At 72.4% G+C, this 49,726-nt stretch carries 42 protein-coding genes and 1 rRNA gene; 5 read left to right on the top strand and 38 right to left on the bottom strand.

Features of this window, described 5'->3' with window-relative positions:
• The 4 genes from P1V51_21490 to P1V51_21505 form a co-directional block, all read right to left on the bottom strand.
• Nucleotides 1-765 (bottom strand): 16S ribosomal RNA (locus P1V51_21490); the annotation flags it as partial.
• Nucleotides 766-1,213: 448 nt separating this feature from the next.
• Complete coding sequence (gene gmk, locus P1V51_21495; protein MDF1565626.1) at nucleotides 1,214-1,813, bottom strand: guanylate kinase; 600 nt, start codon at nucleotides 1,811-1,813, stop codon at nucleotides 1,214-1,216.
• A complete protein-coding gene (locus tag P1V51_21500) occupies nucleotides 1,803-2,681 on the bottom strand; it encodes a YicC family protein (protein ID MDF1565627.1) in 879 nt (292 codons plus the stop codon). The genes gmk and P1V51_21500 overlap by 11 nt, the downstream gene beginning before the upstream one ends.
• A gap of 60 nt (nucleotides 2,682-2,741) precedes the next feature.
• The gene (locus P1V51_21505; protein ID MDF1565628.1) at nucleotides 2,742-3,851 is read right to left on the bottom strand and encodes a glycosyltransferase family 9 protein; all 1,110 of its coding nucleotides are present in this window, start codon (nucleotides 3,849-3,851) and stop codon (nucleotides 2,742-2,744) included.
• Between the two features lie 210 nt (nucleotides 3,852-4,061).
• On the opposite strand from P1V51_21505, the gene P1V51_21510 reads away from it, so the two are divergent.
• Nucleotides 4,062-5,222 carry a glycosyltransferase gene (locus P1V51_21510; GenBank protein MDF1565629.1) on the top strand — a complete coding sequence of 387 codons (1,161 nt, stop codon included), beginning with the start codon at nucleotides 4,062-4,064 and terminating at the stop codon, nucleotides 5,220-5,222.
• Here P1V51_21510 and P1V51_21515 read toward each other — a convergent pair.
• The 15 genes from P1V51_21515 to lpxB all read right to left on the bottom strand — a co-directional run bounded on the left by P1V51_21515 (nucleotide 5,162) and on the right by lpxB (nucleotide 20,574).
• Nucleotides 5,162-5,668, bottom strand: a complete 507-nt coding sequence (locus tag P1V51_21515; protein ID MDF1565630.1) for an adenylyltransferase/cytidyltransferase family protein — start codon at nucleotides 5,666-5,668, stop codon at nucleotides 5,162-5,164. The two genes, P1V51_21510 and P1V51_21515, sit on opposite strands and share 61 nt — an antisense overlap.
• Nucleotides 5,665-6,672, bottom strand: a complete 1,008-nt coding sequence (locus P1V51_21520; GenBank protein ID MDF1565631.1) for a PfkB family carbohydrate kinase — start codon at nucleotides 6,670-6,672, stop codon at nucleotides 5,665-5,667. Before P1V51_21520 ends, P1V51_21515 begins: the two co-directional genes overlap by 4 nt.
• 97 nt (nucleotides 6,673-6,769) lie before the next feature.
• Complete coding sequence (locus tag P1V51_21525; protein MDF1565632.1) at nucleotides 6,770-7,795, bottom strand: polymer-forming cytoskeletal protein; 1,026 nt, start codon at nucleotides 7,793-7,795, stop codon at nucleotides 6,770-6,772.
• Complete coding sequence (locus P1V51_21530) at nucleotides 7,792-8,325, bottom strand: hypothetical protein (protein ID MDF1565633.1); 534 nt, start codon at nucleotides 8,323-8,325, stop codon at nucleotides 7,792-7,794. The genes P1V51_21525 and P1V51_21530 overlap by 4 nt, the downstream gene beginning before the upstream one ends.
• Nucleotides 8,322-8,981: an RNA polymerase sigma factor gene (locus tag P1V51_21535; protein ID MDF1565634.1), complete on the bottom strand. Its 660-nt coding sequence runs from the start codon at nucleotides 8,979-8,981 to the stop codon at nucleotides 8,322-8,324. The genes P1V51_21530 and P1V51_21535 overlap by 4 nt, the downstream gene beginning before the upstream one ends.
• A gap of 42 nt (nucleotides 8,982-9,023) precedes the next feature.
• On the bottom strand, nucleotides 9,024-9,881 hold the full coding sequence (locus P1V51_21540; GenBank protein ID MDF1565635.1) for a lysophospholipid acyltransferase family protein: 858 nt from the start codon (nucleotides 9,879-9,881) through the stop codon (nucleotides 9,024-9,026).
• Nucleotides 9,882-9,909: 28 nt separating this feature from the next.
• Entirely contained in the window at nucleotides 9,910-11,037 is a 1,128-nt protein-coding gene (lpxK, locus tag P1V51_21545; protein ID MDF1565636.1) for a tetraacyldisaccharide 4'-kinase, read from the bottom strand.
• Nucleotides 11,034-12,104: a glycosyltransferase family 9 protein gene (locus P1V51_21550; protein ID MDF1565637.1), complete on the bottom strand. Its 1,071-nt coding sequence runs from the start codon at nucleotides 12,102-12,104 to the stop codon at nucleotides 11,034-11,036. The genes lpxK and P1V51_21550 overlap by 4 nt, the downstream gene beginning before the upstream one ends.
• On the bottom strand, nucleotides 12,101-13,378 hold the full coding sequence (locus tag P1V51_21555) for a glycosyltransferase N-terminal domain-containing protein (protein ID MDF1565638.1): 1,278 nt from the start codon (nucleotides 13,376-13,378) through the stop codon (nucleotides 12,101-12,103). The genes P1V51_21550 and P1V51_21555 overlap by 4 nt, the downstream gene beginning before the upstream one ends.
• Before the next feature lie 143 nt (nucleotides 13,379-13,521).
• Nucleotides 13,522-14,208, bottom strand: coding sequence for a lysophospholipid acyltransferase family protein (locus P1V51_21560; GenBank protein MDF1565639.1), 687 nt, complete (start codon nucleotides 14,206-14,208; stop codon nucleotides 13,522-13,524).
• 32 nt (nucleotides 14,209-14,240) lie between these two features.
• On the bottom strand, nucleotides 14,241-15,416 hold the full coding sequence (locus P1V51_21565; protein MDF1565640.1) for a CehA/McbA family metallohydrolase: 1,176 nt from the start codon (nucleotides 15,414-15,416) through the stop codon (nucleotides 14,241-14,243).
• Complete coding sequence (locus tag P1V51_21570) at nucleotides 15,413-17,248, bottom strand: ABC transporter transmembrane domain-containing protein (GenBank protein MDF1565641.1); 1,836 nt, start codon at nucleotides 17,246-17,248, stop codon at nucleotides 15,413-15,415. The genes P1V51_21565 and P1V51_21570 overlap by 4 nt, the downstream gene beginning before the upstream one ends.
• 10 nt (nucleotides 17,249-17,258) lie before the next feature.
• Nucleotides 17,259-18,665, bottom strand: coding sequence for a glycosyltransferase family 39 protein (locus tag P1V51_21575; protein MDF1565642.1), 1,407 nt, complete (start codon nucleotides 18,663-18,665; stop codon nucleotides 17,259-17,261).
• An 8-nt stretch (nucleotides 18,666-18,673) separates the two neighbouring features.
• Nucleotides 18,674-19,405, bottom strand: coding sequence for a polyprenol monophosphomannose synthase (locus tag P1V51_21580; GenBank protein ID MDF1565643.1), 732 nt, complete (start codon nucleotides 19,403-19,405; stop codon nucleotides 18,674-18,676).
• The gene (gene lpxB, locus P1V51_21585) at nucleotides 19,402-20,574 is read right to left on the bottom strand and encodes a lipid-A-disaccharide synthase (GenBank protein MDF1565644.1); all 1,173 of its coding nucleotides are present in this window, start codon (nucleotides 20,572-20,574) and stop codon (nucleotides 19,402-19,404) included. Before lpxB ends, P1V51_21580 begins: the two co-directional genes overlap by 4 nt.
• 130 nt (nucleotides 20,575-20,704) lie before the next feature.
• On the opposite strand from lpxB, the gene P1V51_21590 reads away from it, so the two are divergent.
• Nucleotides 20,705-22,624: a response regulator gene (locus P1V51_21590; protein MDF1565645.1), complete on the top strand. Its 1,920-nt coding sequence runs from the start codon at nucleotides 20,705-20,707 to the stop codon at nucleotides 22,622-22,624.
• Here the strand turns inward: P1V51_21590 and lpxI are convergent.
• The 9 genes from lpxI to lysS form a co-directional block, all read right to left on the bottom strand.
• On the bottom strand, nucleotides 22,621-23,466 hold the full coding sequence (lpxI, locus tag P1V51_21595) for a UDP-2,3-diacylglucosamine diphosphatase LpxI (protein MDF1565646.1): 846 nt from the start codon (nucleotides 23,464-23,466) through the stop codon (nucleotides 22,621-22,623). The genes P1V51_21590 and lpxI overlap by 4 nt on opposite strands.
• Nucleotides 23,463-24,242 carry an acyl-ACP--UDP-N-acetylglucosamine O-acyltransferase gene (gene lpxA, locus P1V51_21600; protein ID MDF1565647.1) on the bottom strand — a complete coding sequence of 260 codons (780 nt, stop codon included), beginning with the start codon at nucleotides 24,240-24,242 and terminating at the stop codon, nucleotides 23,463-23,465. The genes lpxI and lpxA overlap by 4 nt, the downstream gene beginning before the upstream one ends.
• Nucleotides 24,239-24,685, bottom strand: coding sequence for a 3-hydroxyacyl-ACP dehydratase FabZ (gene fabZ / locus P1V51_21605; protein ID MDF1565648.1), 447 nt, complete (start codon nucleotides 24,683-24,685; stop codon nucleotides 24,239-24,241). The genes lpxA and fabZ overlap by 4 nt, the downstream gene beginning before the upstream one ends.
• A gap of 30 nt (nucleotides 24,686-24,715) precedes the next feature.
• Nucleotides 24,716-25,777 (bottom strand): UDP-3-O-(3-hydroxymyristoyl)glucosamine N-acyltransferase, encoded by a 1,062-nt coding sequence (lpxD, locus tag P1V51_21610; protein MDF1565649.1) that lies wholly within the window; start codon nucleotides 25,775-25,777, stop codon nucleotides 24,716-24,718.
• A gap of 10 nt (nucleotides 25,778-25,787) precedes the next feature.
• Complete coding sequence (locus P1V51_21615; protein ID MDF1565650.1) at nucleotides 25,788-26,348, bottom strand: OmpH family outer membrane protein; 561 nt, start codon at nucleotides 26,346-26,348, stop codon at nucleotides 25,788-25,790.
• 81 nt (nucleotides 26,349-26,429) lie between these two features.
• A complete protein-coding gene (bamA, locus tag P1V51_21620) occupies nucleotides 26,430-28,769 on the bottom strand; it encodes an outer membrane protein assembly factor BamA (GenBank protein ID MDF1565651.1) in 2,340 nt (779 codons plus the stop codon).
• Nucleotides 28,766-29,449, bottom strand: coding sequence for an ABC transporter ATP-binding protein (locus tag P1V51_21625; protein MDF1565652.1), 684 nt, complete (start codon nucleotides 29,447-29,449; stop codon nucleotides 28,766-28,768). The genes bamA and P1V51_21625 overlap by 4 nt, the downstream gene beginning before the upstream one ends.
• Nucleotides 29,442-31,352 (bottom strand): ABC transporter permease, encoded by a 1,911-nt coding sequence (locus P1V51_21630; GenBank protein ID MDF1565653.1) that lies wholly within the window; start codon nucleotides 31,350-31,352, stop codon nucleotides 29,442-29,444. The genes P1V51_21625 and P1V51_21630 overlap by 8 nt, the downstream gene beginning before the upstream one ends.
• Nucleotides 31,349-32,914 (bottom strand): lysine--tRNA ligase, encoded by a 1,566-nt coding sequence (gene lysS, locus P1V51_21635; protein MDF1565654.1) that lies wholly within the window; start codon nucleotides 32,912-32,914, stop codon nucleotides 31,349-31,351. Before lysS ends, P1V51_21630 begins: the two co-directional genes overlap by 4 nt.
• 120 nt (nucleotides 32,915-33,034) lie before the next feature.
• On the opposite strand from lysS, the gene rnz reads away from it, so the two are divergent.
• Complete coding sequence (rnz, locus tag P1V51_21640; GenBank protein MDF1565655.1) at nucleotides 33,035-33,961, top strand: ribonuclease Z; 927 nt, start codon at nucleotides 33,035-33,037, stop codon at nucleotides 33,959-33,961.
• A 132-nt stretch (nucleotides 33,962-34,093) separates the two neighbouring features.
• On the opposite strand, the gene prfB is transcribed toward rnz, so the two are convergent.
• From prfB to P1V51_21680, 8 genes are all read right to left on the bottom strand, one after another.
• Nucleotides 34,094-35,207, bottom strand: a protein-coding gene (gene prfB, locus P1V51_21645; GenBank protein MDF1565656.1) for a peptide chain release factor 2 whose coding sequence is annotated in 2 segments (ribosomal slippage) — nucleotides 34,094-35,143 and nucleotides 35,145-35,207 — 1,113 coding nt in all. Because the reading frame shifts where the segments join, the coding sequence is not laid out codon by codon here.
• Between the two features lie 8 nt (nucleotides 35,208-35,215).
• Complete coding sequence (gene lnt, locus P1V51_21650; GenBank protein ID MDF1565657.1) at nucleotides 35,216-36,883, bottom strand: apolipoprotein N-acyltransferase; 1,668 nt, start codon at nucleotides 36,881-36,883, stop codon at nucleotides 35,216-35,218.
• A gap of 4 nt (nucleotides 36,884-36,887) precedes the next feature.
• On the bottom strand, nucleotides 36,888-37,385 hold the full coding sequence (locus tag P1V51_21655; protein MDF1565658.1) for a ribbon-helix-helix protein, CopG family: 498 nt from the start codon (nucleotides 37,383-37,385) through the stop codon (nucleotides 36,888-36,890).
• Nucleotides 37,386-37,416: 31 nt separating this feature from the next.
• Nucleotides 37,417-37,878 carry an rRNA maturation RNase YbeY gene (ybeY, locus tag P1V51_21660; protein ID MDF1565659.1) on the bottom strand — a complete coding sequence of 154 codons (462 nt, stop codon included), beginning with the start codon at nucleotides 37,876-37,878 and terminating at the stop codon, nucleotides 37,417-37,419.
• A 22-nt stretch (nucleotides 37,879-37,900) separates the two neighbouring features.
• Nucleotides 37,901-40,711, bottom strand: coding sequence for an HDIG domain-containing protein (locus P1V51_21665; protein MDF1565660.1), 2,811 nt, complete (start codon nucleotides 40,709-40,711; stop codon nucleotides 37,901-37,903).
• 103 nt (nucleotides 40,712-40,814) lie between these two features.
• Nucleotides 40,815-41,837 carry a PhoH family protein gene (locus P1V51_21670; GenBank protein MDF1565661.1) on the bottom strand — a complete coding sequence of 341 codons (1,023 nt, stop codon included), beginning with the start codon at nucleotides 41,835-41,837 and terminating at the stop codon, nucleotides 40,815-40,817.
• Nucleotides 41,834-43,042, bottom strand: a complete 1,209-nt coding sequence (locus P1V51_21675) for a DUF4388 domain-containing protein (GenBank protein MDF1565662.1) — start codon at nucleotides 43,040-43,042, stop codon at nucleotides 41,834-41,836. The genes P1V51_21670 and P1V51_21675 overlap by 4 nt, the downstream gene beginning before the upstream one ends.
• A gap of 22 nt (nucleotides 43,043-43,064) precedes the next feature.
• Nucleotides 43,065-45,365: a tetratricopeptide repeat protein gene (locus P1V51_21680; protein MDF1565663.1), complete on the bottom strand. Its 2,301-nt coding sequence runs from the start codon at nucleotides 45,363-45,365 to the stop codon at nucleotides 43,065-43,067.
• Between the two features lie 42 nt (nucleotides 45,366-45,407).
• Here P1V51_21680 and mazG point away from each other — a divergent pair, with 42 nt between their 5' ends.
• Entirely contained in the window at nucleotides 45,408-46,292 is an 885-nt protein-coding gene (gene mazG / locus P1V51_21685; protein MDF1565664.1) for a nucleoside triphosphate pyrophosphohydrolase, read from the top strand.
• 147 nt (nucleotides 46,293-46,439) lie between these two features.
• On the opposite strand, the gene P1V51_21690 is transcribed toward mazG, so the two are convergent.
• Nucleotides 46,440-47,435, bottom strand: a complete 996-nt coding sequence (locus P1V51_21690) for a P1 family peptidase (protein ID MDF1565665.1) — start codon at nucleotides 47,433-47,435, stop codon at nucleotides 46,440-46,442.
• A gap of 41 nt (nucleotides 47,436-47,476) precedes the next feature.
• Nucleotides 47,477-49,099: a murein biosynthesis integral membrane protein MurJ gene (murJ, locus tag P1V51_21695; GenBank protein MDF1565666.1), complete on the bottom strand. Its 1,623-nt coding sequence runs from the start codon at nucleotides 49,097-49,099 to the stop codon at nucleotides 47,477-47,479.
• Nucleotides 49,100-49,294: 195 nt separating this feature from the next.
• Between murJ and rpsT the strand changes: the two genes are divergently transcribed.
• Nucleotides 49,295-49,561 carry a 30S ribosomal protein S20 gene (gene rpsT / locus P1V51_21700; protein ID MDF1565667.1) on the top strand — a complete coding sequence of 89 codons (267 nt, stop codon included), beginning with the start codon at nucleotides 49,295-49,297 and terminating at the stop codon, nucleotides 49,559-49,561.
• Nucleotides 49,562-49,726: the final 165 nt, after the last annotated feature.

Below are 49,726 nucleotides of genomic sequence, written 5' to 3' on the forward strand. Positions count from 1 at the left end.
TCAGTGTTGGTCCAGGAAGTCGCCTTCGCCACTGGTGTTCCTCCGGATATCTACGAATTTCACCTCTACACCCGGAATTCCACTTCCCTCTCCCGTACTCAAGCCAAGCAGTTTCGAACGCAATTCCTCGGTTGAGCCGAGGGCTTTCACATCCGACATACTTGGCCGCCTGCGCGCGCTTTACGCCCAATGATTCCGAACAACGCTTGCACCCCCCGTATTACCGCGGCTGCTGGCACGGAGTTAGCCGGTGCTTCCTTTGCAGGTACCGTCAAGACCACGGGGTATTAACCCGTGGCTTTTCGTCCCTCCTGACAGGGCTTTACGTCCCGAGAGACTTCATCACCCACGCGGCGTCGCTGGATCAGGCTTTCGCCCATTGTCCAAGATTCCCTACTGCTGCCTCCCGTAGGAGTCTGGGCCGTGTCTCAGTCCCAGTGTGGCTGGCCATCCTCTCAGACCAGCTACCCGTCGAAGCCTTGGTGAGCCGTTACCTCACCAACAAGCTGATGGGACGCGGGCTGATCCATTGGCGGCAGGTCCGAAGATCCCCACCTTTTCCCACTGCGTCCGAGGACACCGTGGTCTTATACGGTATTAGCCCCAGTTTCCCGAGGTTGTCCCGTACCAAAGGGTACATTACCCACGTGTTACGCACCCGTCTGCCGCTCTACTCGCCGCCCGAAGGCAACTTTCGCGCTCGACTTGCATGTATTATGCGCGCCGCCAGCGTTCGTTCTGAGCCAGGATCAAACTCTCCGGTTTTTGAAAAACGGTTGAGTCTAACCTTGGTCGATTTTCTACAAGCCACCTGCGCTGGCTAAAGAACAGGTGACCCATTGGATTTTCGCTCAAAGGTTTTGCGAAAAAGCCGCAAACCTCATCACAAGCTCACTATCCAGTTTTCAAGGAGCGAGACCCGCCCCGGTTACTCGGGGGCGTGCAAGACGGCGGATAATACCTCTAGAAACCGCGCTGTCAAGTGCCTTTTTCGGCGGGTACCACTTTTTCTTGCTGCTCTATCGACTGCTTCTGAAGGCCGGTGAACCTTACTGTTCTCCGGCGAGGAAGCGGGTTTTTATGGGACCCCCCCCTACCTGTCAAGCAAGAAAGATCGAGCTTTCTGCGTTTTTCTCGAATTGCCCTGGAGATGCAGAATTCTGCCCCTCCTGGCCGCATCGAGAAGGTCCCCGCCGACGCCCGATCCCGGGGCCTAGCGGGGCAATCGGCAGGATTCCGCCCGCAGGAGGGCCTTCAGGTCCCCCAGGGCCTCCTCGAGGCGATCGTTCACCACCAGGAAGCGGTAGCAGCGCAGGCCCCGGGCGTTCTCCTCGGCGGCCACCGCCAGGCGTCGCTCGACCTGCTCGGCGGCGTCCGTACCCCTTCCCCGCAGCCTCCGCTCGAGCTCCTCGGCGCCGGGCGCCATCACCCAGACGGTGAGCGCCTCCGGATAGGCCGCGGCGATCTGCTCGCCGCCCTGCACGTCGATGTCGAAGATCACGATCTTCCCGGCGGCCAGGCCCTCGCGGATCGTCGCGTGCGAGGTGCCGTAGCGGTGCCCGTGCACCTGGGCCCACTCCACCAGCGCCCCCTCGGCGATCAACGCATCGAAGCCCGCGTCGTCCACGAAGTGGTAGTCGACGCCGTCGACCTCTTTCCCGCGCCGCGCGCGGGTCGTGTAGGAGACGCTGAAGGCGGCGCGAGGATCGTCGCCGAGGAGGCGGCGGGCGAGCGTGGTCTTGCCCGCGCCAGAGGCGGCCGAGATCACCAGCAGCACGCCCTCGCTGCGCGGAGGAGGAGGCTCATTCGACATTCTGCACCTGCTCTCGGATGCGCTCGATCTCGGCCTTCAGATCCATCACCTTCGCGGCGAGCTCCGCGTCCTGGGCCTTCGAGCCGATCGTGTTCACCTCGCGGTTGAGCTCCTGCACGAGGAAGTCGATCCGCCGCCCCACCGGCTCCTCGGCCGCGAGCAGCTCCGCGAGGGAGGCGAGGTGCGTGTCCAGGCGGGTGATCTCCTCGCTGACGTCGGCCTTCTCGGCCAGCAGGGCCACCTCCATCGCGAGGCGATCGGGATCCAGCTTGCGCTCGCCGAGCAGCTCCAGGAGCCGCGCCTCGAGCCGCTCGCGCCGCGCCTCGAGGCGGCCGTCGGCGAGCCCCTGCAGCTCGGCGCACTGCGCCTCGAGGAGCTGCAGGCGGCTCGAGAGATCGCTGCGCAGGGCCTCACCCTCCCGCTCGCGCATGGCGAGGAGGAGCTCCAGCGCGGCGTCCACGGCGGCCTCCGCGGCCGGGCGAAGGGCGTCGGGCTCGTAGCTGCGTTCCTGCCGCTCGAGGATCCCCTCCACCTGCGAGAGCGCGACGGGATCGAAGCGGGGCTCGACGCCGAGGTGCGCGGCGATCTCCTCGAGGCGCTCGCGGTAGGTCGTGAGGAGCCCGGTGTCGAGGCCCAGCTGCACCTTCCCCGAGGGCCGCTTCTCCCAGCGCAGCGAGACCTCGATCGAGCCGCGCCCCAGGCGTGCCCGGATGCGCGAGAGGAGGCCCGCCTCCAGCGGCAGGAGGTCCCGGGAGGCCCGGAGCTTCACGTCGCAGAAGCGGTGGTTCACGCTGCGGATCTCGCAGCCCAGGGTTCCGTCCTCGAAGTCCGCGGTGCCTCGGCCGAAGCCGGTCATGGATCGAAGCATGACCTCATTCACTCCCACCAAACGCGGCCTTGGCGCAAGGTGCTCCCCGATCCAGGTGGATCAGGCGCGCCCGCGCTCCTCGAGCTCCGCGGTGGCCTGGGCGAGGAACTCGCGCAGCTCGCGATCGAGGCGCAGCCGCTGGGCCTCCTCCTGCCCCTCGACGGCGAAGGGCGTGAGGTCCACCACCCGGTGGGGCGGCTCGGTATGACCCCAGCGCACGGGATCCATGTGGAGGAAGAGCTGGAAGGTGGGCACGCCCACCGCGACCGAGAGGTGCATCGGGCCGGTGTTGTTGCAGACGGTCACGCCCGCGGCGACCATCAACGCCGCCAGATCGTCGAGGCTGGTCGGCGGCGCGAGGCGCGCGCCGGGCACGGCGTCGGCGACGTAGCGCGCCAGGCCCTCCTCCCGCGGCCCCCAGGTGATCAGGGGCGTGCGGCCCGCGTCCACCAGGGTCTCGCAGATGCCGGCGAAGACCTCGGGGGGGAGGCGGCGCCAGTCCAGCCGGCCCCCGGGGTTCACGACGGCGAAGCTTCCTTCGCGCACCTCGGCCAGGAGGGTCTCCAGCTCGGGTAAGGTGGCGACCGGGTGGTAGACGAGGTGCTCGACCGGCGACTCGATGCCGAGGGGCTCGAGTAAAGCGATGCGCTGCGAGACCTCTCGGCGGGTCTCGGCCAGCGCCGGCACCGGGTGGGTGCGCAGGCCGCCCACCGGCCAGATCGCCGCACCGATCACCGCCGAGTGCGGGCCGCAGAGGCGGGCGAGGAGCGCGTGGGTCACGGAGGGCTCGGACCAGTTCCCCTGATCGACGATCACGTCGTAGCGCCGCTGGCGAAGGGCGCGCAGCTGAGCTCCGCGGCCCAGCCACCAGAAGCGCTCGCGCTCGAAGGGGATCAGGCGATCGACCGCCGGGTGATCCTCGAGCACCCGCACGCAGCGGGGGTGCACCAGCACGTCCACCTCGGGCTCGTCGGGCAGCCCCTTGAGGGTGGCGAGGACCGGCGTGAGCAGCACGGCCTCCCCCACCCGGTTGTCGACCCGCACCACCAGGAAGCGCTTGCGCCGGGCGAGGGCCGCCTGCGCCCGCTTCCAGCGCCAGGGGCGCCAGAGGAGAGGGATGGCGAGGAGGGCGGCGATCCGCTTCGCGATGCGTTCGAGGGTCTTGAGCACTTTTGGGCTTCGAGCTTCGAGCTTCGAGCTTCGAGCTTTGGGCTGTGAGCTTTGAGCTTCGAGCTGCGAGCTCATGGCTTCGAGCTATCAGCTTCCCGGATCCGGGGCCATGGGTCTCGCTTCGTGGCCGCCAGGCGCCCTCACAGCTCGCAGCTCACAGCTCGCAGCCGAAGACTGACAACCCCTCTCGCCCATGCGACTAATCGAGCCATGGAGTCGCTCTCGATCCTCGTCGTCACCGACGCCTGGAAGTGGTTCGCCGAGGCCGAGCAGCTCGCGCTGGCCTGCGAGGTGCTCGCCGCACGGGGACACCGGATCGAGGTGGCCTGCCAGCCCGAGTCGCCGGTGCGCGCGCGCCTCTCCGGGGTGGCCCGTCGCTTCCACGATCTGCCGGGGCTGCGCGGCCCTGCCTCGCCCCTCGAGCCCCTGCGCAACGTCGGGCGCCTGCGGCGCGTCCTGCGGGAGGGCGCGTTCGACCTGGTCCACGCCTACCGCAGCCCCCCTCACGGGCTTGCCCTGACCGCCCTGCGGGGCTGGGGCCGCCGGCGCCCGGGTCTGGTGCGCACCCGCGGCGGGGCCCAGCCGATCACCGGCGGCGCCGCGAACCGGATGATCTACCAGGGCCTCACCGACGCGGTGCTCGCCACCTCGACGACGATCCGCGAGGACCTGATCCGCCTGGGGCTCGCGCCCGACGCCGTCACCCTCCTGCCGAACGTGGTCTCGACCGATCGCCTGGCGGGGGCGGACGGCGCGGCCTTCCGCCGGGAGGTGCGGCTGCCCGCCGAGGGCCCGGTGGTCGGCGTGCTCGGCCGCTTCGCGAAGGTGAAGGGGCACCGCTACCTCGTCGAGGCCCTGCCCCGCCTGCTGGAGGTGCACCGCGACCTGCGGGTCTGCCTGGTGGGCCCGGAGGCCGACGGGGCGGAGGTCGAGGCCCTCGCGAGGGCCGAGGCGCTGGGCGTGCGCGATCACGTGGTGCTGGTGGGCGAGCGCGACGATCCCGGCTCGGTGCTGGCGGCCCTCGACGTGGTCGCCGTGCCCTCCGTCGGCTCGGAGGTGATCGCCCGGGTGCCCCTGGAGGCCATGGCCCTCGGCCGCCCGGTAGTGGCCAGCCGGGTGGGCGTGCTCCCCGAGATCATCCGCGAGCCGGAGAGCGGCTGGCTGGTGCCGCCGGCCGATCCGAAGGCCCTCGCCCACGCCGTGCTCGAGGCCCTCGATCCGCAGGAGGGGCGACGCCGCGGCGCCGCCGCGCGGCGCCAGGTGGAGAGCCAGCACCTGCCGGAGCACCTCGGCGAGGCCCTCGAGGCCGCCTACTCCCGGGTGCTCGCGTCGAGGGATCCGAGGCGCTCGAGCAGCTCGCTGGTGGAGTGATCCTTGGGGTCGCCGGCGATGGCGACCCTCCCGCCGCAGCGCTCGACGGCCTCGCGCTCCGGCACGGTCTCGGGCGTGTAGTCGGTGCCCTTCACGTGGAGATCGGGGCGCAGCGCCTCGATGAGCGGCACCACGTCGAGGGACTCGAAGACGTGGACGAGATCGACGCCCCGGACGCTGGCGATCAACTCGGCGCGCTCGGCCTCGGGGATCATCGGCCGCCCCTCGCCCTTGAGCGCCCGCACGGAGGCGTCGGCGTTCACGCCGACGATGAGGCGATCGGCGAGCTCGGCGGCGCCGCGCAGGTATCGCAGGTGACCGACGTGGAAGAGATCGAAGGCGCCGTTGACCAGGGCGACGGTGAGCCCCTGGTCGCGCCAGCGCGCGCGCCAGCTCGCCGCCTCCTCCAGCGAGACGATCGCCGCGGGCAGGGCGGGCTGGCTCACCGGCCCCCTCCGGTGCGGACGGCGGCCTCTAGCTCCGCGAGGGACGCGACCTCGGTGCCGGGCTTCTGGACCACGATGCCGCCGGCGATGTTGGCCAGGCGGGCGGCGTCCTCGAAGGAGGCGCCCGAGGCCAGCGCGGCGCAGAAGCAGGCCAGCACGGTGTCACCGGCGCCGGTGACGTCCACCGCCTCGGGGGGGCCGTGGGGCGGCAGGTGAGTGGCCTTGCCGCGAGAGCCGGCGAGGCAGAGGCCCTCGTGGCCCCGGGTGAGCAACACCGCCTCGAGCTCGAGCTCCGCGGCGAGGTAGCGCGCGGCCCGCGCGGCGCTGCGCGCGTCGTCGGCGCGGCGGCCGGTGGCGGCCTCCAGCTCCGGGGCGTTGGGCTTGATCACCGTGACCTTGCCGAAGCGCTTGAGGTCGAAGCGCGAGTCGACCACCACCGGCTTGGTGCGCGCGGCCTTTCGCACGGCGCGCACCACGGCGGGGACGAAGGTGCCCAGGCCGTAGTCGGAGACGGCGACCAGATCCACCGAGGGCAGGGCCTTCTCGAGGGCCGTCACCAGCTTCGCGGCGGTCTTCTCGTCGAGGGGCTCGTGGCTGCCCTGATCGAGGCGCACCACCTGCTGCGGGGTGGTGGAGAGGCCGCCGGCGAGGATGCGGGTCTTGGCCTCGGTGGGCCGGGTCGAGCTGACGACGAGGCCGGTGGTGGCGACCCCGACGTGGGAGAGCAGGTCGCGCAGGTTGCGGCCCGCGTCGTCCTTGCCCACCACCCCGAGCACCTTGGTGCGCGCGCCGAGGGCGCGCAGGTTGGCGACGACGTTCGCCGCCCCACCCGGCCGCTGATCGCGGCGGGTCTCCCGGACGATGGGGACCGGCGCCTCGCGCGAGATGCGATCGGTCAGCCCGTAGATGAACTGGTCGAGGACGAGATCTCCGATGACCAGCACCCGGGCCTGCGCGAGGCGCGGGATCAGCGGAGCCAGAGAGCCGTTGTCGCTGCTAGCCATCGACTGCGGTGGTAGCCGAAGGCCTCGCCGAGAGCAATCCGGCCGGAGCGCCGCGAGGGCGATCCGGCCGGGTGAGCTCCAGCGAGGGTGGGGAGGATCAGGCGGGCGGCGCCGCGGAGAGATCGTCGGGGGGCGGCCAGAGCTCGGCGGCGGGATCGACCCGCCGCTCGCCGAAGCGCGAGAGGACGACGGCCCCGGTGCCGGCGAGGGTGGCGAGGAGGAGGACCAGCCCGGCGGCGAAGCCGATGACCGGGATCTCGGCGAGGAGGCCGAAGCCGAAGAAGACCAGCATCCCGAGGACCAGCTCGCGGGCGGGCGTGCGCTTGCCCGGCGGGGAGAGGCGCCGCCCCACCCGCAGGGAGACGACGGTCCAGCCCAGCACGGCGGTGGCGAGGTAGGCGAGGAGGAGCACCGGCACCAGGAAGATGCCGACCACGGTCATCACCAGCAGGAGGGTCACCGGGAGGAACGCGATGAAGAGGAGCAGGCCGGCGAGGATCGACTTCGCGAGGTCGCCCTGCAGCGGCCGCCGCATCCGATCGATGCGCTTGGGCATGGCGACGATGAGCAGGAAGGCGAGGACCAGCACCGTCAGGTACTGCGCCGTGGTGGAGACGATGTCGCTGAAGAAGCCGGCCAGCCCGCGGCTCTCCTCGGAGTCGGGGATGATGATCATCTTCGCGGGCGGGCCGCCGTCGCCGTGGTGGTGGTGGCTGCGGCGGGAGGAGCCCACCCGCGAGCCGAGGACCTCGGCGCTCGGATCGACGTCGACGCTGCCGCCGAGCGCGGCGACGTCTCCGGTCACGGTGACGCCGGCCCCGATGGAGACCGAGCCGCCCAGCGCCGTCACGTCGCCCTGCACCGTGGCGCCCTCCTCCACGCGCACGCTGCCGCCCATGGCGACCGCGTCGCCGGTGACGGTGGCGCCCTCCTCGATGACCACGCTGCCACCGAAGGAGACGGCGTCGTGCACCTCGTCGCCGGCTGCGACGGTGACGCTCTGTCCGTAGGAGATGCGATCGGAGCCCACGGCGAGGACGCCGAGCTCGGCGGAGGCCGTGGCCGGCACGAGCAGGGCGGCCCAGGCGAGGGCGGCGAGGGGAAGGAGGCTGCGACGGGTCATGGGGTGTTCTCCTCGAACGAGGGGAGAGGCGCGAAGCGGAGCAGGACGCGCGCGAGGGCGGCGAAGAAGAGGGCCTCGCCGATCAGCAGGCCGGCGCCGGTGCCCTGGGGGAGCGCGGCGACGAGGCCGTCGAGGACGGCGAGGGCGGCGACGAGGGCCGCGCCCAGGGAGCCGATGCCCCGGCCGACGAGGGCGGGGAGATCGGCCAGGAGGTCGGTGCCGAAGAAGGCCAGCAGCCCGGCCGCGAGGCCGGCGGCGACGATGCCCAGGGCCCAGGGCTTCAGCGCCGGCGCCGGCGCCGCGAGCGCGGCGGGCGCCTCGTCGAGGCGCGCCAGCACGGAGGCGGCGAAGTCGGCGCCCGGATCCGGAGCCTCGAGGGCGCCGAGGCCGTCGCAGAGCCGGCGCCAGCTCTCCACCTGGTCCCGACAGGCCGGGCAGGCCGAGAGGTGGGCGTCGCGCGCGGCGTCGCCGGGCAGGCGCTCTCCGGCGCCGAGGCGCTGGAGGAGCTCGGAGTCGAGGTGGGTGCTCATGGGGTGATGCCCTCCTGCTGGAGGTGATCCTTCAGGGCCGCACGGGCCCGGTAGAGCCAGGTCATGATCGTCCCGGGGGGGCGGCCGAGGATCGTGGCGATCTCGGCCACCGGCAGGCCCTGGACGTGGTGAAGCTCGATCACGGCGCGGTAGTGCTCGGAGAGCTCCGAGAGCGCCCGGGAGAGGGCGTCGCCCAGCTGCGCCTGCTCGACGGCGGCGTGGGCCCGGGGACCGTCCACCAGCTGCGGGGGCGGCGCGGAGGGCTCGCCCGGCTCGGGGAGGCCCTGCTGCTTCCAGCGGCCCTGGTACCGCAGGCGATCCACGCCCAGCCGCCGGGTGATGGTCAGCACCCAGGGGGCGAAGGGGCGCGTGGGATCGAGGCGCTCTCTGGCGGCCCAGGCCCTCACGAAGGCCTCCTGGGCGAGGTCCCGGGCGTCGTCGGGGTTGCGGGCGAGGCGCAGCGCCAGTCCGTAGACCGAGCGCTGGTGGAGCGCGACCAGCTCCCCGAAGGCCTGGCGATCGCCCGTCCGCACCCGCTCCAGGAGGGCCCGCTCGCCCGGGGGGCGGCGGTCCTCTCGCTCCTCCCGGGCCGCATCGTCGGCCGGGAGGGCCTCCGCGGCAGAGCCCGGAGGGTCGAAGACCGGTGAGCTGACCATCGCGTACACACCCCTACCCTACGAACGGGGCCGGTGGCCATTTCAGCCGGGAGACCCCTTTTCCGGCGGCTGCTTCCACCGGCGGTGGAGCCAGAGCCACTGCTCGGGAGCGGCCTCGATCCGGGCCTCCAGGGTGGCGTTGAGGCGCTCCAGCACCGCCACCTCGGCCTCGCCCTCCCCCACCTCGAAGGGGCGCACCACCATCCGGTGGCGCCAGGGGCCCTCCCGCACCAGGTAGACGGTGAAGATCGGCGCGCCGCTGCGGCGGTGGAGCACCACCGGGGCCCGGGTGGTGAAGGCCTCCCGCCCGAGGAAGGGCACCGCCACCCCGCCTGGCGGCGGCAGGTGCTGGTCGATGACCAGGCCCAGCACGCCCCCGCCCCGCAGGTGGCGCAGGATGGCCCGGGTGCTCCCCTTCACCGGGAGCTCGGCGAGCCCGATCCGGGCCCGCAGGCCCGCCCAGCTGCGGTCCAGCCAGCCCACCCGCAGGCGCTTGCTCACCACGGCCAGGGGCAGGCCGAGCCGGGCGGCGGCCACGGCGCAGAGCTCCCAGCTGCCGAAGTGGGCGGTCGCCACGATCGCGCCCCGGCCGCTCGCCGCGGCCTCCTCCAGGGCCTCGAAGCCGTCGAGCACGATCTGCTCGCGCAGCGCCGCGAGGGGCGCCGTGATGCCCCACAGGAGCTCGGCCAGGGCGCGCCCGAGGTGCCGGTGGAAGGCGCGCTCGATCCGGCGCCGCTCGTCCTCGCCGCGCCCCGGCAGGCTGCGGGCGAGGGCCTCCCGGACGAGGGCGCGGCGCACGCCGAGCACGCCGAAGACCAACACCGAGAGGGTCATGCCCGCCGCCGCCAGGAGGGGCCGGGGCAGGAGGCGCGAGGCGGCGAGGAGGAACCGGACGAGCATGACCTGCAACCAGCGCCCGCGCCCCGCCTCAGGCGGTGGGCTCGGGCAGCCCGGCGATCGCCCGGGTGAGGAGCTGCTCGCCCTCGAGGATCTCGGTCTCGACGACCACCACCGCGATCCCGTGATCGGGGGGCAGCGCGAGGCCGCCGAGGCGCTGCGCGTCCTTCTCGGTGGTCACCACCATGGCCCCCTCCGCCTTCGCCTCGGCCAGGACCGCGCCGATCTCCTCGGCGCTGAAGGCGTGGTGATCCCCGAAGACGCTGTTCCCGGTGAGGCGGGCGCCGGCGCTGGTGAGGGTCTGGAGGAAGGAGTGGGGGCGGGCGACGCCCGAGAGCGCGTGCACCGCCCTCCCCTCCAGCCAGCCGGCCTCTCGCCGGTCCTGGCCTTGCAGATCGCTCACCGCCACCGGGCGGTAGCAGGCGCGCACCACGGGGAGGCCCAGGCGCGAGAGCAGGGTCTGCAGCTCGGCCTCGGTGGTGAGGGGCCGCTGGCCGAGCTCGTCGGTGCGCGAGAGCCAGACCAGGTTCGCCCGGGAGAGCGCGGTGACGGGCTCCCGCAGCGGCCCTCCGGGGAGCGCCCGCCCGTTGCCCAGGGGGGAGCTCGCGTCGATGACGACGATCTCGAGGTCGCGGTGCAGGCGCCGGTGCTGCATCCCATCGTCGAGGAGCGCGAGGGTGGCGCCGTGCTCCTTCGCCGCGCGCTCGGCCAGCGCCGCGCGGTCGGGGCCGGCCAGGACGATCACCCCCTCGCAGCGGCGCGCGATGAGGAGGGGCTCGTCGCCGGCCTCCCGCGCCGGGAGGTGGATCCCCTCGGCGTCGGCGACCAGGCGGGCGTCCTCCCGCTCGGCACCGTAGCCCCGCGTGAGGACCGCCACCCGCTCGCCCGCGTCGCGGAGGCGGCGGGCCAGCTCGATCACCACCGGCGTCTTCCCGGCGCCGCCGACGATCAGGTTGCCCACGCTCACCACCGGGATCGGCGCCCGGACGACCTCGAGGAGCCCGTTCTCGTAGGCCAGGGAGCGGGCGCGCATCGCGGCGGAGTAGACCCACGAGGCCGGCGCGAGGGCCTGGAGCAGCGCCCACTCGCCGAGGCTGGGGTGAGCCTCGAACCAGGCCTCGGAGAGGCGTCGGGCCAGGGGGTGCCGAGAGAGGGTCATGGCGAGTCGCTCGAGCCCTGGGCCTCGCGCAGATCTCGGATGGCGCGGTGGACCATCTCCACCTCGATTCCCCGCAGACAGTCGTGGTGGCCCAGCGGACAGCTCATCGTACCGTGGTTGCTGCAGGGCTGGCAGGGCAGACCCAGGTGGAGCAGGTGCACCGCGGGCCCCTGCGGCCCCGGCGCCCAGCGGCCGGGCGCGGTGGGCCCGAAGAGGGTCACGACCGGGCACCCCACGGCCGAGGCGAGGTGCGCCGGTCCGCTATCGGCGCTCACCAGCAGCGTCAGCCGGGCGAGGAGCGCCCCGAGGGCGGCGAGCCCGAGATCGGCGCTGGTGGCGACGCGCCCCGCCGGGAGCTCCTTCATCAGGCGCTCGTGGAGGGCCCGCTCGTCCGGGCCCCCGATGAAGACCACCGAGCTGCCCTCGTCGATCAGGAGGCGCGCGAGGGCCTGGTAGCGCTCCAGGGGCCAGTCCTTGGTGGGCCAGCGGCTCGCCGGCGCGAGCCCCACCCTCGGCGCGGGGGGCAGCTCGAAGACCTCGAGCTCGCTCCGGCCCTCCCCGGGGATCGTCCAGCGGTAGGGCAGCGGCGCGTCCGGGGCGCCGGGGGGCGGCCGCACGCCGAAGGCGCCGAGGGCCCGGAAGTAGAGGCGGGTCGCGTGCGGGCCCTCGAGGGGCCGGTCCCGGCCGAGGAGGGCGAGGAGGGCGCCGCCGAGGCTGCGGCGCTGCAGCCGGGCGCTCTCCAGCGCGCGGTCGCGCCGCAGCGCGGCCACCAGCCGGCGGGTCCGCACCTTGTTCTGCAGATCGATCACCGAGGTGAAGGCCTCGTCCTTCAGGAGGGCGTGCACCTCGGCGACCGGGGCCGCCCGCCCCCGCCCGTCCCGGGGCCAGACGAAGAGCCGGTCGATCAGCGGCTGATCGCGCAGCAGCGGCGCCTGCGCCGGGTCGGTGAGGAAGGCGAGGCGCGTGCCCTCCTGCACCTCCCGCAGGGCGTGCAGCGCCGGGAAGGTCAGCAGCACGTCGCCGATGGCCGAGAGGCGGATGACGAGGTGGTAGGGCTCGTTCATCATTGCCGGCTCCCCGGCAGGAGCCGGAGCATGTGATCGACGTTGCGCACCGAGGCCCCCCGGATCGCGGCCACCGTCTCTCGGGCCAGCTCACCGACCTCCCGCAGGGTCTCGGGCTGGGCGAGGAGCTCGGCGATCACCCGCTCCAGGTGCGCGGCGTCCTGCACCTGCAGCCCACCCCGCCCCTGGAGGATCTGCACGGCGTCGTGGAAGTTGCGCATGTTCGGCCCGAAGAGGACCGGCCGGCCGCAGGCCGCCGGCTCCAGGATGTTCTGGCCGCCGCGATCGGTGAAGGAGCCGCCGACGAAGACGACGGTGCCCAGGGCGTAGGCCGCGCCGAGCTCACCGATCGTGTCGAGGAGGATCACCCGCGCCGCGGCGTCCCCCCCGGCGTCGGAGCGGCGGCGCGGCTCGAAGCCCGCCTCGCGGCAGAGGCTCTCCACCCGGGCGATCCGCTCCAGGTAGCGCGGCGCGACGAGGAGCCGCAGCGCCGGGAAGCGCTCGCGCAGGCGACCGTAGACCTCGAGGAGGAGCCCCTCCTCACCCTCGTGGGTGCTCCCGGCGATCAGGAGGGGCTCGTCCTCGCGCAGGCCGAGGGTCGCGGCGAGCCCCTCGGGGGCCGCGCCCCGCCCGACCAGCGCGTCGAACTTGGTGTTGCCGGTCACCCAGACCCGATCGAGGGGCGCGCCCAGATCGAGGACCCGCTCGGCCTCGTCGTCCTCGCGCATCAGGAAGAGATCGATCTCCCGCAGGGGGTTGCCGATCAGGCGGAAGAGGAAGCGGTAGCGCTCGAGGTTGCGGGAGGAGAAGCGGCCGTTGGTCAGCACCACCTTCGCGCCCGCCTGCCGGGCGGCGCGGATCAGCGTCGGCCAGACCTCGGTGTACTCCAGGACCAGGATGTCCGGCGCGATGGCCTCCATCGCCCGGCGGGTGGGCCCCGGCAGGTCCCAGGGCAGGTAGGTCACGGCGTCGACCCCCGCGAGCTGCTCCCCCATGAGCATCCCCGAGTTGGTGAGGCAGGAGACGATCAGGGTGCAGTCGGGCAGGCGCGAGCGCAGCTCGCCGATCATCGGCGAGATGGCCTGCAGGTCCCCCGCCGACGCGCCGTGGAGCCAGATCCGCGGCCGGCCGGGCGCCGAGGGGCGCTCCGGGAGGATGGGCTCGGCGTAGAGGCCCAGGCGCCGCCGCCACCCCGCCCTCACCTTCACGTGGAGGAGGAGGATGGGCGTGAGCAGTGCGAAGAGCAGGTACGACCCGATGAGATAGATGACGCGCACGAGCGCGGCGGATCATTCCCGGGAAGGTGGTGGGGGGCAAGCCATCGTGTCTCACTCCCCCGGAAACCATCCCGCGCACGCGCACGTTGCACGCGCACGCGCACGGCGTTCTTCACGGGTGGCCAGCACCTGGCCGACTCGTCTCAGTCCTGCCCTGGCCAACAGCGCGCGCAGCCGCGAGGCCCGGGCTCGCCGGGGTCCGGCTCTGCGCCGCAGGCGGCGTCGGCGTCGGCGGTGGCCGCGTGGAGGCGCTCGCTCAGGGTGGCGGCCAGGGCCTCGCGCTCGGCGCGGGTGGCCCGGCGGGGCACCTCCAGCGGCTCGCCGAGGACCACAGCCGCCGGCGAGAAGAGGTGGGGGATCTGGTAGCGGTCCCAGGTCTTCTTCAGCACTCGCCGGCGACGCACGGCGGCGCCCACCGGCACGATGGAGCGGCCCGAGTGCTGGGCCAGGAGCAGGACGCCGGGGTGGACGGTGTGGAGGGGTCCGCGGCCGCCGTCCACGGCGAAGGCGGCTCCCCTCTCCTCCTCCCCCACCCGGCGCAGCACGCCCCGCAGGCCGGCGATGGCGTCCCGGCTCTCCGAGCCCCGCACCACCGCGAAGCCGAGGAGGGCGAGCACCCGCGCCTGCAGGGCTCCGTCCCGGGAGTGGGAGACCATCACCGCGAGCCCCCGCGGGTAGCGCCAGCAGAGCAGCGGCAGCTGCCTTCCATGGAAGAAGGCGAAGATCGGAGGGGGCACGTCGGAGCGCAGCTCCGGACGGTCGCCCGATCCCTGGACGATCGTCTCCGGCCGGACCGTGAGGCGGAGCAAGCGGATGACGAGGACCGCCACGAGAGACAGGAGCCAATCGCGGACTCCCCTGATCACCCCGGCTCACCCCCGTCGACGTTCACGTCCACGTCCACGTCCACGGCCTCTCCCGTGGACCCGTCATCAACCGGCGGCTCGACCGGGACCAGCGAAGTGCCTGACAAGATCCAAAGGAACCTCCGCGCCCCGAGGAGCCACGGCCGCGCCAGCTCCACCTCCGCGTGCCACCGCCCCGGCTGCGAGGCCGCTCTCACCTCGGAGCCCTCGACCGCCGCCACCTCCACGCCATCGCGGAAGAGCAGGAGCCGCGCCCGCGCCCCGGCCGGCACCCCGGCCCCCAGCCGCGCGACGATCTCCTCCCCGGTGGTGTCCAGCACGAAGCCCGACGCGTCGGCCAGCCCATCCACCGCGCAGAAGAAGCGCCCCTCCCTCAGCGCCTCGATCACCGAGGCCGCCCGGACCTCCGCCTCATCCCCGGCGAGCGCCCCGGGCGCGAGGTGGGTCCCCAGCACCCGGAAGACGGGCGGGTAGCCCGGCAGCCCGTGGGCGTCGTGCCCGCAGAAGCCCTGCTGCAGCCCGCCCTCGGCCAGCGCCCGGTGGAAGCGCTCCCGCGCCTCGTCCACTCCGTCGAGGAGGTGGAGCACGGCGACGTCGGGGCTGGCTGGATAGGAGAGGACGGCCGTGAGGAGGGTCAGGGGCGAGCGCAGGGCGACCCGGTAGGCCGAGTCGGCGGAGAGCACCTCCATCGCGTCGATGCCCTCGAAGGGCCCCTCCCAGGGCCGCCGCAGGTTCACCGGGTGGGAGAGGCTGACCAGGCTCCCGCTCGCGCGGGCCGCGCCCACGGGATCGTCCCGGCGCAGCGGCCAGCCCGCCACCTCCCCTCCCCCGTAGGCCAGGATGTGCCCGGCGCTGGTGGAGAGCTCCACCCCCGGGATCACCAGCACGCCCTCCTGCTCGGCGGCGGGATCCGGGGTGACGTTGTGATCGGCCAGCACGATGAAGTCGAGGCCGGCCTCGCGGGCGTGGCGGGCGACCTCCTCCACGGGGGCGCGACCGTCGCTGCGCGTGGTGTGCACGTGGAGAGCGCCGCGCGCAGCGGCCGAGCCGTCCGGCGTCCGGGGGGGAGGCAGCTCGAGGGTCGCGACCCGCAGGAGCCAGAGCGCCCAGAGGGCGAGGAGCCCCCCGAGCAGCCTCAGTGCGCTGCGGAGCAGGCGACGCCACCGCTTCATGCGCCCGCCGCTGCCTCCGGCGCGCTCGCCTCGGCGAGCTCCTTGAACTGCAGATCGTGGAGGGTGCGATAGAGCCCGCCGCTCGCCAGCAGCTCCTCGTGCGTGCCGGCCTCGACGATCCTTCCGGCCTCGAGGACCTCGATCCGGTGGGCCTTGCGGATGGTCGAGAGCCGGTGGGCGATGACCAGCACCGTCCGGCCGATCATCAGCTCCTCGAGGGCCGCCTGCACCGCGGCCTCGCTCTGGGTGTCGAGGCTGCTGGTGGCCTCGTCGAGGATCAGGATCGGCGCGTCCTTGAGCAGGGCCCGGGCGATGGCGATGCGCTGCCGCTGGCCGCCGGAGAGGGCGACGCCCCGCTCGCCGAGGGAGGTCTCCAGGCCCAGCTCGAGGGACTCGACGAACTCCCGGGCCTGCGCCCGCTCGAGCGCCTTCCAGAGGAGGGCCTCGTCGACCTCGGCGTGACCGTAGGCGACGTTGTTCCGCACCGTGTCGTTGAAGATCACCGTGTCCTGGGAGACCACCGCGATCTGCTGGCGCAGGGAGCGCAGGGTGAGCTCTCGCAGATCCCGTCCGTCGATCCGCACCGCCCCCTCGCTCACCTCGTAGAAGCGGGGCACGAGGCTCGCCAGGGTGGTCTTCCCGCCGCCGGAGGGGCCGACGAGGGCCGTGATGGAGCCCTTGGGGAGCTCGAGGTCGATCCCGTCGAGGGCCTGACGCAGGCTGCCGGTCTCGGTGCGGTAGGCGAAGCGGACGCCCTCGAAGGTGATGCCCTCCTCGAAGCGCTCGAGCGCCACCGCGCCGGGGGCGTCGGCGATCTCGGCCTCGGCGTCGAGGATCTCGAAGACCCGCTCGGCGCTGGCGGCGCCGGTGACGGCGAACTGCCCCAGCTTCCCGAGGTTCTTCACCGGCATGTAGAGCAGCACCACGGTGGCGAAGAAGGAGAGGAGGTGCGCCGGGGAGAGGGTCCCCGAGGCGATGCCCGAGGTGGCCCAGTAGAGGGCGATGGCCAGGCCGCCGACCCCGAGGATCTCCATGGTGGGGGTGGAGGCCCCGCGGACGAGGAAGGACTTGCGCATCACCCGCACGTAGGCGTCGTTGGCCTCGCCGAAGCGGCGGGACTCGTAGTCCTCCATGGTGAAGGCCTGCACCACCCGGATGCCCCCGAGGGTCTCGAGGATCAGCTCGCCGATGCCGCCGACGATCACGTTGGCGTCGGTGGTCACCGAGCGCAGGCGCCGGGCGAAGCGCACCACCGGGATGAGGATGAAGGGCAGGATGAAGAAGGCGATGAGGGAGAGGCGCCAGTCGAGGGTGAAGGCGACCACCAGCAGGACGATGACCTGCAGCCCGTCGCGGATCATCGAGGCCACGGCGTAGGTGACCCCCATCTCGACCTTGTTGATGTCGTTGGTGAAGCGGGTGGCGATGTCGCCGCTGTGGTGGTGGTCGAACCAGGCGGGAGGCAGGGTCAGCAGGTGGCGGAAGAGATCCTTGCGCAGGTCGACCACGACCCGCTGCCCGGTCATGCCCATGAAGTAGAACTGCCCCAGGTAGGCGATGCCCTTGAGCACGGCGACCACGAAGAGGGCCACCGGCAGGGCCACCAAAGCGTCCTCCCGCTCGAGGCTGGCCGCCTCCAGCAGGGGCAGGATCTTCCCCGCCGCCTCGGCGCCCTTCTCGCCGCCGGTCATCAGGAACTCCAGCACCGGCCCGACCAGGAAGGCGTAGACCCCGGTGGTGCCGGCGAGGATCACCATGAAGATCACGGCCACCGCGAAGCCCGGGCGGTGGGCCTTCAGGTAGCGCAGCAGGCGCAGGTAGGTCGCGATCATCGGCGGCACCCTATCGCAGAGGCACCTCGCAGCGCAGCCGCGAGAGGCAGAGGCGGGGCCGGGGCCAGTCTCCGGGGAGCGCGGGAGGCCCCCAGACGCAGCCCTCGAGCGGTGGCGGCGGGCGCCGGCAGCTGTCGAGGCTGCAGGCGCCGTCGACCGCGACGAAGGGCGGCTGCTCCAGGCGATCGAAGAGGCTCGGGCGCTCCCTCGTCTCCACCCGCACCCGCTCCGCCCCCAGGTGGAGGTGGAGCTCGGCGCCCGCCCCGTAGTCCCCCACCCGCACCACGGGTCCGGAGCAGAGCTCGTCGACCCGGGCGGCCAGGCGCTCGCCGCCGGAGAGCCGGGCGAGGGAGGCCCGGGGCAAGAGCCCCCGACCGGCCTCGCTCGCGGTCGCCAGGGCCAGGCCGTGGAGGAGGAGCACCAGGCCGAGACCGACGCCGACGCTGCCGCGGAAGCAGCGGCGGGTGACCGGCAGCCCCGCGGCGCCCACCAGGAGGGGCAGCCAGGCGGGCCCGATCCAGTTGGCCTCCACCGGGCGGACGAGCGCGACGGCGAGGAAGAAGAGCGGCAGGGGCAGCCCCAGCCAGAGCAGGAGGGTGTCCCGCGGCGAGGCGGGGCGCCGCAGGGTCCCGGCGAAGCGCAGGGCGAGCCAGAGGACGCCCGGGGTGAGGACGCCGAGCTGCCCGCCGAGGTAGGCGCCGAGCTTCGCGGGGAGCGAGCCCCGCGGACTCAGCCGCCCCAGCTGGAAGGCGAGGCCCGACTCGCCGGGCGCGGCGAGGGTCGCGGCGATCCAGGGCGCCGCGAGGGCCAGCGCCGGGACGACGAGGAGCGCGAGGCCGCCCCACCCCCCCAGGCGCTCGCGCAGGGGACGGTGGAAGAGGGCCGCGGCGAGGACGCCGCCGAGGAGCGCCCAGCCGGTGAGCTTCGAGAGCAGCGCGACCCCGAGGGCGAGGCCGACGCCGAGGAGGAGGAGCGGCGCGGGGCGCCCTTCCCCCTCGCGATCGACGAGCAGCAGCAACCCGGCGAGGGCGGCGGCCCAGGCCAGGGAGAGGGGCGTGTCGGGGGTGACGATCACCCCGAGGACGTGGAGCAGGAGGGTCGCGTGGAGCAGCCAGAGCAGGCGGCGGGCCTCGGCCTCGCCGCGGGTCCGCGCCAGGGCCCAGCCGAGCAGCGTGGGGACCAGGAGCGCCGTGAGGAGCGCCGGCAGGCGCAGCGCGAGGCGCCCCTCTCCCGCCAGGAGGCGGGCGAGGGCCAGGAAGAAGGCGACGGCCGGCGGGTGATCGGGGTAGTCCCAGGCCAGGTGCCGGGACCAGAGGAGGTAGTAGGCCTCGTCCGGCACCGGCTCGGTGAGGAGCGCGACCCCGAGGTGCGCCCCGAGGGAGAGGCCCGCCAGCCCGAGGGCCAGGCGCCAGGGCATGCGGCCCTTCAGCGGACCCCCCGCAGCTTCCACACCATGAAGAGGGCCTCGCTGACGATGTTGCCGCTCATCTTCGACTGCCCGACCCGGCGGTCCTCGAAGACGATGGGCACCTCGATCACCTTCAGGCCCCGCCGCACCGCGCGCAGGGTGAGCTCGATCTGGAAGGCGTAGCCCTCCGAGTGCACGCTCGTGAGGTCGAGGGTCTCGAGGGCCGAGCGCTGGAAGACCTTGAAGCCGCCGGTGAGGTCGCGCTGCTTCAGCCCCAGCACCGTGCGGGCGTAGAGGGAGCCCCCCTGGGAGAGGATGCGGCGCCCCACCCCCCAGTTCACGGTCCCGCCGCCGCCCACGTAGCGCGAGCCCAGGACGATGTCCGCCTCGGCGCTCGCCCGCAGCAGCACCGGCAGGTAGCGCGGGTGGTGGGAGAAGTCGGCGTCCATCTCCATGATCAGGTCGTAGTCCCGCTCGAGCGCCCAGGCGAAGCCGGCGAGGTAGGCCCGGCCCAGCCCCTCCTTGCCCGCCCGGTGGAGCACCTGGATCCGGGGGTTCACCTCGGCGAGGAGATCGGCGAGGTCGCCCGTTCCGTCGGGGCTGTTGTCGTCGACCACGAGGATCGAGAGCTCGCAGGGGAGGCTGTCGGTCTCGCGGAAGATCGACGCCGTCAGCGGCTCGAGGTTCTCGCGCTCGTTGTAGGTCGGCAGGATGATGAGGACGCGCTTGCCCTCCAGGTATCGCTTCATGATGGGGACTCTCCGGATGGGGGGATCAGCTCGGCGAGGGCGTCGGCGACGCGCTCGGCGGCCCCGGGCGCTCCGAGGCGGCGGCGCACCTCGGCGAGGCCCTCCCGGAGCTCGGCGTGGCGCGCGCCTCCCGGGAGGATGGCCTCGAGATCGGCGGCGATGGCCTCGGGGGTGGCGTCGTCCTGGAAGCGCTCCGGGACCAGGCCCGCCTCGGCGATCAGGTTCACCAGGGACCAGTGGGGGACGTCGACCAGCACGCCGGCCACCTTCCAGGCCAGCCAGCCGAAGCGATAGACGACCACCATCGGGGTGTCCTCCAGGGCGGCCTCGAGGGTGGCGGTGCCGCTCACCACGGCCGCGGCGTCGGCCACGGCGAGGACCCGGCGGGCGGGCACCTCGACCAGGCGCAGCCGCAGGCCCGGGGCGTGCGCGTCGATGAAGGTCTGGACGAAGGCGCGCTCGAGGGTGGGCGCGAGCGGGACGACGAAGGAGAGCTCCTCGTCGCGGCCGGCCAGGCGGCGGGCCGCCTCGAGGAGGGTCGGGAAGCAGCGCTGGATCTCTCCCCGGCGGGAGCCGGGCAGGAGCGCGACCACCCTGCCCCCGGCGGGCAGCCCGAGCGCCTCGCGCTGCTCGGCCTCGCTCGCGCGCAGCCCCTCGTCCTCCGAGCGCGCGTCGAGGAGCGGGTTGCCCACGTAGGTCGCCGCCACCCCCAGCTTCTCGTAGATCTCCTGCTCGAAGGGGAAGATCACCAGCATCCGATCGACGAAGCGGCGGATCGTCTTCGCCCGTCCCGAGCGCCAGGCCCAGAGCGTGGGCCCGATGTAGTAGAGCACCTTCACCCCACGCCGGTGCAGCTTGCGGGCGAGGCGCAGGTTGAGGTCGGGGCTGTCGATCAGCAGCGCGGCGGCCGGCCGCCGCCGCCGGACCTCGCCGAGCAGCCGGCGCACGATGCCCAGGATCCGGGGCAGGGCCACGACCACGTCGCCGATCCCCATCACCGAGAGTTCCTCGGTCCGGGCGACGACCTCCACCCCCTCCGCTCGCAGGGCCGGCCCGGCGACGCCGAAGAAGCGCGGCGCCCCGGGGCGCGCGGCCAGGCGCCGCACCACCTCGGCGGCGTGTTGATCGGCGGAGGCCTCCGCCGCGACGATGAGGACCGAAACCTCCACGCTCCGCCTGATAGCGCAAGGTAGGCACCGGAGACCACGTCTCGCGGGCCCAGGGCCGCCTCGTCGAAAAGAAGGTGTCCGGAGGTGGGGTGCCCCGACGTAGAGTAGGGTGAAGCACGCTGGCGCTCTCATGGCCAAGATCCTCATCGTCGACGACCACGCTCCGACCCGGGAGCACCTGCTGGAACGGCTCCACGCCGAGGGCCACAGCCCCGTGGGCCTCCAGAGCGCCGCCGAGGGCTTCGAGGCGCTCGCCGAGAGCGACTTCGCCGCCGCGCTGATCTCCCTGGCGCTCCCGCCGCACGAGGGTGAGCACCTCGCCCGCAAGCTGCGGCGGGCCGAGGCCGGGGTGCCGGTGATCATCCTCGACATCGGCCACCGCGGTGCCCCCCGGGGAGTGCAGGCGATCCTGGAGCTCGGCGCCCACGGCTACGTCCCCGACCCCACCGACCACAAGGCGGTGATGGGCCGCCTCGCGCCCCTCCTGGCGAAGGCGGAGCGAGACGCCGAGGAGCGGCGCGCGGCCACCCCGCAGGGGCCGGCGGCCGGCGCCGCGGCCGAGGCCACGGTGGAGAGCGGTGAGCTCGAGCCCGGGCGGATGCCCACCCTCCTCCTCGCCTGCCGGGCGGCCCGCCGCAGCGGCGCGCTGCGCCTCATCGACGAGGGCGCCGAGCGGACGATCTACCTCCTGGAGGGCGCCCCGGTGGGCTTCCGCTCCAGCTTGCGCCGGGAGAACCTCGGTCCCTGGCTGGTGGAGCGGGGCCGGATCGACGAGGCCACCTACCAGTCCTCGCTGGAGGTGATGGCCGGAGAGGGGCTCTCCCAGACCGCGGCCCTGGTCGCGGTGGGCGCCCTCGAGGGCGGCGCCCCGGTCTACGACCTGCTGATCGAGCACGCCTCGGATCAGCTCGTCCGCGCCCTCACCCTGCGGCAGGGCCGGTACCGGATCGTCGAGAGCCTGGAGCTCGCCCGGGAGGTGCCCGCCCTCGAGCTCGACCTCCTCCCCCTCCTGCGCCAGGCCGCCCGCGAGAGCTACCCGGTGCGCTTCTTCCACGAGCGCCTCGGCGAGCAGATGGTGCGCTACCCCTACCGGACCGGGACCTTCGGGGCCGAGCTCAAGGCGATGGGCCTCTCCGCCAAGGAGCTCGCCTACGCCATGAAGATCACCGGCGAGGTCTCCACCCGGGAGCTGGTCGAGCAGGCCCGCGGCGAGCTGAAGGAGGCCCTCCTCCTGCTCTGGTTCTTCGACGCGGTGGGGGTGCTGCGCTACTCGGACGCGCAGCACCGCAGCGAGGACAGCGGCACCTACCGGGCCGCCCCGCGGGTCGGGCGCACGCTCAAGCCCCTCCCGGCGGAGCTGCGGGCCGACCTCACCGAGGAGGCCCTCTCGATCGTCACCGCCAGCTACTTCGGCGCGCTGGGCCTCGACATCACGGCCAACGCCGACTCGGTGGAGATGGCCTACCACGAGCTGGCCACCCGCTTTCACCCGGAGAGCTATCCGGAGAACGACCTCACCGATGTCGAGGACCTCTTCCAGACGGTGCAGGACAAGGTCGGCGCCGCCTACCGCGTCCTCTCGGTGCCGGAGAAGCGCAAGGCCTACCTGAACTTCCTGCTCTCCCGGCAGGAGGTGAAGCACCGCCGCGGGCCGGTGAACATCGAGGCCGAGATCCTCCTGCGCCGCGGCATCAACGCCATCGCGGCGATGGACTGGACGGGCGCCGAGCGCGCCTTCCAGGAGGCCGCGTCGCTGAACCCGCGGGAGCCCGAGTACCACTGCTACCTGGCCTTCGCCTCCTACAAGGCGGGCCGGGGGGCGGCCGCGGAGCGCGCCCGGGGGCCCCGCAAGGTGCTGCAGAAGGCGCTCTCCCTCGACCCCGGCATGGAGCAGGCCCTGGTCCTCCTGGGCATCATCGAGCAGGAGTGCGGCGACGACCGCTCGGCCCGGCGGCGCTTCCTCGACGTGCTCAAGGCCAACCCCCGCTCGGTGACCGCCAAGGCCGCCCTGCAGCGCCTCAACCGCGTCGTCCCGAAGGACCAGCGCTAGCCCGCGCGGGCGAAGGCGACGAGGGCGATCTTGGGTCCCCGGGCCGCCTCGAGGAGCGCCTCGCGCTCGAGGAGCAGGGTGGTCCCGGCCTCGAAGGCCAGCACACTCCCCTCCCCCGCTCCCTCACCGACGAGGGAGGTGATGGTCTCCGGCCCCACCGCCGGCTGGTCGAAGCGCAGGTCCTGGCCGGGCTTGGAGGCCTTCACCACGACCACCGCGCCGCCGGCCTGGGCGACGCCCCGGCGGATGCAGGCGTCGGTGCCCTCGGTGGCCTCCACCGCCAGGACCACGCCCTCGCGGATCACCACCACCTGACCGATGTCGAGGGCCCCCACCTTCGCCAGCACCTGCCGTCCCAGCTCGATGTCGTCCCGCTCCCGCGCCGAGGGCTTCCTCGCGCCCAGCACCCCGGGCTCGACGGTGAGGTCCGGGGCCAGGCTGGTGGCCGGCAGCAGCACGATCCCCTTCTCCTCGAAGGCGCCGGCCACCGCGCGCAGGACCCGATCGTCACCGCGGGAGGTCGCCAGCTTCGCCAGCACCTTGGCGCCGAGGAGATCGGGGACCGCGTCGCGGAAGAAGCGCACCTTGGTCACCCCCCCGGCGAAGGAGGCGCGCTCCACGCCGGCGGCGACGAAGGTGTCGCGCATCTTGCCCAGCTGGCCGAGGCGGACCCAGGTGACCTCGTCGGCGACCTCCTCGATGCTCGGGTCGGTCTCTCCCTCGATGGCGACGGCGACGGTGCGGCCGCCCGCGGCGCGCACCGAGCGGGCGACCAGCCGGGGGAGCACCCCGTTGCCCGCGACGATGCCCACCGGGCGCGGCGTGCCGCCCGCCTCGCTCAACGCGCGATCCCTCGCTCGCTCTGCTCGACGAAGTCGATGAGGTGCGCCACCTCCGGATCGTCCCCGAACTCGGCCCGCGCCTGCGCGATCGCCTCCCGCAGCCCGGCCCCCGAGCGGAAGAGCTCCTTGTAGGCCGCCTTGATCCCCTTGATCGAGGCCTCGGAGTAGCCGTGGCGCTTGAGGCCCACGGTGTTGAGGCCGACCAGGGAGGCGCGGTCGCCCTGCACCGTGCAGTAGGGGGGCACGTCCATGGCGACCATCGAGCCGCCGGAGACGAAGGCATTCTTGCCCACCCTCACGAACTGGTGCACCGCCGAGAGGCCGCCGAGGATGATGTGATCCTCCAGGGTGACGTGCCCCGCGAGGGTGGCGCCGTTGGCGAGGATGTTTCCGTCGCCGAGGATGCAGTCGTGGGCGATGTGGGCGTAGGCCATCACCAGGTTGCCGTCCCCCAGGCGGGTGACGCCGCCGCCGCCCTCGGTGCCGATGTGGAGGGTGGCGAACTCGCGGATGACGTTCCTCGCCCCCACCTCCAGGCGGGTGGGCTCGCCGGCGTACTTGAGGTCCTGGGGCACGAAGCCCACCGCGGCGTGGGGGAAGATCTTGCAGCCGGGCCCGAGGGTGGTGTGGCCGTCGACGACGGCGTGGGCGCCGACCTCGCAGCCCTCGCCGAGCACGACGTGCTCCCCGATGATGGCGTAGGGACCGACGCTCACGCCCTCGCCCAGGGTCGCCCCCCCGGCGACGATCGCGGTGGGGTGCACGGCGGTGCTCATGGCGCGCCCTCGTCCTTGGGCTTGATCATGGCCAGCAGGGTGCACTCGGCCGCCCGCTCACCGTCCACGGTGGCCACGGCCTTCTGCCGCCAGATGCGCCCCTTCTGCCGGACCATCTCCACCTCCAGCTCGAGGCGATCCCCGGGGATCACCGGGCGGCGGAAGCGCACGTCGTCCATGCCCATCAGGTAGATGTGGTTCTCGGCGGCCTCGTAGTGCGAGGTCTCGTAGGCCAGCAGGGCCGCCGCCTGGGCCATGGCCTCGCAGATCAGCACGCCGGGCATCACCGGCCGCTCGGGGAAGTGCCCGTTGAAGAAGGGCTCGTTCGCCGTGACGTTCTTGTAGGCCTTCAGCCGCTTGCCCGGCTCCACCTCGCTCACCCGATCCACCAGCAGGAAGGGGTAGCGGTGAGGAAGGATCTCGCGGATTCGATCGATGTCCATGGGTCCTCGCTTGGGAGCGCGGGGAAGGGTTCAGTCCTCGTCCTTCCGGGTGGCGCGCCCCTCCAGGGCGCGGACCCGGCGAAAGAGCTCCGGCAGGCGGTTCAGGGCGGCGCTGGCGCGCAGCCAGGTCGCGTGGGGCCGGGCCGGATAGCCGGAGTAGGTCTCGCCCGCGGGCACGTCGCCGATCACCCCCGCGCCCGCCCCGACCCGGGCTCCATCCCCGACCTCGAGGTGACCGGCCAGCCCGACCCCGCCGGCGAGGACGACGCCCGCGCCGAGGGTGGTGCTGCCGGCCATCCCCACCTGGCCGCAGAGGATCGAGAGGGGGCCGACCTGGCAGTTGTGGCCGACCTGGACCTGGTTGTCGATCTTGGTCCCGCGGCCGATGAGGGTCTCGCCGGTGGTGGCGCGATCGACGCAGCTGCCGGCGCCGATCTCGACCTCGTCCTCCACCCGGACGATGCCGACCTGGGGCACCTTGTGGTGGCGCGGCCCCTCCTCGCCCTGCTCCAGCACGTAGCCGAAGCCGTCGGCCCCCAGCACCGCGCCGGCGTGGAGGATCACCCGGTCGCCGACGATGCAGCGCTCCCCCACCACGCTGTGGGGGTGCAGGAGACAGTCGGCGCCCACGCTCGCGCCGGCGCCGACGTGGGCCTGCGGCATCAGGACGGTCCCCGCGCCGACCCGCGCGCCGGGGCCGACGTAGGCCAGCGGCCCCACGGTGGCCGCGGCGTCGACCTGCGCCTCGGGATCGACGAAGGCCCGCGGATCGATGCCCGCGGCCGGCCGGGAGCGGGGGTGGAAGTGCTCCAGGGCCAGGGCGTAGGCGAGATCCGGCTGGGCGCAGACGAGGAAGGTGCGCCCCGCAGCCCGCTCCCCCAGCGCCGCCACGGTCTCGGCGGTGCAGAGCACGGCCCCGGCCTCGCTCGCCTCCAGCGCCGCCCAGTAGCGGGGGTTCTGGTAGAAGGCGAGCTCCGAGGGCCCGGCGGACTGCAGGCCCGCAGCGCCCGAGAGGAGGCGCTCGCCCTCCCCCTGCACCTGCGCACCGAGGCGCCCGGCCAGCTCGGCCGCGGTGAGCGTACGCTCCCCCACGCGCGGGCCTCTACTTGCCTGCGGGCTTCTTCTTGTCGCCGCCGGCGGCCGGCTTCGCGAAGCGCGCGTTGAACTTGCGGATCAGCTCGTTGGTCAGATCGAGGGCGGGGGTGGCGAAGACCACGCCGGCGTTCTTCTCGACGATCATGTCGAGGTCGTTCGCCTCGGCGATCTCCCGCAGGACGATCTCCATCTTGGCGAAGATCTTCTCGGTGAGCTCCTGCTCCTGCTTGGAGAGCTCGCCCTGGAGGGTCATGTAGGTCTGCTGCAGCTCCATGAAGCGGCGCTGGAGCTCGGACTCCTTCTCGGCGCGCTTCGCGGGATCCATCACCGAGGACTGCTTGTCGAGCTCCTCCTTCAGCTGGCGAAGGGACTCCTGCTCACCGTCGAGGCGCTGCTGCTTCTTGTCGAACTCCTTCTTGAGCTTCGCCTTGGCGGCGCGGCCCTCGGAGACCTCGAGGAGCGCCCGCTGAAGGTCGACGTAGGCGACGTTGGTGGCCCGGGCCGCCCGCGGCAGCAGGAGGGCGAGGGCGAGGGCGAGGAGAGCGAACTTCTGCGAGTACCTGGACATGAGAGACCTTTCGATGGGTTCGGTGCGAACCGGCGCGGGGCGCAAACCTACTGCCGCCGACGAAGCATCGTCAACGAAGCGTTAGAAGGCGTTCCCCACCATGAATTCAAAGCGAATGCGCTGATCCTGCGGGTTCCGGTCGAGGCGCCGGTAGAGCGGGATGCCCCACTCGAAGCGCAGCGGGCCGATGGGCGAGAACCAGCGGATGCCGAAGCCCACCGAGTGGAACATCCCGAGGGGCAGATCGTACTGCTCGTCGGTGAACCAGGGCGCCTCCGTGGCGTAGGCGTTGCCCGCGTCGTAGAAGACCACGCCGCGGATCCCGACGGGGGGCAGGAGGGGGAACTCCAGCTCGAGGTTGAAGACCGCCTGCTTGTTGCCGCCCACCGGGAAGTCGATGGTGGAGGTCAGGGGGTCAGCCCCGCCGGGCATCTTCCGGGTGGGCGAGAGCGTCCGCAGCGGGTAGCCGCGGATGTTGAAGACGCCGCCGAGGAAGTAGCGCTCGGAGCCCGGGTACTCGTCCTCGTCTCCGAGGATCATCCCCAGCTCGCCCTTGAAGCGGAAGACCACGCCGAAGGGCAAGGGATGGAAGAAGCGGGAGACCAGGGAGAGGCGCTGGAACTTGTTCTGGGAGAAGAGTGGCGCCTTCCCGGCGGCCACCTCGGCCGAGAGCGTGTGGTACTGGCCGCGGGTCGGGAAGAGGCGGTTGTCCCGGGTGTCGTAGGAGATCGTCCCCTTGAGGCTGGAGGTGATGCCTCCGCCGTAGAAGTCCGAGTCCACGGCCCCGTCCGACGCGGAGACGTTCACGTCCTCGAGGGTGTAGGTGCCGAAGACCCGCAGGTCGTCGACCAGCTCGTAGCCCCAGGTGAGGTTCCCGCCGCGCGAGCTGCGGATGAAGTTGAAGAAGTCCGAGCGGGTGTTCTGCGCGCCGAAGGCGAAGGTCCACTTCGTGTCGAGGAAGTAGGGCTCCATGAACTGCAGCTGGAAGATGTTGCGCAGCTTGGAGAACATCCACTGGAAGGAGATCGACTGCCCGCGCCCGAAGAGGTTGTCGTGGGCGATCTGGGCGGTGACCAGCAGGCCCTCGCCGGTGGAGACGCCGGCGCCGACCTGGAAGGTGCCGGTGGGCCGCTCCTTCACCTGGAGGTCGAGGATGATCTGGTCGTCGGCGCTGCCCGGCCGGGTGGAGAGCTCGACGTTCTCGAAGTAGCCCAGGGCCTGCACCCGCTGCTGGGAGAGGGTGATCCGGCTGCCGCTGTAGAGGTCTCCCTCGTCGATGCGGAACTCGCGGCGGATGACCTTGTCCCGGGTGCGGGTGTGGCCGTGGATCTCGATGCGCTCGACCCGGACCTTCTTGCCCTTGCGGACCTCGAGATCGAGGTCGATGGTCTTCTCCTCCGGGTGGACCTGGGTCAGGGGCGTGACCTGGACGAAGGCGTAGCCCTCGTCCCGGTAGCGCGCCTGGAGGGCCATGATGTCCTCGCCGAGCTTGGAGCGGACGAAGAGCTCTCCCGGCTCCTGGCTCATCCGCCCGATCAGCACGTCCCGCTCCTCGAGGAGGTCGCCGCTGACCTCGAGGGTGCCGATGGTGTAGGGCTCGCCCTCCTCCACCGTGACCGTGACGAAGAGGTACTTCTTGTCCGGAGAGAGGGCCAGGCGCGGCTTGCCCACGTTCACGTTGATGTAGCCGCGGTCGTAGTAGACCGCGCTGATCCGCATCAGATCGCGCTCGAAGGCCTCCTCCTGGTAGGTGCCGCTGCTGGTGAAGAAGGAGAAGAGCCCGCCCTCGCGGGTCTCCATCACGCTCTCGAGCTCCTTCTCGGAGACCGAGTGGTTGCCGACGAAGCGGATCTCCTTCACCTCGACCTTCGAGCGCTCGTTGACCTCGAAGACCACGTCCACGCTGGCCTCGCCCTCGATGGGGACGATGCGGTGGTTCACCCGCGCCAGGTAGAAGCCCTTCTCCCGGTACTTGGCCTCGAAGGCCTTCTCGCTGCTGGCGATCGTCGAGGGATCGAGGATCGCGTAGGTCTTCACCTCGAGGAGCTCGTCGAGGTCGTCCTTGGAGAGCTCGTCGATGCCCTCGTAGCGCACCTGGCGCACCGCCGGCTTCTCCTTCACCCGGTAGACCAGCACCGATCCGGCGCCGGCCTCGAGCCCCGCCTCGGAGGCGGAGAGGAGGACGACCTCGATGTCGTCGAAGTAGCCCAGGCTCCAGAGCGCCTGGAGGTCGGTGCGGACGCGCTCGGCGTCGAGCTCGCTCCCGGCCCGGCTGCGGACCTCGGAGAGCAGGGCGGTGGACTCCACCCGCAGGTTGCCCTCGACCCTCACGTCGGCCAGCGGCCCGGCCTCGAGGGGGCTCTGGGCCAGGGCCCCGAGGGGGGCGAGGAGCAGGACCGCGGTGAGCAGGCGGTGCCTCATGCAGCCTCCAGGATGCGTCCCTCTTCGATGGAGAGACGGCGCGGCATGCGGGCCGCGAGCGAGGGGTTGTGGGTGACCACCAGGACCGTCGTGCCGAGCTCGCGGTTCACCTCGGTGATGAGGTCGTGGATGCCCTCGGCGGTCCCCTCGTCGAGGTTGCCGGTGGGCTCGTCGGCCAGCAGGAGGCGGGGCGAGAGCACCAGGGCCCGGGCCAGGGCCACCCGCTGCTGCTCGCCGCCGGAGAGCTCGCCCGGCTTGTGCTCCAGGCGATGGGAGAGCCCCACCCGATCGAGGATCTTGGCGGCCAGCCCGCGGGCCTTCTCCCGGTCCATCCGCTGAGCGAGGGCCGGCATCATGGTGTTCTCCAGGGCCGTGAACTCCCGCAGCAGGTAGTGGAACTGGAAGACGAAGCCGATGGTCTGGTTCCGGAACGAGGCCAGCTCGGCCTCGTTGCGCTCGAAGACGTTGACGCCGTCGAAGGTGATCTCGCCCCGGGTGGGGGCGTCGAGGGTGCCGAGGACCTGCAGGAGCGTGCTCTTGCCGACGCCGGACTTGCCGGTGATCGAGGCGAGGTCGCCCCGGCCGATCTCGAGGTCCACGCCCCGCAGCACCGGGATGTGGCGCCCGAGGAGCTGGTACTCCTTGTGCAGATCGCGGATCCGGACGAAGGGCTCACTCATCGCGCAGGCCCTCCACCGGGTGCACCCGGCTGGCGGTGACGCTCGGGTAGATGGTCGCCAGGTAGGAGAGCACCACCGCGATGATGCAGACCAGGACGATCTGGTTGGGGACGATCCGTACCGGCAGGGTGTCGATGTAGTAGACGTCCGGATCCAGGCCGATGATGCCGCTGGCGATGATGGCGCAGGTACCGAGGCCCAGGGCCAGCCCCAGGATGGTGCCGATGACGCCCACCACCAGGCCCTCGAGGACGAAGACCTTCATCACCGAGGCGCTCGGAACGCCCATCGACTTGAGGATGGCGATCTCCTTGCCCTTCTCCATCACCATCATGATCAGGGTCGCGAGGATCACGAAGGAGGCCACCAGGACGATGAAGGCCAGGATGACCGCCATCACCAGCTTCTCCAGCTTCAGCGCCGAGAAGAGGTTGCGGTTCATCTCGCCCCAGTCCTTCGTGTAGTAGGGGTAGCCCTCGAGCTCGGTGACGATCCGGTGGGTGATGGCCCGCGTGTCGTCGATGTCGTCCACCTTCAGCTCGAGGCCGGTGACCGCGTCCTCCATGTCGAAGAAGCGCTGAGCCTCGGTCAGATCGATGTAGGCGAACTTCGAGTCGTACTCGTACATCCCCGTGTAGAAGATGGTGGCGACCCGGAAGGCCTTGGTGCGCGGCACCGGGCCCATCGGCCCCATCTCCTCCGAGAGGGGCGAGATGACGTTGATGGTGTCCCCCAGGAAGACCCGCAGGGACTTGGAGAGCTCGCGGCCGATGGCGATGCCGGGCAGCACCGGCCTCTCCCCCGCCTCCTTCGTCCCCTCCTCCGGGAGGCCGCCGACCTCGTCGGGCTCCTCGTCCAGGTCGAGGGTGGGCAGCGGGTTGCCGGCCTCGGGGTGGGCCTTCAGGTAGGCGTCCAGCTCCCCCGGCCGGGCGAGCAGATCGAAGGTGCCCCCGTTCGGCTCGACGTTCCTCGGCAGGTCGCTCACGTCGCCGAGGTGCTCGCCGTCGACGCCCTTGAGGAGCACGCCGTCGACCTGCTTGCGGGAGGAGACCATCACCTGGCCCAGGATGAAGGGGCTGACCCCCTCCACCTGCCGCACGCCGCGCACCTGCTCGGCGATGGCCTCGTAGTCCTCGAAGGCCGAGGCGTAGCGCAGCACCACCGCGTGGGTGTTGGTGCCCAGGATCTTCTGCTTCAGATCGTCCTCGAAGCCGCTCATCACCGAGAGGACGACGGTGAGGCACCAGACGCCGAGGGCCACCGCCAGGATGGAGAGGTAGGTGATGAAGGAGAGGAAGGCCGTCCGCTTCTTCGACATCAGGTGGCGGCGGGCGATGAACCACTCGTAGCCGAAGGAGAGGTCCAGGGCGCCGGCGCCCCCGAGGAGGTAGGCGACGCTGCTGCCGAGGAAGGCGGCGAAGTAGACCCCGAAGGCCGCCCCGGCGGCGGCGCCGATGGAGCCCCCGAGGGTCAGGGGCTCCTCGCCGCTGAAGGGCGCCGGGGAGAGGCCCCGGGCGAGGTGGAGCGCGGTGACCAGCAGGGCGAGCCCGACGAAGGTGACCAGGAAGATCACCTGGTGCTCGGCGACGCAGAGCTTCCGGCCGAAGCGGCCGAGGCCGAAGCCCCCGAGGGCCGCGAGGAGGCCGCCCAGCCCGATGGCCGAGATGAGGGCCAGGTCGGCGCTGGTCTCGAAGCGGTGGTAGAGGACGAAGCGCAGGAGCGCGGCCAGCCCGAGGGCGAGGCCCGCGGACACCACCCCCAGGAGCAGCACGAGGACGTCGAAGCGATGGGGGCGGCCGCCCCGCGCCTTGCCCGGCGGCACCACCGGCAGCGAGGGCCGGCTCCCGCCGGCCGGGCCGGCCTCGGCCGCGGGCGCGCCGCTCTGGGGGGCGGGGAGGCTCACTCGCCGGCGCCCTCGCTGGGCCGGAGCAGCGGGAAGAGGATCACGTCGCGGATGGAGGCGGCGTCGGTGAGGAACATGATCAGCCGATCGATGCCGATCCCCTCCCCCGCCGTCGGCGGCAGGCCGTGCTCGAGGGCCGTGATGTAGTCCTCGTCGTAGTCCATGGTCTCGTCGGCGCCCTCGGCCTTGGCGGCCATCTGGGCGGCGAAGCGCTCCCGCTGGTCGTCCGGATCGTTCAGCTCGTTGAAGCCGTTGGCGATCTCCCGGCCGCCGACGATCAGCTCGAAGCGGTCGGTCAGGGCCGGATCGGCGTCGTTCTTCCGGGCCAGGGGCGAGACCTCGACCGGGAAGCCGGTGACGAAGGTCGGCGCGATCAGCCCGGCCTCGACGGTCTCCTCGAAGAGGACCGCCAGCAGCTCGCCCGCCGTGAGCCGGTTCAGGGACTTGTGGAGCGCATCGTCCTCGACGACGGCTCGCGCCCGCTCGCGCAGCTTCTCGGCGTCGAGGAGGTCCTCGGCCGTGAGCATCTCGTTCTTCTCGAGCACCAGCTCCCGCATGGTGCGGCGGGGCCAGCCGGGGGAGAAGTCGATCTCCTGGCCCTGGTACTCGATCACGTAGGGGGCGTCCGCCTTGCCCACGCCGAGGTGCTTCACCAGCCCGCAGCAGAGCTCCTCGGTGAGCTGGCAGAGCTCCTCCCAGGTCGCGTGGGCCCAGTAGAACTCGAGCATCGTGAACTCGGGGTTGTGCCTCGGCGAGAGCCCCTCGTTGCGGAAGTTCCGGCCGATCTCGTAGACCCGCTCGAAGCCGCCGACGACCAGCCGCTTCAGGTGCAGCTCCGGCGCGATGCGCAGGTTCAGATCGAGGTCCAGCGCGTTGTGGTGGGTCTTGAAGGGCTTGGCCGTCGCGCCGCTGACCAGCGAGTGCATCATCGGCGTCTCGACCTCGAGGAAGTCGCGCTCGTCGAAGAAGCGGCGGATCCAGGAGACGGCCTGCGAGCGCAGGCGGAAGGCCTCGCGCACCTCGGCGTTGGAGATGAGGTCGAGGTAGCGCTGGCGGTAGCGCTGCTCCTTGTCGGTGAGGCCGTGCCACTTCTCCGGCGGCGCCCGCAGGGCCTTGGTGAGCAGGGTGAACTCCTCGGCCAGCACCGCCCGGTCGCCCCGGCGCGTCTTGAACTGCGGACCCGAGATGCGCAGGGTGTCACCCAGATCGGCCTTCTTGTAGACGTCCCAGTCGGAGCGCCCGTCGGCGGAGAGGAGGTCCTTCTTCAGGAAGGCCTGGCCCTCACCGAAGGAGCGGTCGCGGAAGCGCACGAAGGCACCCTTGCCGAAGTCGCGGATCGCGAGGATGCGGCCGGCCAGCTCGTAGCGCGGCGCGTCGGCGGCGAGGCCCGCCTCCTCCGGCAGATCCTCGATCTCCGCCACCGCGGCCCCGAGGTCGGCCAGGGTGTGCCCGACCGGCCGGGCGGTCCCGAAGGGGTGCACGCCCAGCTCTCGCAGCGCCTCGGCCTTCTGCCGGCGGACCTCGACCAGCTCCTCGGCCCTCTCGCTGCTCTTCTCGCTCATGTCGTTTCCTTGGAAAATCAGAGGCTTACGCGCCAAGTTGCGCGGCGCGCACCCTAGCCCGCAGCGCGACGGTGGTCAATGGCGTACACTGCCCGCCTCGATCAACCCGCAAAACCCCCCATGTCCGTCTTTCGACTCACCTTTCTCGGCACCTCGGCAGCCCAACCAACGGCCCGCCGAAATCTTTCCGCCACGGCCCTCCGGGTCCACGGAGACCACATCCTCCTGGACTGCGGGGAGGGCACCCAGCGCCAGATGCTGCGCTACGGGACCGGCTTCGCCACCGGCCTGGTGCTCTTCACCCACTTCCACGCCGACCACTACCTGGGGATCATCGGGCACCTGCGGACCCTGGCCATGAACGGCCGGGAGGCGCCCCTGACCCTCCACGGGCCCGGCCCCACCCTCCAGTCCCTCCTGGCCCGGCTCATCCACCTGGGCTTCCGGAACATGCCCTTCCCCCTGGAGCTCGAGACCCTGGAGGACGGCCAGGTGCTCGACCGCGGGGCCTACACCATCCAGGCCGTCCGGATGCTGCACCGCACCCCCACCCTGGGCTACGTCTTCCGCGAGCCCCCGCGCCCCGGCCGCTTCGATCCGACGGCCGCCCGGGAGCTCGGGGTCCCCGAGGGCCCCCTCTTCGGGCGCCTGCAGAAGGGCGAGACCATCACCCTCCCCGACGGCAGGCAGATCGAGCCCGGGCAGGTCCTGGGTCCCTCCCGTCCCGGCCGCAAGGTGGCCTTCTCCGGGGACACCGGCCCCTGCGACGCCTTCGCCGAGGCCGCCGCCGGCGCCGACCTCATCGTCCACGAGTCGACCTTCGGGGACAGCGAGCTGATGCGCGCGAAGGAGACCACCCACAGCACGGCCCGCCAGGCCGGTGAGATCGCCGCGCGGGCCGGGGCCCGGCAGCTGGTGCTGACCCACTTCTCCAGCCGCTACGACCACACCCCGGAGCTCCTCCGGGATCAGGCCGCCGAGGTCTTCGGCGGGGAGATCGTCTGCGCTCACGACGGGCTGACGATCGAGGTGCCCTATCGGGCTTGAGCTGTCAGCTGTCAGCTATCAGCTCTGCCGTGCTGAACCGATCCACTGCGACCGATCCTCGGCCGAGACAACCACCGGCAGGCGCTCTTGGCTTCGGCCAGGCTGACAGCTGACAGCTGATAGCTGACAGCTCTAGTCGGACGGGGCGCCCTGCCCCATCAGGAAGGCCTGGATGAAGCCATCGAGGTCGCCGTCGAGCACCCGCTGGGGGCTGCCGTTCTCGAAGCTGGTCCGGTGGTCCTTCACCATCTGGTAGGGGGCCAGGACGTAGGAGCGGATCTGGGAGCCGAAGGAGATCTCGGCCTTGGAGGCCTCGACCTTCGCCCGCTCCGCCTCCCGCTTCTGGATCTCCAGCTCGTAGAGGCGGCTCTTGAGGATCTTCAGGGCCATGTCCCGGTTCTTGTGCTGGCTGCGCTCGTTCTGGCAGCTCACCACGATGCCGGTCGGCATGTGGGTCATCCGCACGGCCGAGGAGGTCTTGTTCACCTTCTGGCCGCCGGCGCCCGAGGCCCGGAAGACGTCCACCCGGACGTCCTCCTCCCGAACCTCGATGGCGATGTCGTCGTCGATCTCGGGGCTGACGTAGACCGAGGCGAAGGCGGTGTGGCGCCGGCCGGCGGCGTCGAAGGGAGACATCCGCACCAGGCGGTGCACCCCGGCCTCGGCCTTGAGGTAGCCGTAGGCGTAGTCGCCCTGGACGATGAGGGCGGCGGACTTGATGCCGGCCTCCTCGCCGTCCTGGCGGTCCGCCAGCTCCACCTTCCAGTCGTTGCGCTCGGCGAAGCGCCCGTACATCCGCAGGAGCATCTCGGCCCAGTCCTGGGCGTCGACCCCACCCGCGCCGGAGTTGATCGTGACGATGGCGTTGCGGCCGTCGTCCTCACCGGAGAGCATCCGCTGGAACTCCAGGGCCACGACCTGCTGCTCGCCGATCCGCACCTGCTCGGCGACCTCGGCGTACTGGCTCTCGTCGCCCTCCTCGCGGGCGAGCTCGAAGAGCACCTCGGCGTCCTCGACGACCCCGCGGGCCTTCTCGTAGCCCGCGACGGTGGACTCCACCCGCGACTTCTCCTTGAGCAGGGTCTGCGCCGCGTTCTGGTCGTTCCAGAAGTCGGGGGCCGCGGCGAGCTTCTCTATCTCCTCCAGGCGAGCCTTGCGCGTGGGGAGGTCAAAGGTACCTCCCGAGCTCGTCGAGCCGGCGGGAGAGATCCTCGAGGCCGTCCTTGATCTCGGATGCGATCAGCATGGGGAGCCTCATAACACGCCACGGCCGGTGCGTCCCCTCCTCGCCTGCGCGGCCGCCCGCCCAAGCCCCACGAGGGTCCCCAGGACGCAGAGCCAGGCGAAGAGGTCCCCGGTCACGAGGTAGGGGGTGCGGATCGAGAGCAGGGGGACCTCGGCCACGAGGTGGTCGGGGGGCAGCTTCCCGGCGGCCTCGATCCGGTCCCCCTCGTCGGCGGCGAGGCCGAGGCGGGTCTGCTGGAGGATCACCCCCGCGGGATCGACCACCGCGCTCACCCCGGTGTTGGCCGCCCGCACGAGGAAGCGGCCGTTCTCGACGGCGCGCAGGGTGACGATGCGCAGGAACTGGTGGGGCGCGGAGGAGGCGCCGTACCAGGCGTCGTTGCTGGTGTTCACCAGCAGGTCGGCGCCGTCGCGCACCAGGCCCCGGGAGACCTCGGGGAAGATCGCCTCGTAGCAGATCAGCTGCCCGAGGCCGGCCTCTCCCCCACCCTCCAGCGGCAGCCGCAGGGGCTGGATGGGCGCGCCGGGGACGAAGCTGCCCAGGCCCGGCACGACCTGCCGCAGGGGCAGCAGCCCCTCGAGGGGGACGTACTCGCCGAAGGGCAGGAGGCGCGACTTCTCGTGGGTCCCCAGGAGCGAGAGGTCGGGCCCCACCAGCCAGGCCACGTTCCGCCGCCGGGGGCCCCGCTCCGTCGCGTGCCGGGTCGTGCCGGAGAGCAGGTAGTGGGCGGAGCCCGCCCGGAGCAGGCGCCGCAGCTCGGGCCGGGCCTGGAAGTCGACCTCCTCGAAGGGCCCGGGCCAGGCGGCCTCGGGCCAGATCACCAGCTGCGCCCCCTCGCGGGCGAGGGACTCGGTGAGGGGCAGGTAGGCCTTCAGGACGAAGGCGCGGCGCTCCTCCTCCCGGTTGCGGATGCGCTGATCGATGTTCCCCTGCACCAGGGCGACCTTCAGGCGAGGGGCGCCCTGCGCCGCCTCCTCCAGGTGGGCCCGCCAGGCGGCCGAGTAGATCGCGGCGCCGGTGATCCCGCCGAGGGCGAGGCCCAGGCCCAGGAGCACCCTCCCGCGGGAGAGCGCCCCCGGGCGGCGGCGCCAGGCGATCAGGGCCTCGGCCACCGCGCCGTTCACCAGGGCCAGGAGCGCGGCCACGAGGTAGACCCCGCCCAGGGAGGCGATCTGCACCAGCGAGGGGGTGCGGGAGAGGGTGTGGCCCAGGCTGCACCAGGGGTTGCCGGTGAGGAGGTGATTGCGCGCCAGCTCGCTGGCGGTCCAGGCCAGGGGCAGCGCCAGGTAGAGCGGCCAGCGCAGGCGCTGGCGCAGGGTCCGGACGGCCCCCAGGGCGGCGGCCCAGTAGAGGGCGCAGTAGACGACCACCCCCAGGAGCAGCGGCAGGGCCTTCGCCAGCCCGAAGCCCCCGAAGCGCATGACGGCCAGGTCGATCCAGTAGACCGACGCCCCGAACATCACGCAGCCGGCGACGAGCCCCAGCGCGAGCGCCCGCCGCAGGTTGCTCCAGGCGACCTCGACCAGGAGGGGCACCAGGGCCACGAAGGCCAGGAGCTCCAGCCACCCCCCGGGGTCGGCGGGCTCGCCCTCCCCCGTGAGGACGAAGGGCAGCGCCGCGGCGAAGAGCAGGCCGCTGACGACCGCCGAGACCAGACCGGAGAGGGTCGAGGGCAAAGCCCTACTTCTTCTCGAACCAGCCGCTCTCGTCGAGGGCGCCGGCGTTCCCGGAGTCGGGCTTCTTCGCCGTGAGCGTCACCGCCCCGGCCGCGTCGGCCTCGCTCACCGAGAGGGACTCGACGGTGACCCCCGCCGCCGGCGCGGGCGCGACCTCGGCAGGCGCCGGCTCGAGGGCGGCGGGCGCGGGCACGGCGGCCGGGGCGCCCCCACCGTCGAGGTAGGCCTGCAGCGCGTCGCGCAGGATCGCGGAGGTGGTCCTCCCCTCCCTGCCCGCGGTGCTCTCGAGGGCCTCGAGCATCGTGCCGGGGAGCCGGAAGCCGATGTCCCGCACATCGGCGAGCGCGGCCTGCAGCGCCTCGAGGGCCGAGGCGGCGGTGCCGATCTTGAAGTCCTTGGCCCCGAGCATCTCGGTGACCTTCTTGGCCAGCTCGTCGGCGGTGTACCAGGAACCGTCCATGTGGACGGCCTCGCGATCGACGTCCAGGGTGAAGTCGCTCATGGCGGATTTCTAGCGAGTTCGCCGGCGGGTGTCACCCGCGCCGGGGCCGGGGATGCACCCGCTCGAGGAGGGCCCGCAGCTTGCGCTCCTCGGCGGCCATCACCCGGGCCTCGTCGTCCTCCTCGTGGTCGTGCCCGAGCAGGTGGAGGAAGCCATGGACCAGGAGGCGGCGCAGCTCCTCTCCGAGCCCCCGGTGCCGCTCCCGGGCCTGGCGCCGGGCCGTGGGCAGGGAGATGACCACGTCGCCCAGGATGCGGGGCTCACCGGCGGGCAGCTCGCCGAGGCCGTCCTGGGGGAAGGAGAGCACGTCGGTGGGCCGGTCCTTCTGCCGGTAGTCCCGGTTGAGCACCCGGATGGCGGGATCGTCCACGAAGAGGATCGAGAGCTCGGCGCGGCCGAGGTGCCAGGCCTTCAGCAGCTGCTGCCCGTCCCGCTTCACCGCGGGGAGGTCGAGGGCCGGATCCTTGAGCTCGGAGCTGACCAGGCAGGGCACCCTCGAACCTCGCGTCCCTACCTCAAGAGCCGAGGCGCTTGAGGGCCTCGGCGGCCTCGCCATCCGGCTTCTCGGGGACGGCCTCGGCGGCGCCCGCCTCGGGGGCGGCGGCCCGCTCGTCGTCGGCGATGGCCGGAGCGTCGTCCTTCGGCTCCTGCTCGGCGCCCGGGGCCTTCTCGGGGCCGGGTGCGTCCTTCGCGCTCTTCTTCCGGGATCCCTCCTTCGCGCCCTTCTTCTGGGGCGCGGCCTTCGCCTCCGCTCCCTCGCTCTCCCCGGTGACCGCCGGGGCGCCGGGGGGCGGCGTCTTGCTCCGCTTCACCTCGCCGTTCTTCGCCTCGGCCTTCTCCACCTTCTTCTCGCCGGCGCGGGGCGTGCTGCCGTTCTTCTCCTTCTCGGGCTTGGGGCGCTCACCCTTCTCGGCGGGCTGCTGGTACTCGGGGCGGGAGTGGTAGATGGCCTCGAGGCTGCCGGCGAAGCTGCGGGCGACTTCGTGCAGGTCCTTGAGGGTGATGTCGCACTCGTCGAACTGCCCGTCGGCGAAGCAGGCGTTGATCACCTTCTGGATCATCCCGAGGAAGCGGTCGCGGTTCGGCTCGGTGACGGTGCGGGCGGCGGCCTCGACCGAGTCCGCGATCATCAGGATGGCCGCCTCGCGGAAGCGCGGCTTGGGGCCGATGTGGCGGAAGGCCACCTCGGCCGGCGGCGCCTCGTCCTTCTTCTCGGCCTCCTCCTTCGCCCGGGTCCAGAAGTAGGACATCAGGCGAGTGCCGTGGTGCATGGGGATCATGTCCACGATCTGGCTGGGCAGCCCGGCCTCGCGCCCCATCTTGATCCCGTCGGAGACGTGCCGCCGGATGATGAGGGCGCTCATGCTCGCCGTGAGCTCGTCGTGCGGGTTCTCGCCCTTCTGGTTCTCGGCGAAGTAGCGCGGATTCCGGCCCTTTCCGATGTCGTGGTAGTAGGCGCCGACCCGGGCCAGGAGGGGGTTCGCCCCGATGGCCTCGGCCGCCGGCTCGACGATCGAGCCGATGACCATCGAGTGCTGGTAGGTGCCCGGCGCCGCAACCACCAGCTCCTTGAGCAGGCGGTTGTTCACGTTGGCCAGCTCGAGGAGCTTGAAGTCGGTGGTGTAGCCGAAGAAGCGCTCCACGAACCAGGTGAGCCCGAGGACCACGAAGGGCACCGTGGCGAAGGTGCTGGCCGCCGCGGCCGCGGCCACCGCCACCGACTGGAGGTGGGGGTTGGCGGTCATCAGGGAGAGGCCGATGGCCACGACCGAGCCGATGAGCCCGAGGACCAGGCCCGCCCTCCAGATGCTGCTGCGGTCCTTCGCCCGGCGCACCATGTCGGCGCCGACCGCGCTCACCGCGAAGACGTAGATGGTCATCGCCAGGGAGGCGTCGGCGAGCAGCCCCACGAAGACCGCGAGCACCGCGGTGAAGACCAGGGTGACCTCACCGGAGAGGACCAGCCTCACCAGGATCGGCGTCGCCGCCACCGGGATCGCGAAGAAGAAGGCCGCCGGCCCGACCTGGGGGAAGCGATCGGCGAGGGCGCTCATCAGGAAGATGCCGCCCTTGGCCGCCAGGAGGGTCCCGAGGAGGGAGACCACCAGGAAGATGAGGTCCTTCCGCGTGGGCTGGAAGCGCCAGACGCTGCCGTGGGCGAAGGAGAAGAGCGCGAAGGCGAAGAGGAGGGAGAGGAGCGCAGCGCCGGCGAAGTACTGGGGGCCCAGATCGCTGACCGCCTCCTCGCGCATGCCCTCGAAGATGAGGACGTGCCGCGCCTCGATGCGCTCGCCGTCACCGATGATCCGCTCGCCCCGGGCGACCTGGATCACCACCGGCTTCACGTCGGCGGCGGCCCGGTTGCGGCGGGCCTGGGTCTCGTCGGCGTTGTAGACGAGGTTCGCCCCGACCAGCCGCCGCGCCAGCCGCCGGACGACCTTCTGGGCCTCGTGGTCGGCGTCGGGGAGGAGCTCCTCGACCCGCCCGTTGAGCTTCTCCCGCACCGCGGCGACGTCGAGGATGCCGGTGCCGTCCACCTGGATCTTCCGCTCGAAGCGGGGGTCCCGCTCCGGGAGGCGCTGCACCACGATGGACTGGCCGGTGACCGCGGCGATCAGCTCCCGGTCGGCGACCACCAGGCGGTCCATGGCCTCCCGCACCAGCGAAGCGATCGCCTCCTCCACGGCCTTGGAGAAGCGCTGCTCGGCCAGGGTGGCGAACTCGTCCTCGTCGACCACCACCTGGAGGACCTGGAGGAACTCGGCCTTGTGCTCCTGGTAGGCGGCCTGCACCGCGGCGGGGTCGAGCACCTCGGCCTCTTCCTCCTCGCTACCCTCGCCCTCCTCCCGGGCGGCGCGCTGCGGGTCGTCCGCCTCACCTCTGCTCGCCGGGGCCGGCGCCTCCGGCGCCTCCAGGTCCTGGTGCGCGGCGCGCATCCGGCCGAAGGCCTCCTCGACCCGGCGCGCGGCGCGCCCCCCCATGGTGTGATCGTGATCGTAGACCGGCAGGACCGCGGCCCGGGCGGCCTCGGCCTTGACCTTGGTCGTCTCGTCGTCGGGGATGGTGTAGTCCCGGTCCGCCTTCACCACGCCGACCGAGAAGGTGCCGATGTCGGCCTCGTCATAGGAGACGTTGGGGCCGCTGCGGTCGGGCAGCAGCAGCCAGGCGCTGCCGGCGGTGAAGGCCGCGACGAGGAAGACGACGAGGAGCTTCCCCCCGGTCCCGGGCCCCTCGAGGACGTGACGCCACCCCTCGCGCAGGCGCTCGCGCCAGCTCGGCTTCTCGTCCGGCGTCTCGGCGGACTCGTTCTTGATCTGGGGGTTCATCGCTCTTCGGGGCCTCGCTCACGACCGTCCGAGGATCGGAATGGGCGCCCTCGCGCCTTCGAGGGGGCCTGAAGTGTGATCGTCCCCCCCTCTGGCAGGAAGTTCAAGCCCCACTCCGGGGGTTGGTCCCCTTGCCCGACTTGACAACGCTCCGCCGGCCCTTCTTTCCGTTGGAGCGGGCCTCGTAGGCTCGCACGATGCGCTGCACCAGGGGGTGGCGCACCACGTCATCGGGGCCGAAGTCGATGAAGGTGATCCCCTCGACGCCGTCGAGGATCTTCCTGGCCTCGCGCAGCCCCGAGGTGACGCTGCGCGGAAGATCGATCTGGGTGACGTCGCCGGTGATGACCGCCCGCGCCCCGAAGCCGAGGCGGGTGAGGAACATCTTCATCTGCTCGCTGCGGGTGTTCTGAGCCTCGTCCAGGATCACGTAGGCGTCGTTGAGGGTGCGCCCTCGCATGAAGGCCAGCGGGGCGACCTCGATCATGTCGCGCTCCATCATCTCGGCCGTCCGCTCGGGCCCGAGGAAGTCGTGGAGGGCGTCGTGCAGCGGGCGGAGGTAGGGGTTCACCTTCTCCTTCAGATCCCCCGGCAGGAAGCCCAGCCGCTCCCCCGCCTCGACGGCCGGCCGGCACAGCACGATCCGGGCGACCTCCGCGCGCTCCAGGCAGGCGACGGCGTGCGCCATCGCGAGGTAGGTCTTGCCGGTCCCCGCCGGGCCGATGCCGAAGACCACATCGGCCTGCCGCAGCGCCTCGACGTAGCGCCCCTGGTTCGGGGTCTTGGGCGTGATCCGCCGGCCCCGCGCGGTGGTGGCCACGACGTCGCAGAGCAGCTTCGAGACCTTCGCCTTCGGATCGTGGGCCAGGAGCGTGGCGAGGCGCTCGATGTCGTCGAGGTAGACGGTCTGCCCGGCGCGCACCACCGCCTCGAGCTCGACCAGCACCCGCTCGGCGCGATCCATCGCCCCGCGCTCACCGCCGAGGGTGATCGTCCTTCCTCTCACCCCGACCCGCGCGCCCGTGCAGCGCTCGACGCAGCGCAGGTGCTCCTGGTTCGGGCCGAAGAGCGCGGTGGCCAGCGAGGGGTCCGCCAGCTCGAGGGTCCGTTGGGTCGCGGTGCTCACGGAATGGGGGGGAGCAGCGTGTAGCGCTCGGCGCCGTCCTGCGGGGGCTGGTAGTACCAGGGGCGGGAATAGGGGTAGCGCAGGTCCCGCTCCGAGAGGAGGCGGGCCTTGACGAGCACCTCGAGGGCTTCGGGGTAGCGGCCTTCCTCCAGGCGGTAGACGGCGAGGGCCCGCTCCAGGTGCGCGGCCTGCTCGTCCGCGAGGGCCACCTGCCCCTCCCGCGAGGCCAGCGGGGTCCCGCGCTCGGCGAAGACGCTCATGCTCAGGTAGGCGCCCCCGGCGATGAGCCCCAGGACCACCACGCCCATCGCGACCTGGATCACCCCGCTGCGCAGCGCGCTCAGGGTGCCGCCGGCGGCGCCGGCCAGGGGCTTGCCCTTCTTGGCGGGCTCGATGCCCTGCAGGTAGCCGGCCTCGACGAGGTTGAGGAGCGACTTGCAGGTCTCGAACTCGCCGGCCCGCGAGCGGTCGATGATGTCCTGCACCGTCCGGCCGGGCTCGGCCAGGGTGAAGATCTTCCGCTCGTAGGCCCCGAGATCACCGAAGTCGCTCGACTCCTTCTTCGTGGAGCCGCCGCTCTCCATCTCGCCGAAGGCGGCGTCGAGATCGTCGTCGAAGCTCTCCTCGCCCTGACCCCCGCCGGCGACCTCCTCGGCCGCGCCCGGCAGCATCTTCAGCCGGTTGAAGGTCATGTCGTAGGAGGTGATCTTCTTCCGGACCATCGGCCACTCGTCGACCATCCGGAAGCCCTCCATGAGGACGTTCTCGCTGCGGATGGGGGAGATGGCCTCCTTGTCGTAGTCGACCTCGCCCTGCTCGAACTCGTAGGTGCCGTCCTTCCAGTGGAAGAGCCGGTAGAGGGTCTCGGTCGTCTGCAGCTGGTACATCTCCCGGAAGAGCTCCCGGGTGACCATGCCCTCGTCGACGAGGATGTCGCCGAGGCGGCGCAGGGTCTGGCGCTGCAGCTCCAGGGCGCGATCGAGCTGCTCCTGATCGAGGATCTCGGCCCGCACCATGATGCTGCCGAGCAGGTCCTTCTTGGAGCGGGTCGCCGACTCGGCCTTCACGACGTTGCCGTCGACGAAGTGGACGTTGACCGCGTTCTCCTTGTGGCGAAGGTGGAGCACGCCGGTCTTACCCTGCTGGCCGATCAGCTGCAGGATGTCGGCGATTCCGAAGTCCTTGAGGGTGCCGGTGAGTGCCATCGCTACTCGCTCTCGCCGCGGCCTATCGCCGCAGGACGCTCCAGAGGGAGACGATCCAGGAGACGCCCAGGAGGACGGCGCAGCCCGCCAGCCGCCAGGAGGGCAGCCCCCCGTCGGCCCAGAGCGCCGAGGGCACCGGACCGTTCCAGAAGAGCAGGCCCGTGAGCCCGAAGAAGAAGAGGAAGAGGAGGATCAGCCCGAGGACGAGCCGCTCGCCGAAGACCTGACCGAGGCCGGGCACCAGGATGCCCAGGAGCCGCTCCATCCGATCGAGGAAGACCTGGCGGCGGCGGATGGACTTCTCCTTGGCCATCCTGACCTCGGGCGCGACCAGGTCCTTCTTCTCGAAGACGTTGATGCACTGGCCGCAGAGCTCGCCCTGCGACTGTCGATCGCACTTCCGGCAGACCGGCCGCCCGCAGCGCTGGCAGGGGTCGGCCACCCCCAGGCGCTCCCGGAGGAAGCCGCCGAGGAAGAGGATGGCCATGGCGGCGAGGGAGAGCACCCAGGTGCCGATCTCCGGCAGGAGGCCGGCCAGGCGGGTGCGGACCTGCCAGGAGGGATCCTGCTCGCTGCCCTCCTCGAAGAGGATGGAGAAGTAGCTGCCGTCGAGGGGGAGGTCCGCGAGCGCCACGTTCACCCGGGGCTCGGTGTCGGGGTGGGCCTCGACCAGACTGCGATCGAGATCGAGGGCGCGCTTGCGCGCCTCCTGACCCTTGGCCAGCTCGGAGCGCTCGAAGAAGACCTTCGCCAGGTTGTGGTAGGCGGCGGCCGAGCCCCCGTCGAGGGAGACGGCCTTCTGCAGGGCGTCCTTCGCCTCGGCGTGCTCCCCCAGGACGAAGAGCACCACGCCGAGGTTGTTGTGGACGGCCACGTCGGAGCCGCCGCCGGAGGTCAGGGCCTGCTCGTAGAGGGCCCGGGCGCGCTCGAGGCGCCCCAGCCGCTTCTCGGCGCGGGCCAGGGCGAAGATCTCGGGGAAGGTCGCGCCGCCCGCCTCGACCCGGGCGCGCAGCCGGGGGAGGGCCAGCTCCCACTCCCCCGTGTTCTCGATCGTCCAGACGTCCGCGGCGCGGGTCTCCCAGAAGCGGCCCAGGGAGAAGAGCATCGAGGTCGCCGGCACGGTCAGGCCCACCACCGCCACGGTGGCCAGCAGGGCGATCCTCCTGGGCCACTGCAGGTAGGCCCAGACGGCGATCGCCGGCAGCAGCAGCGCGGGGAGGAGGCCGAGGCCCAGGAAGAAGGGCACGGCGAAGAGGAGCAGCGCGACGACCGTCGTCTGCAGGTAGCTCGTTCCGCGGGGGAAGCGGTGGTGGAAGTCGTGGAGGAAGAGGCGCAGGCGGGAGAGCACCGTCACCGCGAAGAAGGCCAGCAGGGCGAAGAGGAGCGCGACCAGGACCAGCGCCAGGGCGTTCGCCTGCAGGGCGCGCCGCTCGGGCAGGGAGGTGAAGCGCTTGCCCACGGCCGAGAAGGTGGCGGAGAGGATCTGTCCGACCGAGCCCGGGGACTCGAGGAGGGTGGCCCGGGCCAGGAACTGCTCGGCCTCGGGGAGGGCCGGCGAGAGCTGCACCGCGAGCTCGGCCTTGCGCAGGGCCTCGGCCCCCCGGCCGTTCTCGAGATCGATCCGCCCCTCGCGGATCAGGGCCGCGGAGACGGTCGGGAGGTTCTCGAGCGCCAGGGTCTCGCGCAGCTTCGCGATGGCCTCCTCGCGCGCCTTCGCCTGGGAGGGATCCATCTCGGCCAGGTCGGCCCGCCGCGCGCTCCACAGCGCGAGGACGTCGGAGGGCCTCTGTTCGGGGAGGATCAGCTCCACCGGCCCCTGGGGCTGCTCCTCCTCCCCGGCGGCCTCCCCCTCGGCCACGGCCTCCGCCGGGTCGCCCTCGGCGGCCGCCTCGCCGGGCTCGGCCTCGGCGGCGGGCTCGGGGGCGGGGGCCGGCGCCTCCTTCACGGCGGGCGGCTCGGGGGTGGGCTCCGGGGCCGGGGCCTCCGGCACCACCCCCCACTGCACTCCCGCGGCCGGCGCGGTGGTCGTCGTCGGCTTGCGCTCGGCGGGGGCGTCGCCCGCCTCCCGGGCCGCGCGCTCGTAGACCGAGCGGTAGCTGCGCTCGTCGGGGAGGGCGTCCACCGGCGCGACGTCCGGCTCGGACTCGGGGACGTCGGCCGCGCTCCCCGGACCCTCGTCCTCCTCCTCCTCCTCCTCCTCTTCGGGCTCGTCGGGCGGGAGCTCGAGCTCCCAGCTCCCCTGAGCCAGCGCCAACCGTGCCGGCAGCGCCGTCAGGGCGAGCCCGGCGACGAGCGCCGGCAGGAGAATGGATTGCGACCTCATCCGCGGCACGATAGCACACCGAAAACCTCGAAAGGAGCAGCCTTGCACGCCGGAAGCGCCGGCCTCCTGCTCCCTTCCCCCATCCGCGAGGCCGCCATGTCCTACCAGCCCACCGAAGAAGAGCTCGCCCCGCACCGGGAGGCCGAGGCGGCCCTCGGCCGCTTCCTGGCCCTGATGCACCGGCTGCGCGCGCCCGGGGGCTGCCCCTGGGATCGGGAGCAGACCCTGGAGAGCCTGCGCCCCTACCTCCTCGAGGAGACCTACGAGGTGCTCGAGGCGATCGACACCGGCGACGATCACCACCACCTCGAGGAGCTCGGCGACCTGCTCCTGCAGATCGTCTTCCACGCGGAGATCGCCTCCGAGGAGGGCCGCTGGGGGATGGCGGAGATCGTCGACGGCATCACCGAGAAGCTCTACCTGCGTCACCCCCACGTCTTCGGGGGGGAGCAGGCGGGCGATGCGTCCGAGGCCTTCGAGCGCTGGGAGCAGGTCAAGGCGAAGGAGAAGGAGGCCCGGGGGCGCAAGCGGGAGAGCGTCATCGACGGCGTGCCCCGGGCGGCGCCCGCCCTGATGCGGGCCGAGCGGATCGGGGACAAGGCCTCCTCGGTGGGCTTCGACTGGCCGGACCTCTCGGGGGTCCGCGCCAAGCTCGACGAGGAGCTGGCCGAGCTCGACGAGGCCCTCGAGGCCGGCGAGCCGGCGGCGGTGCAGGCCGAGGTGGGGGACCTCCTCCTGACGGTGGCCAACCTCGCCCGCAAGGCCGGCGTCCACCCCGAGGACGCCCTGCGGGAGGCCAACGCCCGCTTCGAGACCCGCTTCCGGGAGGTCGAGGAGCGGCTGCGCCACGCCGGGGTCACCGCCGGGGAGCTGCCCCTCGAGGAGCTGGAGGCCCACTGGCAGGAGGCCAAGAAGGTCGTGGGTTAGGAGGGGGTTGCCCACCCCCTGGGGGCACTTGCCCACACCCGCTGTGGGCAAGGTGTGCGGTCACCTGTGGGTTGGACGCGGTGCGTCCAGAGACCGGGCTCGTCGAGCGGGACCGATCGAAATGCCCAGAACCTGGGCAACGCCCCGCTAGCGATCCGCGAGGCCGGGGAGCCCCGGCAGCCCCCGGGCCTTGCGCACGCCCCGGAGGATCGCCCTCGAGACCGCCTCTGCGGCCGCGATCCCCAGGGAGAGCTCCTCCGGCTCGGGGCCGTCTCCGGCCTTGCCCGCGGTGGTCAGCACGACGCAGAGGTCGCCGTCGACCGCGGTCTCGGCGGGGCGGATGGTGCGGGAGAGCCCGTGGCTGGCGAGGCGGGCCACCCGGGCGGCGCCGATCCGGGAGAGGGGCTGGTCGGTGACGACCAGACAGAGCGTCGTATTGCCGCCTCCGTAGCGCCGGGTGGCCAGGCCACCCAGGAGGAGCTTCTCGGTGGAGGCGAAGCGGCGGCTGCGCTCCGAGCGCCGGACCCCGGCCACGATCTCGCTGCCGCGGGCGGGATCGACCACGTCCCCGAAGGCGTTGACCACGGCCAGCGCCCCGACCCGGCCGCCGGTGGGGAGCTGGAGCAGGACCGAGCCCACCCCACCCTTCATGGCCAGCGCGTGCCCCGCGCACTTGCCGACGCTGGCGCCGGCGCCCGCTCCCACGCTGCCCTCCTTCACCGGCGCGGCGCTGGCCGCGGCCGCCGCCGCCCGGCCGAGGGCCGCGTCGGGGCGCACCCCGGCGCCGGCCACCGGCAGATCGAAGAGGATCGCGGTGGGGACCACCGGCACCCGCTGCCCGGGGCTCACCGGCAGCCCCACCCCCGCCTCCTCGAGGTGCTCCTGGACGCCGCGCCCGGCCGCGAGGCCGTAGGCCGAGCCCCCGGCGAAGCAGATCGCGTGGATCAGGCCGTTGACGTGGGCCGGCTCGAGGGCCCCGAACTGCCGGGTGCTCGCCGCGTCGCCGCCGAGGTGCGCGGCGCCGCTGACCGGCGCGTCGAAGAGCACCGCGGTGACGCCGCTGGCGCCCCCTGCGTGCCGGGCGTGCCCCACCCTGACCCCCGGGATTCCCGTCAGGCCACCCCGTAGCTGCTTCAGGCTCATCGCCCCTCCTCTCTCTGGGGACTGGTCTCGGGAGCGCACGATCAGGCCCTGCCCAGGCGCCGACGCAGGGAGCCGAGCAGGGCCCGGGCCTCGGGGCTCTTCAGCGCCAGGGTCACGCCGGCGTAGGTCCCCGCCCCGGCGACCACGGCCAGCAGCAGGACACCGACGTTCCGCAGCAGCAGGAGGTCGAGGGCGCCGGCCCCGGCCTCCCAGCGCCCGAGGGAGGCCACCCCCCAGGCCGCCGCGCCGGTCAGGAGGGCGCCGAGCGCCGCCCGGAGGCCGGAGCCCAGCACCCGGGAGAGGCCGAGGCGCCCGAACTTGCGCCGCAGCAGGAGCAGGTTCGCGGCCAGGTTCACCCAGGCCGTCACCGACACCGCCAGGGCGATGCCCACGTGCCCCTGGCCCGGCATCCAGAAGAGGGCGAGGGCCACGAAGGAGAGCACCGAGATCACCCCCACCAGCACCGGGGTGCGGGTGTCCTCCAGGGCGTAGAAGCCCTGGACCACGATCCGGCTGCAGCCGATGGCCGGCAGGCCACCCGCGTAGGCCAGGAGGGCGGCCGCGGTGGCCGCGCTGTCGCTGACCCCGAAGGCGCCCCGCTGGAAGACCACCGCCACCGTCGGCAGGGCCAGGGCCGCCAGCCCGGCGGTCGCGGGCAGGGTCACGTAGAGGACCTGCCGCAGGGAGGAGGCCAGGGTCGCCCGGTAGGCCTCCCGGTCGCCGGCCTTGGCGTGGCGGGCGAGGGCCGGGAGCGAGGCGACGGCGATGGAGACGGCGAAGATGCCGAGCGGCAGCTCGATCAGGACGTTGGCGCTGTAGAGCCAGGTGATCGCGCCCGGCCCGACCGAGGCCGCGAAGGCCCGGGAGACCAGGAGGTTCACCTGGTGGATGGACGCGGCCAGGGTGGCCGGGGCCATGAGGAGGGCGAGGCGCCGCACGTGGGGATCCGCGAGCGCGAGGGAGGGTCGGGGCGTCATCCCCGCTCGCTTCAGGGCCAGGAAGTTCGCCCCGAGCTGCAGCGCCCCGCCGATCAGCGCGGCCCAGGCCAGGGCCATCAGCCCCGACTCCACGCCGCCGCTGCCCCAGAGCATCACCCAGAGGCAGGCCACGATCAGGGAGAGGTTGAGGAAGACCTGGCAGACCGCCGGGACGAAGAAGCGCCCCAGGGTGTTCAGCGCCCCCATGAAGAGGGCGGTCAGCCCGATGAACCAGAGGTAGGGGAAGGCCACCCGGCCCACCTCCACGGCGCGGGCCTTGCGGGCCTCCTCCCAGCTCCCCGCCAGCACCTCGATGATCCAGGGCATGAAGACGATGCCCAGGACGCAGAGGAGCAGCAGGAGCAGGGCCGCGGCGCCGAGGGCCCGGCCGGTGAAGCGCCGGGCCTCCTCGCGCCCCTCCTGCAGGCGGCCGGTGAAGATGGGGACGAAGGAGACGGTGAGGGAGCCCTCGCCCACCAGGCGGCGCAGGGCGTTGGGCAGGGTCCAGGCCAGCAGCCAGATGTCGGAGAGGGCGGTGCCGAAGACCGCCACCACCGCCGCGTCCCGCACGAAGCCCGTGATCCGGCTGGTGAGGGTGCCGGCGGCGAAGATGCCCGCGTTGTGGGCGATGCGCCCTCCCCCGCTGGCGGCCGCTCCCGCCTCCTCTTGCCTCTTCTCTTGCGTCATGCGATCGCCGAGCCGGAACCCTGGAGCAGGGCCCTCCTCCCGGTCAACAACCCCTGGGGGGGACCGCTTCCCGGCCGGCCGCCCGGGGCCTCGGTGTTCCCTTGACAGGCGGGGGCCGCGACTGCTACTTGGCCCGGCTCCATGGTCGGATTCTCCGGCCGTAAGCCTACGAATTCGTTTCACGAGAGGTAGTCCGTGGCCAATCACAAGAGCGCAGCCAAGGCCTCGCGCCGGGCCGATGCCCGCCGTGCCCAGAACATGCACTACAAGAGCACCATGCGCACCAAGGTGAAGCAGGTGCGTGCGGCCCTCGCCGAGTCCTCCCTGGACGTGGCGAAGACCGCCCTCAAGGATGCCGTCCGCTACATCGACCACGTCGCCAGCAAGGGCGTGATCCACAAGCGGGCCGCCTCCCGGAAGATCTCGCGCCTCGCGCGCGCGGTCGCCGGCCTCGAGAAGTAGTCGTAACTCCGCGCGGGCTTCGAGGGCCTCGAGCCTTCAGGAGCCCGCGGCGACGAGAGCCGACCAGGCCTCGTCCACCAGGCGCTCGGCCAGCCGCTCGAGCGCCCTGCGACGGTTGGACTCCGTCCGCTCGGGGCCGCCGCCGGCCTCGAAGGGCTCGCTGGC

The sequence above is a fragment of the Deltaproteobacteria bacterium genome (assembly GCA_029210625.1).
Lineage (GTDB): Bacteria > Myxococcota > Myxococcia > SLRQ01 > SLRQ01 > JARGFU01.

What these genes read in the sequence shown, in the direction of transcription:
- gmk (MDF1565626.1), bottom strand. Translation starts at nt 1,813, where the DNA reads ATGTCGAATGAGCCTCCTCCTCCGCGCAGCGAGGGCGTGCTGCTGGTG.
- P1V51_21500 (MDF1565627.1), bottom strand. Translation starts at nt 2,681, where the DNA reads ATGCTTCGATCCATGACCGGCTTCGGCCGAGGCACCGCGGACTTCGAG.
- P1V51_21510 (MDF1565629.1), top strand. Translation starts at nt 4,062, where the DNA reads ATGGAGTCGCTCTCGATCCTCGTCGTCACCGACGCCTGGAAGTGGTTC.
- P1V51_21520 (MDF1565631.1), bottom strand. Translation starts at nt 6,672, where the DNA reads ATGGCTAGCAGCGACAACGGCTCTCTGGCTCCGCTGATCCCGCGCCTC.
- P1V51_21525 (MDF1565632.1), bottom strand. Translation starts at nt 7,795, where the DNA reads ATGACCCGTCGCAGCCTCCTTCCCCTCGCCGCCCTCGCCTGGGCCGCC.
- P1V51_21530 (MDF1565633.1), bottom strand. Translation starts at nt 8,325, where the DNA reads ATGAGCACCCACCTCGACTCCGAGCTCCTCCAGCGCCTCGGCGCCGGA.
- P1V51_21535 (MDF1565634.1), bottom strand. Translation starts at nt 8,981, where the DNA reads ATGGTCAGCTCACCGGTCTTCGACCCTCCGGGCTCTGCCGCGGAGGCC.
- P1V51_21540 (MDF1565635.1), bottom strand. Translation starts at nt 9,881, where the DNA reads ATGCTCGTCCGGTTCCTCCTCGCCGCCTCGCGCCTCCTGCCCCGGCCC.
- lpxK (MDF1565636.1), bottom strand. Translation starts at nt 11,037, where the DNA reads ATGACCCTCTCTCGGCACCCCCTGGCCCGACGCCTCTCCGAGGCCTGG.
- P1V51_21550 (MDF1565637.1), bottom strand. Translation starts at nt 12,104, where the DNA reads ATGATGAACGAGCCCTACCACCTCGTCATCCGCCTCTCGGCCATCGGC.
- P1V51_21565 (MDF1565640.1), bottom strand. Translation starts at nt 15,416, where the DNA reads ATGAAGCGGTGGCGTCGCCTGCTCCGCAGCGCACTGAGGCTGCTCGGG.
- P1V51_21570 (MDF1565641.1), bottom strand. Translation starts at nt 17,248, where the DNA reads ATGATCGCGACCTACCTGCGCCTGCTGCGCTACCTGAAGGCCCACCGC.
- P1V51_21575 (MDF1565642.1), bottom strand. Translation starts at nt 18,665, where the DNA reads ATGCCCTGGCGCCTGGCCCTCGGGCTGGCGGGCCTCTCCCTCGGGGCG.
- P1V51_21580 (MDF1565643.1), bottom strand. Translation starts at nt 19,405, where the DNA reads ATGAAGCGATACCTGGAGGGCAAGCGCGTCCTCATCATCCTGCCGACC.
- P1V51_21590 (MDF1565645.1), top strand. Translation starts at nt 20,705, where the DNA reads ATGGCCAAGATCCTCATCGTCGACGACCACGCTCCGACCCGGGAGCAC.
- lpxA (MDF1565647.1), bottom strand. Translation starts at nt 24,242, where the DNA reads ATGAGCACCGCCGTGCACCCCACCGCGATCGTCGCCGGGGGGGCGACC.
- fabZ (MDF1565648.1), bottom strand. Translation starts at nt 24,685, where the DNA reads ATGGACATCGATCGAATCCGCGAGATCCTTCCTCACCGCTACCCCTTC.
- P1V51_21615 (MDF1565650.1), bottom strand. Translation starts at nt 26,348, where the DNA reads ATGTCCAGGTACTCGCAGAAGTTCGCTCTCCTCGCCCTCGCCCTCGCC.
- bamA (MDF1565651.1), bottom strand. Translation starts at nt 28,769, where the DNA reads ATGAGGCACCGCCTGCTCACCGCGGTCCTGCTCCTCGCCCCCCTCGGG.
- P1V51_21625 (MDF1565652.1), bottom strand. Translation starts at nt 29,449, where the DNA reads ATGAGTGAGCCCTTCGTCCGGATCCGCGATCTGCACAAGGAGTACCAG.
- lysS (MDF1565654.1), bottom strand. Translation starts at nt 32,914, where the DNA reads ATGAGCGAGAAGAGCAGCGAGAGGGCCGAGGAGCTGGTCGAGGTCCGC.
- rnz (MDF1565655.1), top strand. Translation starts at nt 33,035, where the DNA reads ATGTCCGTCTTTCGACTCACCTTTCTCGGCACCTCGGCAGCCCAACCA.
- P1V51_21655 (MDF1565658.1), bottom strand. Translation starts at nt 37,385, where the DNA reads ATGAGCGACTTCACCCTGGACGTCGATCGCGAGGCCGTCCACATGGAC.
- P1V51_21665 (MDF1565660.1), bottom strand. Translation starts at nt 40,711, where the DNA reads ATGAACCCCCAGATCAAGAACGAGTCCGCCGAGACGCCGGACGAGAAG.
- P1V51_21675 (MDF1565662.1), bottom strand. Translation starts at nt 43,042, where the DNA reads ATGGCACTCACCGGCACCCTCAAGGACTTCGGAATCGCCGACATCCTG.
- P1V51_21680 (MDF1565663.1), bottom strand. Translation starts at nt 45,365, where the DNA reads ATGAGGTCGCAATCCATTCTCCTGCCGGCGCTCGTCGCCGGGCTCGCC.
- P1V51_21690 (MDF1565665.1), bottom strand. Translation starts at nt 47,435, where the DNA reads ATGAGCCTGAAGCAGCTACGGGGTGGCCTGACGGGAATCCCGGGGGTC.
- murJ (MDF1565666.1), bottom strand. Translation starts at nt 49,099, where the DNA reads ATGACGCAAGAGAAGAGGCAAGAGGAGGCGGGAGCGGCCGCCAGCGGG.